General features: G+C 62.7%; 50 protein-coding genes and 1 pseudogene. 5 read left to right on the forward strand and 46 right to left on the reverse strand.

Annotation, left to right across the window (positions count from 1 at the left end):
• Positions 1–465 precede the first annotated feature (465 nt).
• The 5 genes from RBR25_RS08345 to glmU form a co-directional block, all read right to left on the reverse strand.
• On the reverse strand, positions 466–882 hold the full coding sequence (locus RBR25_RS08345) for a YbaN family protein (protein WP_432819093.1): 417 nt from the start codon (positions 880–882) through the stop codon (positions 466–468).
• A 5-nt stretch (positions 883–887) separates the two neighbouring features.
• On the reverse strand, positions 888–3,080 hold the full coding sequence (locus RBR25_RS08350; protein WP_432819094.1) for an ATP-dependent helicase: 2,193 nt from the start codon (positions 3,078–3,080) through the stop codon (positions 888–890).
• Position 3,081: 1 nt separating this feature from the next.
• The gene (locus RBR25_RS08355) at positions 3,082–4,884 is read right to left on the reverse strand and encodes a chloride channel protein (protein ID WP_432819095.1); all 1,803 of its coding nucleotides are present in this window, start codon (positions 4,882–4,884) and stop codon (positions 3,082–3,084) included.
• 6 nt (positions 4,885–4,890) lie between these two features.
• Positions 4,891–6,714 carry a glutamine--fructose-6-phosphate transaminase (isomerizing) gene (gene glmS / locus RBR25_RS08360; RefSeq protein ID WP_432819096.1) on the reverse strand — a complete coding sequence of 608 codons (1,824 nt, stop codon included), beginning with the start codon at positions 6,712–6,714 and terminating at the stop codon, positions 4,891–4,893.
• An 82-nt stretch (positions 6,715–6,796) separates the two neighbouring features.
• Positions 6,797–8,182 carry a bifunctional UDP-N-acetylglucosamine diphosphorylase/glucosamine-1-phosphate N-acetyltransferase GlmU gene (gene glmU / locus RBR25_RS08365; protein WP_432819097.1) on the reverse strand — a complete coding sequence of 462 codons (1,386 nt, stop codon included), beginning with the start codon at positions 8,180–8,182 and terminating at the stop codon, positions 6,797–6,799.
• A 150-nt stretch (positions 8,183–8,332) separates the two neighbouring features.
• Between glmU and RBR25_RS08370 the strand changes: the two genes are divergently transcribed.
• Both RBR25_RS08370 and RBR25_RS08375 read left to right on the forward strand, forming a co-directional pair.
• Entirely contained in the window at positions 8,333–8,887 is a 555-nt protein-coding gene (locus tag RBR25_RS08370; RefSeq protein ID WP_432819098.1) for an MXAN_5187 C-terminal domain-containing protein, read from the forward strand.
• A gap of 29 nt (positions 8,888–8,916) precedes the next feature.
• Positions 8,917–10,746 carry a radical SAM protein gene (locus tag RBR25_RS08375; RefSeq protein ID WP_432819099.1) on the forward strand — a complete coding sequence of 610 codons (1,830 nt, stop codon included), beginning with the start codon at positions 8,917–8,919 and terminating at the stop codon, positions 10,744–10,746.
• A 71-nt stretch (positions 10,747–10,817) separates the two neighbouring features.
• On the opposite strand, the gene RBR25_RS08380 is transcribed toward RBR25_RS08375, so the two are convergent.
• From RBR25_RS08380 to RBR25_RS08415, 8 genes are all read right to left on the reverse strand, one after another.
• Complete coding sequence (locus tag RBR25_RS08380; RefSeq protein ID WP_432819100.1) at positions 10,818–11,090, reverse strand: thioredoxin family protein; 273 nt, start codon at positions 11,088–11,090, stop codon at positions 10,818–10,820.
• 292 nt (positions 11,091–11,382) lie between these two features.
• Entirely contained in the window at positions 11,383–14,016 is a 2,634-nt protein-coding gene (gene clpB, locus RBR25_RS08385) for an ATP-dependent chaperone ClpB (RefSeq protein WP_432819101.1), read from the reverse strand.
• Positions 14,017–14,274: 258 nt separating this feature from the next.
• Positions 14,275–14,661, reverse strand: coding sequence for an Hsp20/alpha crystallin family protein (locus tag RBR25_RS08390; protein ID WP_432819102.1), 387 nt, complete (start codon positions 14,659–14,661; stop codon positions 14,275–14,277).
• A 45-nt stretch (positions 14,662–14,706) separates the two neighbouring features.
• Positions 14,707–15,141 carry an Hsp20/alpha crystallin family protein gene (locus RBR25_RS08395; protein ID WP_432819103.1) on the reverse strand — a complete coding sequence of 145 codons (435 nt, stop codon included), beginning with the start codon at positions 15,139–15,141 and terminating at the stop codon, positions 14,707–14,709.
• Between the two features lie 80 nt (positions 15,142–15,221).
• Positions 15,222–15,503 (reverse strand): hypothetical protein, encoded by a 282-nt coding sequence (locus RBR25_RS08400; RefSeq protein ID WP_432819104.1) that lies wholly within the window; start codon positions 15,501–15,503, stop codon positions 15,222–15,224.
• Positions 15,504–15,538: 35 nt separating this feature from the next.
• On the reverse strand, positions 15,539–16,966 hold the full coding sequence (locus RBR25_RS08405) for a DUF3999 domain-containing protein (protein ID WP_432819105.1): 1,428 nt from the start codon (positions 16,964–16,966) through the stop codon (positions 15,539–15,541).
• Complete coding sequence (locus RBR25_RS08410) at positions 16,963–19,647, reverse strand: DUF2339 domain-containing protein (RefSeq protein WP_432819106.1); 2,685 nt, start codon at positions 19,645–19,647, stop codon at positions 16,963–16,965. The genes RBR25_RS08405 and RBR25_RS08410 overlap by 4 nt, the downstream gene beginning before the upstream one ends.
• Positions 19,648–19,671: 24 nt before the next feature.
• Positions 19,672–21,108 carry a sigma-54 interaction domain-containing protein gene (locus tag RBR25_RS08415; protein WP_432819107.1) on the reverse strand — a complete coding sequence of 479 codons (1,437 nt, stop codon included), beginning with the start codon at positions 21,106–21,108 and terminating at the stop codon, positions 19,672–19,674.
• 175 nt (positions 21,109–21,283) lie between these two features.
• On the opposite strand from RBR25_RS08415, the gene sugE reads away from it, so the two are divergent.
• A complete protein-coding gene (gene sugE / locus RBR25_RS08420; RefSeq protein WP_432819108.1) occupies positions 21,284–21,598 on the forward strand; it encodes a quaternary ammonium compound efflux SMR transporter SugE in 315 nt (104 codons plus the stop codon).
• Positions 21,599–21,611: 13 nt separating this feature from the next.
• On the opposite strand, the gene RBR25_RS08425 is transcribed toward sugE, so the two are convergent.
• A complete protein-coding gene (locus tag RBR25_RS08425) occupies positions 21,612–21,833 on the reverse strand; it encodes a hypothetical protein (protein ID WP_432819109.1) in 222 nt (73 codons plus the stop codon).
• Between the two features lie 157 nt (positions 21,834–21,990).
• On the opposite strand from RBR25_RS08425, the gene RBR25_RS08430 reads away from it, so the two are divergent.
• A complete protein-coding gene (locus RBR25_RS08430; protein WP_432819144.1) occupies positions 21,991–22,881 on the forward strand; it encodes a radical SAM protein in 891 nt (296 codons plus the stop codon).
• A 153-nt stretch (positions 22,882–23,034) separates the two neighbouring features.
• On the opposite strand, the gene RBR25_RS08435 is transcribed toward RBR25_RS08430, so the two are convergent.
• The 4 genes from RBR25_RS08435 to RBR25_RS08450 all read right to left on the reverse strand — a co-directional run bounded on the left by RBR25_RS08435 (position 23,035) and on the right by RBR25_RS08450 (position 25,237).
• On the reverse strand, positions 23,035–23,406 hold the full coding sequence (locus RBR25_RS08435) for a superinfection immunity protein (protein ID WP_432819110.1): 372 nt from the start codon (positions 23,404–23,406) through the stop codon (positions 23,035–23,037).
• Between the two features lie 79 nt (positions 23,407–23,485).
• Entirely contained in the window at positions 23,486–23,878 is a 393-nt protein-coding gene (locus tag RBR25_RS08440) for a helix-turn-helix domain-containing protein (protein ID WP_432819111.1), read from the reverse strand.
• Complete coding sequence (locus RBR25_RS08445) at positions 23,871–24,188, reverse strand: type II toxin-antitoxin system RelE/ParE family toxin (RefSeq protein WP_432819112.1); 318 nt, start codon at positions 24,186–24,188, stop codon at positions 23,871–23,873. Before RBR25_RS08445 ends, RBR25_RS08440 begins: the two co-directional genes overlap by 8 nt.
• Positions 24,189–24,241: 53 nt before the next feature.
• Positions 24,242–25,237, reverse strand: a complete 996-nt coding sequence (locus RBR25_RS08450; RefSeq protein ID WP_432819113.1) for a sugar phosphate nucleotidyltransferase — start codon at positions 25,235–25,237, stop codon at positions 24,242–24,244.
• A gap of 141 nt (positions 25,238–25,378) precedes the next feature.
• Here RBR25_RS08450 and hslO point away from each other — a divergent pair, with 141 nt between their 5' ends.
• Positions 25,379–26,254: an Hsp33 family molecular chaperone HslO gene (hslO, locus tag RBR25_RS08455; protein WP_432819114.1), complete on the forward strand. Its 876-nt coding sequence runs from the start codon at positions 25,379–25,381 to the stop codon at positions 26,252–26,254.
• A 67-nt stretch (positions 26,255–26,321) separates the two neighbouring features.
• Here hslO and RBR25_RS08460 read toward each other — a convergent pair whose 3' ends face one another.
• The 28 genes and pseudogenes from RBR25_RS08460 to RBR25_RS08595 all read right to left on the reverse strand — a co-directional run bounded on the left by RBR25_RS08460 (position 26,322) and on the right by RBR25_RS08595 (position 57,599).
• Entirely contained in the window at positions 26,322–28,118 is a 1,797-nt protein-coding gene (locus tag RBR25_RS08460; RefSeq protein ID WP_432819115.1) for an ABC transporter ATP-binding protein, read from the reverse strand.
• The gene (locus RBR25_RS08465; RefSeq protein WP_432819116.1) at positions 28,115–29,848 is read right to left on the reverse strand and encodes an ABC transporter ATP-binding protein; all 1,734 of its coding nucleotides are present in this window, start codon (positions 29,846–29,848) and stop codon (positions 28,115–28,117) included. The genes RBR25_RS08460 and RBR25_RS08465 overlap by 4 nt, the downstream gene beginning before the upstream one ends.
• A gap of 159 nt (positions 29,849–30,007) precedes the next feature.
• On the reverse strand, positions 30,008–30,565 hold the full coding sequence (locus RBR25_RS08470; RefSeq protein ID WP_432819117.1) for a Gx transporter family protein: 558 nt from the start codon (positions 30,563–30,565) through the stop codon (positions 30,008–30,010).
• Positions 30,546–30,929 (reverse strand): NusG domain II-containing protein, encoded by a 384-nt coding sequence (locus RBR25_RS08475; protein WP_432819118.1) that lies wholly within the window; start codon positions 30,927–30,929, stop codon positions 30,546–30,548. The genes RBR25_RS08470 and RBR25_RS08475 overlap by 20 nt, the downstream gene beginning before the upstream one ends.
• Entirely contained in the window at positions 30,926–31,924 is a 999-nt protein-coding gene (locus tag RBR25_RS08480) for an FAD:protein FMN transferase (RefSeq protein WP_432819119.1), read from the reverse strand. The genes RBR25_RS08475 and RBR25_RS08480 overlap by 4 nt, the downstream gene beginning before the upstream one ends.
• A gap of 3 nt (positions 31,925–31,927) precedes the next feature.
• Entirely contained in the window at positions 31,928–33,268 is a 1,341-nt protein-coding gene (rimO, locus tag RBR25_RS08485; protein WP_432819120.1) for a 30S ribosomal protein S12 methylthiotransferase RimO, read from the reverse strand.
• A gap of 92 nt (positions 33,269–33,360) precedes the next feature.
• Positions 33,361–33,846, reverse strand: a complete 486-nt coding sequence (locus RBR25_RS08490) for a YajQ family cyclic di-GMP-binding protein (RefSeq protein WP_432819121.1) — start codon at positions 33,844–33,846, stop codon at positions 33,361–33,363.
• A 329-nt stretch (positions 33,847–34,175) separates the two neighbouring features.
• Positions 34,176–34,946, reverse strand: coding sequence for a LolA family protein (locus RBR25_RS08495; protein WP_432819122.1), 771 nt, complete (start codon positions 34,944–34,946; stop codon positions 34,176–34,178).
• A gap of 114 nt (positions 34,947–35,060) precedes the next feature.
• The gene (locus RBR25_RS08500; protein ID WP_432819123.1) at positions 35,061–35,684 is read right to left on the reverse strand and encodes a chemotaxis protein CheC; all 624 of its coding nucleotides are present in this window, start codon (positions 35,682–35,684) and stop codon (positions 35,061–35,063) included.
• Positions 35,681–37,546 (reverse strand): chemotaxis protein CheA, encoded by a 1,866-nt coding sequence (locus RBR25_RS08505; protein ID WP_432819124.1) that lies wholly within the window; start codon positions 37,544–37,546, stop codon positions 35,681–35,683. Before RBR25_RS08505 ends, RBR25_RS08500 begins: the two co-directional genes overlap by 4 nt.
• Before the next feature lie 41 nt (positions 37,547–37,587).
• Entirely contained in the window at positions 37,588–37,956 is a 369-nt protein-coding gene (locus tag RBR25_RS08510) for a response regulator (RefSeq protein WP_432819125.1), read from the reverse strand.
• A 19-nt stretch (positions 37,957–37,975) separates the two neighbouring features.
• The gene (locus tag RBR25_RS08515) at positions 37,976–38,392 is read right to left on the reverse strand and encodes a chemotaxis protein CheW (protein WP_432819126.1); all 417 of its coding nucleotides are present in this window, start codon (positions 38,390–38,392) and stop codon (positions 37,976–37,978) included.
• A 7-nt stretch (positions 38,393–38,399) separates the two neighbouring features.
• Positions 38,400–39,671: a methyl-accepting chemotaxis protein gene (locus tag RBR25_RS08520; protein WP_432819127.1), complete on the reverse strand. Its 1,272-nt coding sequence runs from the start codon at positions 39,669–39,671 to the stop codon at positions 38,400–38,402.
• The gene (locus tag RBR25_RS08525; protein ID WP_432819128.1) at positions 39,662–40,546 is read right to left on the reverse strand and encodes a CheR family methyltransferase; all 885 of its coding nucleotides are present in this window, start codon (positions 40,544–40,546) and stop codon (positions 39,662–39,664) included. The genes RBR25_RS08520 and RBR25_RS08525 overlap by 10 nt, the downstream gene beginning before the upstream one ends.
• 13 nt (positions 40,547–40,559) lie before the next feature.
• Positions 40,560–41,555 carry a thiamine-phosphate kinase gene (gene thiL, locus RBR25_RS08530; RefSeq protein WP_432819129.1) on the reverse strand — a complete coding sequence of 332 codons (996 nt, stop codon included), beginning with the start codon at positions 41,553–41,555 and terminating at the stop codon, positions 40,560–40,562.
• Positions 41,552–43,888 (reverse strand): endopeptidase La, encoded by a 2,337-nt coding sequence (gene lon / locus RBR25_RS08535; protein ID WP_432819145.1) that lies wholly within the window; start codon positions 43,886–43,888, stop codon positions 41,552–41,554. Before lon ends, thiL begins: the two co-directional genes overlap by 4 nt.
• 117 nt (positions 43,889–44,005) lie before the next feature.
• Complete coding sequence (locus RBR25_RS08540; RefSeq protein ID WP_432819130.1) at positions 44,006–44,941, reverse strand: glycosyltransferase family 2 protein; 936 nt, start codon at positions 44,939–44,941, stop codon at positions 44,006–44,008.
• A 34-nt stretch (positions 44,942–44,975) separates the two neighbouring features.
• On the reverse strand, positions 44,976–46,076 hold the full coding sequence (locus RBR25_RS08545) for a hypothetical protein (RefSeq protein ID WP_432819131.1): 1,101 nt from the start codon (positions 46,074–46,076) through the stop codon (positions 44,976–44,978).
• A 115-nt stretch (positions 46,077–46,191) separates the two neighbouring features.
• Positions 46,192–47,574, reverse strand: a pseudogene (locus tag RBR25_RS08550) (lipopolysaccharide biosynthesis protein); the annotation flags it as partial.
• Positions 47,574–48,725, reverse strand: coding sequence for a glycosyltransferase family 4 protein (locus RBR25_RS08555; protein ID WP_432819132.1), 1,152 nt, complete (start codon positions 48,723–48,725; stop codon positions 47,574–47,576). The pseudogene RBR25_RS08550 and the gene RBR25_RS08555, both read right to left, overlap by 1 nt.
• Positions 48,698–49,729, reverse strand: coding sequence for a hypothetical protein (locus RBR25_RS08560; RefSeq protein ID WP_432819133.1), 1,032 nt, complete (start codon positions 49,727–49,729; stop codon positions 48,698–48,700). The genes RBR25_RS08555 and RBR25_RS08560 overlap by 28 nt, the downstream gene beginning before the upstream one ends.
• Positions 49,730–49,735: 6 nt before the next feature.
• Positions 49,736–50,923, reverse strand: a complete 1,188-nt coding sequence (locus RBR25_RS08565; protein WP_432819134.1) for a glycosyltransferase — start codon at positions 50,921–50,923, stop codon at positions 49,736–49,738.
• Positions 50,911–52,323, reverse strand: a complete 1,413-nt coding sequence (locus RBR25_RS08570) for an O-antigen ligase family protein (RefSeq protein ID WP_432819135.1) — start codon at positions 52,321–52,323, stop codon at positions 50,911–50,913. Before RBR25_RS08570 ends, RBR25_RS08565 begins: the two co-directional genes overlap by 13 nt.
• 1 nt (position 52,324) lies before the next feature.
• Positions 52,325–53,305 carry a glycosyltransferase family 2 protein gene (locus RBR25_RS08575; protein ID WP_432819136.1) on the reverse strand — a complete coding sequence of 327 codons (981 nt, stop codon included), beginning with the start codon at positions 53,303–53,305 and terminating at the stop codon, positions 52,325–52,327.
• Positions 53,306–53,330: 25 nt separating this feature from the next.
• The gene (locus RBR25_RS08580; protein WP_432819137.1) at positions 53,331–54,413 is read right to left on the reverse strand and encodes a sugar transferase; all 1,083 of its coding nucleotides are present in this window, start codon (positions 54,411–54,413) and stop codon (positions 53,331–53,333) included.
• A gap of 7 nt (positions 54,414–54,420) precedes the next feature.
• Complete coding sequence (locus RBR25_RS08585) at positions 54,421–55,815, reverse strand: GumC family protein (protein ID WP_432819138.1); 1,395 nt, start codon at positions 55,813–55,815, stop codon at positions 54,421–54,423.
• 46 nt (positions 55,816–55,861) lie between these two features.
• Entirely contained in the window at positions 55,862–56,917 is a 1,056-nt protein-coding gene (locus tag RBR25_RS08590; RefSeq protein ID WP_432819139.1) for a polysaccharide biosynthesis/export family protein, read from the reverse strand.
• Positions 56,918–56,951: 34 nt separating this feature from the next.
• Positions 56,952–57,599 (reverse strand): CpsD/CapB family tyrosine-protein kinase, encoded by a 648-nt coding sequence (locus tag RBR25_RS08595; protein ID WP_432819140.1) that lies wholly within the window; start codon positions 57,597–57,599, stop codon positions 56,952–56,954.
• Positions 57,600–57,671: the final 72 nt, after the last annotated feature.

The raw sequence follows: 57,671 nt of genomic DNA on the forward strand, positions 1-57,671 counted from the left end.
AAATTTTTGGGCCGGACCGGGGGATAGCTTATCTCTCCATCATCCCCCAGGGAGGAGCGCGGTTCTCCTGAGAGGTCTTTGCGCACCCCTCGAACAAGGCGTGCAGAGTTTACAAAAATGACATAAAGACCGTGTCAAGAACTTTTTTCAAATTCCGTGCTGAATAGTTACGTTTGAGAGCTTTTTGTCAATATCACTATGAGTCATAGTTATCCTTTTTGATTGTATTTTCTAGGCACATAACAATATTTAGACGGATCCGCATAATCTGTGGATTTCCGGCACTGTGCCGAAGAATACACCATTTTTCCCTCACGGCAAAATCGGCAAGTCAACGAAATCGCCATATTTTTTCTTTACTCCGGCATATGACGGCATCTTATGCGGATCCGGATAAAATACTGGTTATTTGCCGTCAACGCCCATCCACCGGGTTGCGAACCGTCGATGGATGGGCGTTTTTCTTCAGTCGGCATCCGTTTCGGCGGTGGGCAAACGCAGGAGATAGAGGGTGACGCCGAGGGCGATGATCGGCAACAAGATTCGAACCCACAACAGATCCACCAGGAAAATGGCGGAAATGGCGATACTGGCCCAGACCATCAGAATGGCTTTGATTTTGGTCTTCAGGGGCAAGCCCTTGCCGTCGAGATAGGGGCGGACCAGCGGGCCCAACTGTTCATGTTCGACCAGCCAGGTGTAACAACGGTCGGAGCCGCGAGCGAAACAGGCCGCGGCCAACAACAGAAAGGGGACCGTCGGCAGCACCGGCAGGAACAGTCCCAGGACCGCCAGCGCCACACTGGCGCCGCCAATGGCTTGCAAAGCCCACTGCCAGAGGGTTCCGCGCTCTTTTCCACCAGGGTCGGGAATCGGGGGCATGGGCGTCAGGCCGGCTCCAGCCCGGCGAATTTGAGCAACAGGGTTTTCGGCCCAACGCTGCGGAAGTAAACGGTCACCTTCTGTTTGTCGCCGCTCCCTTCCAGGCGGCGCACGGTGCCGACGCCAAATTTGAGGTGGCGCACCTGCATGCCGAGACGCACCCCTTCGTCGGCGTCGGGGACGAGGCGGACCTCATCCTCGAAGGGGAAGTCATCGTCATCAAAGGGAGCGGGGGCGATCTGCTCGAAGATCGAGGCGAGGTTGTGTCCGGCGGTCTTCTTCAGGACCGGGACCGGCTGGTCGCGCAGAGCCGCAGGCGGAATCTCGCCGAGAAAGCGGCTCGGCGGATTGAACTGGTAGTCGCCGTAGACCCGGCGGCGGCGGGCGTGGGTGAGATAGAGCTTCTCCATGGCCCGGGTCATGCCGACGTAGCAGAGACGCCGCTCCTCTTCGATCTCCGCCCCCCCTTCCGCCGCGCGCGAGTGGGGGAAAAGCCCCTCCTCCATGCCGCTCATGAAGACTACGGGGAACTCCAGCCCCTTGGCGGCGTGCAACGTCATCAGCGTCACCCGGTCGAGGCTGTTGTCGTAGCTGTCGAGGTCGGTGATCAGCGCCACCTGCTCCAGATAGTCGGCCAGGGTCCCCTCGCTGCCGTAGTGTTCCTCCATCCCCGCCAGCAGCTGTTCGAGGTTGTCCATCCGCCCCCGCGCCTCCTCGGTGCGCTCCTCCCGCAGCATCGGCCCATAGCCGCTCTCGTCGATAATGACGGCGGTCAGCTGAGGGTAGGGGAATTCTTCCAGCTTTTGCCGAAATCCTTCCATCATCGCCACGAACTCCCCGACCCGGTTGGCCGCCGCCCCTTTGAAGGCACCCCGCTCCAGGGCCAGTCGGCAGGCGGGGAGAAAGCCCCCGGCTTCGACTTCGAGCGCGGCGATGCGCTCAACGGTGGCGGCGCCGATTCCCCGGGGGGGGACATTGACGATGCGCCGGGCGGCGATGGCGTCGGCGGGATTGGTCAGCACCCGCAGGTAGGCGAGGATGTCCTTGATCTCCATGCGCGAGTAGAACTTGACCCCCCCGAACATGACGTAGGGCAGCCCCCGGCCGCGCAGGGCCTCCTCCAGGGAGCGGGATTGGGCGTTGGTGCGGTAGAAGACGGCGATGTCCCGCAGACGGCGGCCGCTCTCTTTCAATCGGGCGATCTCGGCGGCGATAAAACGCGCCTCTTCCAGATCGTCGGGGAGGGCTTCAAGGGTGATCTTTTCACCGGGGGGATTTTCCGTCCAGAGTTTTTTCCCCTTGCGCCCGACATTCCTCGCCACCACTTCTCCCGCCGCTTCGAGGATGGTGCGGGTCGAGCGGTAGTTCTGCTCCAGGCGGATCACCGTGCAGCCGGGGTAATCCCGCTCGAAGCCGAGGATATTGCCGATCTCGGCACCGCGCCAGGCGTAGATGGACTGGTCGTCGTCACCGACCACGCAGAGGTTGCGGTGCTGCCCTGCGAGCAGGTGGATGATCCGGTACTGGACTTGGTTGGTGTCCTGGAATTCGTCGACGTGAATGTAGCGGAAACGCTGCCGGTACTTGTGCAGCACCTCGGGATGGGCCTCGAAAAGACGGACGGCGAGCAGGAGCAGATCGCCGAAATCGAGGGCGTTGGCCTGTTGCAGCCGCTGTTGGTAGCGGGTGTAAACCCGCGCCGTCAGTTCGCCGTAAAAGTCGCCGGTATCGAGCTGCTCGGGGAAGAGCCCCTTGTTCTTGGCGGCGTCGATGGCCCAGGCGGCGGCTCGGGGCTTGAGAGTCTTTTCCGGGATGTTGAGCTCAGTCAGCACCGCCTTGAGCAAGCGCTCCTGATCCTGATCGTCGTAGATGGTGAAGTCGGAGGTATAACCAAGGACGGCGATCTCCCGTCGCAAAATGCGCACGCAGGTGGCGTGGAAAGTCGCCACCCAAGGGAGTTCCGCGGTGCCGAGGAGCCGCTCCAGGCGCTCTTTCATCTCGGCGGCGGCCTTGTTGGTGAAAGTCACGGCGAGGATCTGCCAGGGGGCAACACCCTGCCGGCGGATCAGATGAGCGACCCGGTGGGTCAGGGTGCGGGTTTTGCCGGACCCGGCCCCGGCCAGCAGCAGCAACGGCCCATCAAAATGCAACACCGCCTGGCGCTGCGGGGGATTCAATCCGGCAAGCAAATCATCCACCTTACTGATCCTCCAGGGTGCGGCTCATCAGCACCCGGTTGTAGGCCGAAACCATGTCCCGTCGCGAGATGATGCCGAGCAGGCGGGTATGGGTCATGCGATCGACCACCGGCAGCTGCTCGATGTTGCGGTAGCCGATCTTGCGCATCGCTTGGTCGAGATCCTCGTCCGCGTGGGCGGTGATGACCTTGGTCGTCGCCAGTTCTTTGACCACGACCAGGTCCATGAGGTCATGCTCGAAAACCACCCCCATGAAATCCTGCACCGAGATGATGCCGGTCAGTTCGCCTTGCCCGTTGACCAAGGGGAAATTGGTGTGCCGGGTGCGCTCGATGAATTGGGCGAACTGCCCCAGGGTCATGTTCTCCGGAATGGCCTCCACGTCGCGCACCATAACCTCGCCGACTTTGATCGACTTCATGATGTTGCGCTCCTTGCCCGCCTCCAGATCGATGCCAGCCCGGGTCAGCTCAAAAGTCTCCAGGCTGCCCTTTTTGAAGTGGCGAGCCGTCGTCGTACCGATGACGCAGGTGAGCATGATCGGGATGATGACCTCATAGCTGTCGGTAATCTCGAAAAGGAGAAAGATCGCCGTCATCGGCGCGTGGGTCGCCGCCGCCAGGAAAGCACCCATACCGACCAAGGCATAAGCTCCGGGGGTGATCCCCGCCGTCGGGAAGAGTTTGACCGCCAGATGGCCGAAGGTGCCGCCGCTCACGGCGCCGATAAAAAGATTGGGAGCGAAAAGGCCGCCGGGCATCCCTGAGCCGAGGGTGATGGAGGTCGCCACCGCCTTGGCCAGAATCAGAGCGGCCAGCAGATACCAGGTCAGAGGTTGGCCGTCGCCGCCGCCCAAAAGGACGGTTTCGACGAACTCGTAGCCGTTGCCGAAAACCTGGGGAAAAGCCACACCGATGAGGCCGACCACCAAGCCCCCCGCCGCCGGTTTGAGCAGGGGATGGATGGGAATGGCGGCGATACGATCCTTGATGCGAAAGTGGATATCGGTGAAGCCTGCCGCGAACACGCCGATGAGCAGGCCGAGCAGCACATAGAGACCGAATTCCCAGAAGCTCTGGACGACGTATTGGGGGGCGAAGAGTTCCGAAATGTTGCCGAGCAGGGCGCGGGAGACGACGGTGGCCATGCCACTGGCGATGACGATGGAGGTGAAGCTGGCGAGCTCGAAAGACGCGAGGAGGACGATTTCCTGAGCGAAGAAAACCCCGGCGATGGGAGCGTTGAAGGTGGCGGCAACCCCGGCGGCGGCGCCGCAAGCGACCAGCACCTTGAGACGGTCGCCGCTCATCTTGAAGGCCTGGCCGAACTGGGAGCCGATGGCGCCGCCGATCATGGCAATCGGGCCCTCCTGCCCGGCGCTGCCGCCGGAGCCGATGGTCAGGGCGGCGGCGAAGCCGCGGGTGAAGATCGGCCGCAAGCGCAGCTTGGCCCCGCCAAGATTGACTCGCTGGAGGAAACCGGCAAAGCCCCCCTTGAGATCCTGCCCGAACCAGAGCCAGAGAGGGATCATCAACAGACCACCGAGAGCCGGAAAGATCATCACCGCCAAGCGCCGGTGACTCCATTCATGCAGGCTGATGTCGAGAAGCCGTTCACTCTGCTCGAACAGGCCCCAGTGCACGAATTCGATAGTCTGGCGGAAGGCGTAGTTGCCCAGCCCGCCGAGTACCCCGATGATCACCGCGAGAATGATCAGAAAGGTGTTTTCGTTGATGTAAAAATAGGCGGGCAGCCCGGCCAGCGTGAAGCGTAGCCGCGCCCGCAGACGCTGTCCGAAAGCCAACTTCTCTTACTCCACGGTGACGCTTTTGGCCAGGTTGCGGGGCTGATCGACGTCGGTCCCCTTGAGCACGGCGATGTGATAGGCCAGCAGTTGCAGGGGGACCGAGGTCAGCACCGGCATCAGGTCGTCGGCGATGCGGGGAATGACCAGCACCGCATCGGACTTGTCGCACAGACCCTCGGCGTCGGTCACGGCGATCACCCGCCCGGCCCGGGCCTGGACCTCTTCCATGTTGGAAACAACCTTTTCGAAGGTATCGTTCTCCGTAGCGATGACCACCACCGGCATCAGTTCGTCAATGAGGGCGATGGGGCCGTGCTTCATCTCCCCGGCGGGATAGCCCTCAGCGTGGATGTAGGAAATTTCCTTGAGCTTGAGCGCCCCTTCGAGAGCAGCCGGATACTGGTTACCGCGCCCCAGATAGAGGAAGTCCCGGGCGTTCATGAAGTCCCGGGCGATGGCTTCGATTTGTCCATTGAGTTCGAGGGTTTCCTCGACCTTGCGGGGCAACGTCGCCAGGGCGGCGGCAAACTCCTGGACCCGTTCCGCCGTCAGGGTGCCCCGCACCCGGCCGAGACGCAGGGCAAAAAGAAAGAGGGCAACGAGTTGGGTGGTGAAGGCCTTGGTCGAGGCGACGCCGATCTCCGGCCCGGCATGGGTGTAAATGACGCCGTCGCATTCCCGGGGGATGGAGGATTCGACCACGTTGCAGACGGCCACCGCCCGGCCGCCCTTGCCTTTCGCCTCGCGCAAAGCGGCCAGAGTGTCGGCGGTTTCGCCGCTCTGGCTGATGAGCAGGGTCAGGGTATGGGGGCCGATGATCGGATCGCGGTAGCGAAATTCACTGGCGATGTCCACTTCGACGGGAATCCGGCAGTGCTTCTCGATCATGAACTTACCGACCAGCCCGGCATGCCAGGAGGTACCGCAGGCGATGATGAAGATCTTCTCCAGTCCTCGCAGGTCGGCATCGCTCAGTCTGAGATCTTCGAGGTAGACATCCCCCTCTTCCTCGCGCAGGCGACCGGCCAGGGTGTCCGCGATGGCCCGGGGCTGTTCGTGGATCTCCTTGAGCATGAAGTGCTTGTAGCCCCCCTTCTCGGCCATGAGGGGACTCCAAGTGATGGTCTTGGCACTCTTTGTCAACGGCTTTCCGGCCAGATCGGTGAATTCCATGGCGGTGCCGGTGAAGACGACCATCTCACCGTCTTCGAGGAAGATCATCTCGCGGGTATGGGAGAGCATGGCGGGGATATCCGAAGCGACGAAATTCTCCCCCTGCCCCTGGCCAACGACCAAGGGCGAGCCGAGTTTGGCCGCAACCAACATGTCCGGCTCCTGTTCACAGAGAATGGCCACCGCGTAGGCGCCCCGCACCTCGGCCAAAGCAAGGCGCACGGCGGCAACAAAATCGCCGGTCGCTTTGTAGTGCTCATCGACCAGATGGGCAATGATCTCGGTGTCCGTCTCCGAGCTGAAGCTGTGTCCCTGGGCGCGCAGACGCTCCTTCAGGACCAGATAGTTCTCGATGATGCCATTGTGCACCACCACGATCTCCCCGGCCTTGTGGGGATGGGCATTGGTTTCCGAAGGCCGGCCGTGGGTCGCCCAGCGGGTATGGCCGATGCCTCGGCTACCGGTCAGAGGCCGCTCGCGCAACAGATTTTCCAGGTTGACCAGCTTCCCCTGAGCGCGACGAATCTCGATCTTGCCGTCATGGAAGGTGGCGATCCCGGCCGAGTCGTAACCGCGATACTCCAGGCGACGCAGGCCGTCAAGAACGATGGGGGTGGCTTCCTGGGAACCGATATAGCCAACGATACCGCACATTATAATAAAACTCCTGGTGAGGTGAAAGGAGTGAGGTGGGAGGCGTAACGGTCTTGACCCCTCACACCTAACGCTTCACACCTTACGATTTCTTGGTTTTCGGCCGCGTCCGCCAACCTTCGATGACCTTCTGTTCAACGCGGGACAACGCCAGGGCATCGGGGGGAACGTCCTTGGTGATAGTCGAGCCGGCACCGATCAGACTGTTGCGACCGATGCGCACCGGAGCGACGAACTGGGTGTCGCTGCCGACGAAGACGTCATCCTCGATGATCGTCTTGTGCTTGTTGACGCCGTCGTAGTTGCAGGTGATGGTGCCGCAGCCGATGTTGACGTTGCGCCCGACCTCAGCGTCGCCGATGTAGGTGAGGTGGCTGGCCTGGGCCTTCTCCGCCAGTTGCGCCTTCTTGGTCTCGACGAAGTTGCCCAGTTTGTTGTGGCCGGCAAGGACCGTACCGGGACGCAGATGGGCCATGGGACCGATGGCGCAATGGGGGCCGAGAGTCGACTCCGCCAAGACCGAGCCGGCCTTGAGATGGGCGTGCTCGCCGATGATGCAATCGCTGACGATGACGCCGGGCTCGACAACACAATGCCCGGCGAGGCGGGTGGCACCGCGCAGATGGACATTGGGATGAATCACGCAGTCCGGGGCAATCTCCACCTGCGCGTCGATATAGGTGGCGGCGGGGTCGATGAGGGTAACGCCGGCGCGCATGTGCTCTTCGTTGATGCGCCGCCTTAGAATGGCGTTGGCCTCGGCCAGCTGCACCCGGTCGTTGATCCCCATCGGCTCGTCGGCATCGCTCACAACCAGAGCCCGTACCGCCAGCCCCCGCTCACGAACAATCTCCAGCACGTCGGTCAGGTAATATTCGCCCTGAGCGTTATTCCGACCGACGGCGCGCAGGGCTTCGAAAACCAGTGGCGCCGCGAAGGCGTAAATGCCGGTATTGATTTCATGAATGGCCTTCTCTTTGGCAGAAGCGTCCTTCTCCTCGACGATCCGCAGCACCGCCTCGCCGTCGCGGACGATGCGCCCGTAGCCGTGGGGGTTGGCCATCTCGGCGGTGAGCACGGTGACCGCCGCCTGCTGTTCGGCATGATAGGCGAGAAGCCGTTCCAGGGTCCGGCGACGCAGCAGAGGCACGTCCCCGCACAAGAGCAGCAGGGTGCCGGAAAAGTCGCGCAGCTCATCGACAGCGCAGAGCAGGGCATGGCCGGTCCCGAGCTGTTCGGCCTGCACGGCAAAGTCCAGCGGTTGTCCGGCCAGTGTCCGACGCACCTCTTCAGCACCGTGACCGACGACCAGCACCGTCCGCCGGCAGCCCAGCTCCTGACAGAGACGAAGGGGAAAGTTGATCATCGGCTCGCCGGCCACCGGATGCAACACCTTGGGCAACATCGATTTCATCCGGGTTCCCTGCCCCGCCGCGAGAATGACCGCCGCCAGCTCTTGTCCGCTCATGGAGCCTCCTAAAAAAGGGCTTGATAAAAGATGATTAGTATCATGGAAAGACCCCATGGAGTCAAGGCCCGCAGGCCTCTTCCGCCCCCCCTTTTTTTTTGCATTGCCGCCGGGAGTTCAGTATAGTTCGAACATTGGAGGGCCTTTGTAATGAATGATCGGGTGACGATCCTGCGAGAATTGGGGGAAGTCGAGCAGGAGCTCAAAGAACTGGAAATCCTTTACGAGCAGTATTTCGCCGGCGTGGAGAAGCGCGAACCGGTCAAACAACGGGAAGCCCTGGCGCGCCGTCTGCGCCGTTTCGTTAATCGCCGCATCATCCAAACCGACGCACGCTTCCGCTACCAGACCCTGGCGGCGCGATATCACAGCTACGCCAGCCATTGGGATCGCATTCTGCGCCTCATCGACGAGGGGCGTTACCATCGCCAAACCGCTCATATGAAGCAAACTCCGGCTGCCGCGGCGGAACCGGTCGCGGTCACGGCGCCGCCAGTCGATCCGTGTGAGAAGATCTATCAGGATCTTGTCGCCGCACGTCAGAGCTGCGGCATCGCCGGCCCGCCTCCCGATCCCCGCCAAGTCGCGCTCTTTCTGGAAAACCAGAAAGACAAGATCCGCGAAAAATTCGGCGATCGGGAAGTGGAATTCCGCGTCGAAATCGAAGATGGCAAGCCAAAAATCAAGGTCCGCGCGAAAAAGTAGCGGCCTCGCGCCGAGGAGGGCTTTGCCCCATGCATATCCTGCTGCCGACCCTGCATGTCCGCCCTTCGCCCCAGGCCGTTCCCTTGGCGGCCGGCTGCCTGAAAGCTGCCCTCCCGGAAGAGGCGCGGCGCCGCACCACCCTGCTCGACCTCTTTCCCCGCCAGAACGATGACGACATGCTGGCGGCGATACTCGCCGCCGTCCCCGACCTGGTCGCCTTTCCCCTCTACGTCTGGAACCGCCGCCGGATTCTCGCCCTGGCCCGGCACCTGCGTCGGGCCCGTCCCGACATCATCCTCGTCGCCGGTGGTCCGGAGGTCATGGCCGACAGCGTCCGCCTCCGCGCGGAAGGGTTTTTCGACTATCTCATCGACGGCGAAGGAGAGATTGCCTTCGCCGCCCTCGTTGAGCGCCTGGCCCGGGGAGAGATACCGGCGGCGAAGGCAATCCCGGCCGCATCCCCACCCCCGGAGGGACTTCCCTCCCCCTGGCTGAGCGAAGCGTTGATCCCCGTCGAAGGCGGCGGCGTCCTCTGGGAAACTTCCCGGGGCTGCCCCTTTGCCTGCGCTTTCTGTTTCGACTCCCACGGCACTCGCGGCCTGCGCCCGCTGCCCATGGCGCGGTTGCAGGCGGAACTCGACCTTTTTGTTCGCCGCCGAGTCGGCCAGATCTGGATACTCGACTCCACCTTCAACTATCCGCCCGAGCGCGGCAAGGAACTTCTCCGACTGCTCGAACGCAAGGCGCCCCATATCCATGTGCATCTGGAAGCCAAAGCCGATTTTCTCGACCGGGAAACGGCTCGGCTGCTGGGCAAACTCTCCTGCTCCGTACAGATCGGTCTGCAAGCGGCCCGGTCCGAGATCCTGCGGCGCATCCACCGCAAGTTCGAGCCCCGGGAGTTCGCCCGGAAAATCCGGCTGCTGAACCAGGCCGGCGTCACCTTCGGCTTCGATCTCATCTACGGTCTGCCCGGCGACGACTACACCGGCTTTCGCCAGAGTCTCGACTACGCCTTGAACCTGACCCCCAACCATCTCGACATTTTCCCCCTGGCGGTGCTGCCCGGCACCGAACTGCACCGGGACGCCGCCGAACTGGGATTACGGGCGCAAGACGAACCTCCCTACGAAATCCTCGAAAGCCCCTCCTGCACCGCCGCCGATCTCGACGCCTGCCGACTCCTCGCCGCCGCCGCCGACCTTTTCTACAATACCGGCCGCGCGGTCGCTTTCTTTTCCGCCCTGCTCCGGGTTCCCGGCTGGAAACCCTCGGATTTTCTCCTGGATTTCGCCGACTGGGCGTTGACCGGAGCGGCAATCCCCCGCGAACGATTTCTCGACGGCGAATCCTGGTCGGCCGCCGACGCTTTTGCTCTTCAGGAAAGCTACCTGAACTACCTCTTCCGAAAGTTGGAACGCCCCGACCTGCTGCCGGCGACGCTGGACCTGCTCCGCTATCATTACCATTACGCGGAGACCCTCCTCGGCCCGGAAACCCTGCCGAGCCCCCCCGAAGGGTTGCGAGGTCTCGATCCCTGGCGCGTTCCCCTGCGCCTCACTGAAGGGATTAAGCTTGTCCCCTTTGCCTACGAAATTCTCGATCTTCTGGACATGGAAGATCCCGATCTGGAAGAAATCGCCGCCCTCTTCCGGCCGGTGGGCTCGGTGGCGGTCTTTCTGCGCCGCAGCGAACAGGTGTTGTGCGAGTCTCTGGAAGAAGATTTTCTGACGCTTCTGCGGGGCTGTGACGGCCGGCGCTCGGCCGAAGCAATTTTCGCCGGCACGGTCACCCGTGCCGAAGGGGAGGAAATCGTCCGCTTCGCCTTGGCGGAAGGCTTTCTGCGCCCCGGCCCCTGAAACAAAAAAAGGAACCCCTCCTCTCTCAGAAAGGGTTCCTTACGTGACATATCGCCATGGCCCTTAAAACGTCAGGCGGCGTTCAACCGCTTCTGATAACGGGGACGCTCAGCAAGCAGGGCGATGATCTCCCGAACCTCGGGCACCCGGCCCGCTACCCGCACACAGTCATCGATAACCAACGCCGGCGAGACGTAAACCCGATGGTCGATCATTTTCCGCCGGTCGCGGAAGAGATGCACTTCCGCCTCGACTCCCGTCTCGGCCAAGGCCTGGCGGACATTCTCCAGAGTTTTTTCACAACGCTTGCCACTTTCCGGTTTACCAAGAATGTCAATCCTCATGGTGGCCTCCTCCCAGTTCTTGGCGGTAGCCATTTATGACCTTTTTGATCATAATATCCCCTTCCGCCGGAATTTTCAATGAATATGCAAACGCGTTTTAGTTTTTTGGCGGGGGGCGCTGAAGACCATTTACGGCCCCTGCGGCCCCCCGTCCTTGTGGCCGTTTTAGGTCCGCAAAAGTCTTTTATGCAAATTGTGCTCCCAACCTCGCCCCCCATACAAGAAAAGGGAACAGACCGCCTGATTGAGCCGGCTGTTCCCTTCTTGCACACCTTGAGTCGAGCTTGGATTCTTATCCGGCCTCCTCCTCTTGCACCGCATTGACATGGGTCACAACCAGCTCGTCACCGCGCAGGGCGACGGTCAGGGTCGCCCCGTCGCGGATATCGCCGGCGATGAGCGCGCGGCCGATGCGGGTTTCCAACTGATGCTGGAGATAGCGCTTTAGCGGCCGGGCACCATAAACCGGGTCGTAGGCGTTTCGGGCGATGAATTCCACCGCCTCTTCGGTGAGTTCCAGTTCGATGCGGCGGGCGGCGAGGCGCTTGCGCAGATCGCCGGCCAACAACCCGACGATGGCCTTGATCTCGGCCAATGTCAAAACTTTGAAGAGAACAATGTCATCAATCCGGTTCAGAAACTCCGGCCGAAACTCGCGGCGCAATTCGGCCATCACGCTTTTTCGCGCCCCTTCGGTGATTTGACCGTCGACACCAAGGCCGTCAAGCAGGTGCGGCGAACCGATATTCGAGGTCAGGATGATGACCGTATTCTTGAAATCGACGGTTCGTCCCTGGCTGTCGGTGATGCGGCCGTCATCCAGCACCTGCAAGAGGACATTGAAAACATCGTGATGCGCCTTCTCGATTTCGTCGAAGAGGATCACCGCGTAGGGCTTGCGCCGCACCGCCTCGGTCAACTGACCCCCTTCCTCGTAGCCGATGTAGCCGGGAGGCGCACCGATCAGGCGACTGACCGCGTGCTTTTCCATGTATTCAGACATGTCGATACGCACCATGTTGTCCTGGCTGTCGAAGAGAGTCTCGGCCAGGGCGCGGGCCAGTTCGGTCTTGCCGACCCCGGTCGGGCCGAGGAAGATGAAGGAGCCGATGGGCCGGCGCGGGTCCTTGATCCCGGCGCGGGCGCGGATGACCGCATCGGCCACTAGGCGCACTGCCTCGTCCTGCCCGACCACCCGCTGATGCAGCACCTGATCGAGCTTGAGCAGTTTTTCCCGCTCCCCTTCTACCAGCCGGGTCACGGGGATGCCGGTCCAGCGGGCGACGATCCCGGCGATCTCCTCGTCAGTCACGGCCTCGCGCAGCAACCGGTTGCCCGCCTGCTCCCCGCCAAGCAGCTTCTCTTTTTCGTGCAGCTCCCGTTCCAGTTGCGGCAAGCGCCCGTGCTTGAGTTCGGCGGCACGGTTGAGATCATAACTGCGCTCGGCCCGTTCGACCTCCTGGCGGGTCTTCTCGATCTCCTCACGCAGCCCCTGCACCGTCTTGATTGCTCCCTTTTCCGCCTCCCACTGGGCCTTGAGCGTTTCGGCCCGCTCCTTGAGCCCGGCCAGTTCGCGGCGCAGAGTCTCCAGACGCGCGAGGCTCGCGGCGTCTTTCTCCTTGGTCAGAGCCGCTTCTTCGATCTCCAGCTGCATAACCCGCCGGGTAACCTCGTCGAGATCGCTCGGCAACGAATCGATTTCGGTACGGATCATGGCACAGGCTTCATCGACCAAGTCGATGGCCTTGTCCGGCAGAAAGCGGTCGGAGATGTAGCGGTCGCTCAGGGTCGCCGCCGCCACCAGGGCATTATCGTGGATGCGCACCCCGTGGTGAACCTCGAAGCGCTCCTTGAGCCCGCGCAGGATACTGACCGTGTCCTCCACCGTCGGCTGCTCCACCAGAATCGGCTGGAAGCGCCGCTCCAAGGCCGCGTCCTTCTCAATGTATTTCCGGTATTCGTCGAGGGTGGTGGCGCCGATGCAGTGCAGTTCGCCCCGGGCCAGCATCGGCTTGAGCATGTTGCCGGCGTCCATCGAGCCTTCGGCCTTGCCGGCACCGACAATATTGTGCAACTCGTCGATGAAGAGCAGGATACGCCCCTCGCTGTTGCGAATCTCGGTGAGTACCGCCTTGAGCCGCTCCTCGAACTCGCCGCGATACTTGGCCCCGGCCACCAGCGCGCCCATGTCGAGGGCGAAGATGGTCTTGTTCTTCAGTCCCTCGGGAACGTCGCCGCGCACGATACGCTGGGCCAGACCTTCGACGATCGCGGTCTTGCCGACCCCGGGTTCGCCGATCAGCACCGGGTTGTTCTTGGTCTTGCGCGAGAGAATGCGGATGGTGCGGCGGATTTCGCCGTCGCGGCCGATGACCGGATCCAGCTTGCCCTTCTGGACCGCCTTGACCAGATCGATGCCGTACTTCTCCAGCGCCTCATAAGTCCCTTCCGGATCCGGGCTGGTCACCCGCTGGTGACCGCGCACCTCGGTCAGGGCCGTAAGCAGGCGATCCCGATCGATGCCGAATTCCCGGAAGAGCCGCCCGGCGGCGGTCGTTGGACCTTCCTCGACCAGCGCCAGCAGCAGGTGCTCGACGCTGACATATTCATCCTTGAGATGGCGGGCTTCCTCCTCGGCCTTGATCAGCAGCCGGTTGAAACGCTGGGAAACGTAAATCTTCCCCGCTTCCATCCCGCCGCCGGAGGCACTGGGGCGTTTTTCCAACTCTTTTTTCAGGGCACGGACCAGATTTTCCGATGGCACCCCGATTTTCTCCAAAAGCCGCGGGACAAGGCCTTCAGGCTGTTCGAGCAGCGCCGCCAGCAGATGTTCCCCGTCGACCTCCACATGGCCGAGGCGGGTGGCCTTGGTCTGGGCGGCCTGGATGGCTTCCTGGGTTTTGACGGTCAGTTTGTTGATATCCATAACTTCTTCTCCCGGCGACTGGGTTTTACGGTCGTTCTAAGTATGATACTTTCGCAAAAAGCATCACGTTGGATGGCTAAGCAAAAAGCGCCAAATGCAAGGCGCGCCATTGTTGAGCAATGATGCGTACTTACGTACGTCGAAGCCGCGAAACAATGGCATCAACGCAGCAGTTGGTGAGTTTTTGCGCCGCCATCAAGTATAGCGAGCATTCAACGAAAAGGGCCGGGGTTTTAAACCCGGCCCCATTCCGTCCTTTTAGCGGGCGGTGATTTCGATGCGGCGCGGTTTGGCCGAAGCCGCCTTGGGCAGGCGCAAGGTGAGAACGCCGTCCTTGAGTTCGGCATTGGTCTGATTAAGATCAAGGTTGTCGGGCAGATGGAAGCGGCGATAGAAGCCGCAGCCACAGAATTCCCGATACAGTGCCCCTTCCTCGGCGCGGTCAAAGCGTCCTTCGATGGTCAGCACCTGACGATCGATGCCCAGCTCCAGATGCTCCTTGCTCACCCCGGGAAGATCCGCCACCAAAGTCAGAGCATCATCATTCTCGAAGATGTCGACGGCGGGGGTGATCATGGCGGCGCGATCCCTTTCGGAAACGACCGGAGTATTTTCTTTATGAAGAGTCAGTTCGCTGTTTTTCATGGCGTATCTCCTGTTCATGATAGTCGCTTGGGGTCGATCAAACCTTTAGTTGGCCTGGACCGCGATACGTTTCGGCAGCACACTGGCGGCTTTCGGCAGAGTCACGGTCAGCAGACCGTCCTTGTAATCGGCTCGCACCTTGTCGCCGTCGATCTCCGCCGGAATGTCGATGGAACGCATGAACTTGCCGTAGCCCCGTTCACGGCGATGCCAGGTTCCCTGCCCCTCGGCAGGAGCTTTACGCTCGCCGGAGAGGGTCAACGTCCCTTTGAGAATTGTCATTTCCAGTGCCTTGGGATCGATGCCCGGCAGCTGCGCTTCAAGGATGTAAGCATCCTGATTCTCGCGCAGGTTGATGCGTGGATAGCCACGATAGGCGGAGCCCGAAACGAGCGGGCGACCGAAGCCGAGATCACGGAACACCTGATCCATTTCGTGGGTGAAGCTGTCCATTTCCTTGAAAAGATCGAATCCTGTCATGGCCTTCCTCCTGTTTAATTTTCCCGTTAGGGAGTGATGGTTGTCATAAAGGGTCACGCGGCGTCATGCTTTACACCCTTTTATATTACAACCACCATGCCAAACAGCAAAGTGAGTAAAATCAATTTCTTAAATTCATCCAAATTGTTTCCTGCAATATTTGCGACGTCGCAGGCGACAGGTGCGACACTCCCTGCGACGTCGCAATCGGAAATAACAAAGCCGGATTCCCAAGAAGAGAATCCGGCCTCGACCAAGCAGCGGGAAAATACGAATGGCAACAGGCCGGCAGTACCCCCTTGGACGAAGCAAGAGGAACAGATCCGGAAATCCTTGAAGACGAAAAGCCCGTCGTCAATCAAAAGCCCCTTATGGCAATCCAGATACTTACTTGCCCTTATTCGCGATCAGCAGATGGTGGCGAGCAAGGGTTGTCGATATCCCCTTTGCGAACCGGCGGGGACGACTCCCTGTCGTCCGTGGGCGTTTCCCGCAAATGCCGTTGCAGCCGCCAGGCGAGGACTCCGACCAGGACGACGCCCAACCCGAGTACAGCCCAGAGTGACAGCGTTCGCCAAGACGGCGACGGAAGGCGCGGCAACAGAGCCTCCGGACCTCCCAGAGTGACGACGGCGCCGGGGACGAGCCGCTCCGCCTCCGGAACACCTTCACCGGCAATTTCCGCACTGTGCAGCAATTCGGCGCCAGCGGTCAGCGGAGCATTGAGGTTGGCGTTGCCGTAAGCGAGCAGGAAAGGCCCCGTGCCGCGCACCAGAAAGAGCAGGCGGTCCGGCCGCCAGCCGAATTCCAGCCGCGCCCCGGCGAGACTGTCAGCGCCCTGTACAAACCAGTAGCGGTCTCGGGAAGCAGTTAGCAAAAGATCCGTACTGGCCAGTTCGCGCTCACCGAAGCGCAGGCGGTAAACCAGCGCCTCAGCCCGATGACGCTCCGGCCCTTCGGAGTTTTCTCCGGAGGACAGGCGCAGACGCGCCAGATTGTTGGCCTCGGCGAAGCTCACACGCAAGGCGGCGACGGGCAAGCGCCCGCCGAGGTCGACCCGGGAAACCCCCGGCGTCGCCGTCACCGGCAACCAATGGCGAATCTCCGGCAGCACGGCACGGTTGGAGCGCCCCAAGGCGACCACCCGCGCCGGTTCGACTGGCGGCGCGCTCCCGCGCCAGCGCAGACACAGATAACGCCCCAACGCCGTCGGCAGGTCAATGCGCTTGTGCTCCAAACGCCGCCCCTGATAGTCGAGGCGGGCAAGGACAGCGCGGGTCAGCGGTCGCCAGGCCTTCAGATGATCGCTCGTCACCACCTCGACTTCGCCGAAAAAATCGCCGCTGCCGTTCCATTCCAGTTCCAGGGCGGCGACGGGAAAATCCACTCCGGCCAGATCAAGCAGATAGCCGGAAACAGTTGTCGTCGTAGCCGGTTCCGCCTGAGAACGGGTCTGGATTTCCACCCGCCAGTCGCCGGGAGCCTCGGCGATGCGTACCGCGAGGGTGTCGTCGGAATCGGCGGCGGTCCGCAAGGGGAAGAAGGGAACGGCCCGCGCCGCGCCGGGACTCTCGGTAATCATCGCCTCGGGTCCGCGCAGCAGATGGGGCACCTCTTCGCCGGTGCCGTTAAAGACCCGCAGATCCCCCAGATCGGCCCGGGTCAGGGTGCGATAGACAGCGAGGGGCAATTCCACCTCGGCGAAGGGCGTGTCGCCGCTCGGGGTCAAAGGCAGACCGTAGGCGAAATCCTCGGGCAGACTCCGAGCGTTAGCCGGGGCACCAACGACGAAGCAGAGCAAAGCAGCGAGCAGCAAAGATTTCATGAATCCTCCCGATCCCGGTCCGCCCGTCCCGGCAGCGGCGCCAGATAGCCGACGGCCAAGCAGAGGAGTCCGACGCCAATGAAGGAAACGATCCGCTCGACGGTACTGGTCCGGGCCAGATCGAAGATAAAGAGTTTGATCATAACCACCCCGATCAGCCCGGCGCCGACCCACCAGAGGGTGCGCAGCCCCTTGCGCGCCGCCCAGAGCATCACCGCCAGGGCGCTCAGGGTCCAAAAGATGGAAAAGGAGGTCTGAGCCAGATCGGAGGCGAGCAGCGCCCGGGGATGAAAGGGCACCTCCCCCCAATGGTGGAGGGTCCGGACGAGGATGGCGTTGAGCCAGAAAAAGACGGTCGCCCCGGCGAGGATGAGCCGCTCCCGCCGCCGCATCCCCAGCGGATTGAGGGCGAGACGCGTCGTCAGGGTCAGGCTCCAGAAGGCAACCGCCAGCAGCACCAGCACCTGGGCCAGATCGAAGGGGTTGAGCAGAGGCAGATAGGAAAGCGGCCGGGGATCGCCGGGGCTGAAGAGATTCGCCCCGAGGGTGCCGAGCCCGAGATAGCCCACAACCGGCAACAGACCGGGATAGAGATAGTCACGGCGGAAGGAAGCAAGGGGCCAGCGCGGGGTATTCCACAGTCGGCAGAGACCGAGGACGAAGGCCGCCGGGAGGATGCCGAGCACCGCCAAAGTCCAGGTGCCGGCGCCGCCGACAGCATGATCGGTCCACCAGGCCGCCTCCCAGGTGACGAGCAGGATCAGCAGCCAGAGCAGGCCGAGATGAGGATAACGCAGATAGGCGGCGGCAGCGAATTGCTCATCCCGATAGAGCAGCAGGTAGTGAAGAAGTAGGGCCAGGGGCCAGGCGAGAAAGCCGCCGTGGAGCGAAGGCGGGCCATGAAATTCCAGCGCCGTAAAGAGCAGAACCAGCCCCATGACCGGCAACAGCCCGAGGTAGACCCGGCGTAGATAAGGCCAGGCGAGCCGTACTCCGAACCAAAAGGCGACCCCGGCGGATAGGGCGCAGAAGGCCAGATTCTGGACGGGACGCAGAGCAAAGGGCGCGAAGCGGCCGATTTCATGAAACCCGGCGCCGAACCACCAACACAGTCCCCAGGCCAGGGTCAGATGGCTTTCTAGCGCCGCCGTCGGAAATTCTCCGACCCGCCGCCACAAGCACCAGGCGCTGAAAAGTCCGGCCAGAGCGACGAGCAGCGCGCCGAGACAGAGACCGTTGAGGATTGGCAGGCCGGTCGCCGCTCCCGGCAAAGCCGTCAGAAAGGAAATCCCGGCCAGCACTTGCAGGATCAGGCCGAAGATCCGGGGCGCCCGGCGCTGCTGCTTGAGGGCGATCCAGACCAGCGCCGCCCCCTCCAGCGCCCAGGCCGCCGAGGTCCAGCGTCCGTCCAGGGCCAGGGGGATGGCCACCGTGGCAAAGACAACGCCGGTGGCGAGAAAGGCCTCGATCAAGGTACGCAAAGCGGGCTGCCCCTGCCGCCACAGCCTCCAGGACAGGCCGACATAGATCAGCCCCAGCACCAAGGCCGACCAGGCCAGGCCATAGGTGTAGGGACGGACCAGCACCGCCTGCAGGACAAAAGTGACGATCGGCGTGCCGAACACCAGGGTACCGTCGATGTAGCCCTTGAGGTTGAGCGGCTGGTTGCGGGCGAAAAGAAGGCCGAGAGCGAGATAGAAGAGAAAAAAGAGAATCAGGAAGGGCTCGGTCGTAGCGAACATCTCCGGGCGGTAGTTGCTCGCACCCCAGAGGGCGCCGATGCCGAAGGTGAAGAAAAAACCGAGCAGGTTCAGTTCCCGCCAGGAACGCCGGCGGGCGGTATAGAGAATGCCGACATTGAGCAGGGCGTAATAGCTGAAGAGCAGCACATAACTGCCGCCGCCGGTGGAGGTCAGCACCGGCGCCAGAAATCCGCCGACGATGCCGAGCACCGCCAACACCCGGGCGTTCTGGGCAATGGCCAGGGTCGCCGAGGCGATGGCGAGAACGATCAGCAACGGCAGGGCGAATCCGGCCGGGAGCAGCTGGTAAAGCTTCAGCGCCGCGAAGATCGACAGATAGAGGATGCCGATCGCCGCCCCTTGCAGGATCAGGGCGTAGCCCGGGCGTTTCAGCCGCAGATGCCAGCCGCACAGGAGCAGAGCGACAGCGCCGAGGCTGACCCCGAGCAGACGCAGTTCAATCGGCACCAGATTCCGTTCAGCCGAGTATTTGAGCAGAAAGGCGACGCCGAAAAAGAGGACCACCGCCCCGGCCCGCACCACCACATTGCCGCCAGTGAAATAGGTGACGAAAATATTCCACCATTCGTTCTGTCGGGGGGATTCCGGGCCGGTGCGGGGCGCTGACGGAGAGTTCGGTAGCCGGGGTGGCGACGGTGGGAGAAGCGGCTCCGCGACCGCCATCGGTACATCCGGCGTGAAGATGAAATCGTCGACGACCGGCGGCGCAACCGGCGGGGCGGATTCGGAAGCGGTGGCCCCGCCTTGGACTTCGGACAGTTGCCGCTCCAAAGCGGCCAGGCGACGGCCCAGGCGCAAATGACGCAGCCAGAAGATCCCGAGAAAGGCTCCGAGCAGGGCGCCGACCACCTCCCGGCTGTGCTCGGAAAAAAGCCAAGCCCCGCCGATCAGCCCCACCAAACCCGCGATGAAATACATGCCCCCTCCCCGGTTTCCGGACCCTTACTCCGAATTTCGTTCCGCTTCGTCCAGACCGTCCAACTCTTCCCGACGCAGACCGAGGCGTTCCAGATACCGATAAAGCGTTGCTCGATGCACCCCCAGACGGCGGGCAGCGGCGCTGAGATTGCCGCCTTCGGCCCGGTAGGCCCGGCGGATCGCCCCTTCGGAGAGTTCCACCGGCCGCAGGCTTTCCGCCGGCGGCGAAAGGAGCAGTCGCTCGCTCTCCAGGGGATAAGGCGGCGTCACCACCCGCGCTTCCCGCAATGACTCTCCCCATTCGCCGGGGGAAAAGTTCTGCCGCTCGCGAATCCACTCGGCGAAGGCGCGGGCGCCGATTACTTCCCCTCCCGTTTCGATGCAGACCCGCTCCAGCACGTTGCGCAGTTCGCGGACATTACCCGGCCAAAGATAGGACTGCAACAGGGCGACGGCCTCGTTGGTCAGGCGTTCGATGCGCCGGCCGTACCTGGCATTGAACTGGCGAAGAAAATGCTCCGCCAGCAGGGGGATATCCTCGCTCCGTTGGCGCAGGGGGGGCAGATGAATACGCAGCACCGACAGGCGATGATAGAGATCGGCGCGAAAGCGGTTCTGCCCCACCGCCTGCTCCAACGGCACGTTGGTGGCGCAGACCACGCGCACATCGACCGGATATTCTTGCTCGCCACCGACCCGTTCGACGCGTTTCTCTTCCAGCACCCGCAGCAGCCGGGTTTGGGTGTGCAGCGGCATGTCACCGATCTCGTCGAGAAAAAGGGTGCCGCCGTCGGCCCGTTCGAAGCGTCCCTTGTGGGTACGCAGGGCGCCGGTGAAGGCCCCCTTTTCGTGGCCGAACAGTTCCGATTCGAGCAACTCCTCGGAAATCGCCGAACAGTTCACTGCCACATAGGGCCCCGCCGCGCGGCCGCTCCCCTCGTGCAGGGCGCGAGCGACCAACTCCTTGCCGGTGCCGGTCTCGCCGGTGATGACGACGGAAGCCTCGGTCGGGGCGTAAAGGGCGATCTTACGGAAAACCTCGCGAATCGCGGCGCTCTCCCCGACCAGCCCGGCGAAAGCCGGCGGCTGCTCACTCCGGGCCGCCCGGTCCGGACGAAAACGCACATGCACGAGCCGGCCGCTGTAATCCTCGGCCAGACCGGCGGGAAAGAGATCAGCCAGCAGATCGGCCCGCGCCCCGGAAAAACGCAGCCGGATGCCGGTCAGCGGCCGCTCTTGGCTCGCCGCCTCGTTTATCAGCTCCGCCAGGGACGGCACCGTCCCGGCGAGGGCCCGATCGGGATCCATCCCTTTGAGGCTTTCCACCGGCCGGTCGAGCAACTCGGCCAGCCGCTCCGAGACCCGAACCAGGCGCGGACGCCCCTCCGGCCGGACCAGCACCACCAGGTCGGGGGTAGCCGCCGGCAGATCGCTCTCAATAATCGGCGGGGCGTCGTTCATGGCAGCGTCCGGGGAAATGGGGGTGGCACGCGGGGCGGATACAATCGAAGGGACTTGCGGCAATCTGACCACGCCGACGAAGAAGCGCAAGGATTGACGGCTTAACCTCGCTCGGCTATTAATGGCAGACTCGACCGCGACCTTCAACCACTCAACGACTACGGAAGGATTGAATATGGCCTGGTTCTGTCTGGTGCTGGCGGGATTTTTCGAAATCGGCTGGGCGGTAGGGCTCAAATACACCGTCGGCTTCACCCGTCTGGGGCCGTCCCTGTGGACCCTGGCAGCCATGACCCTAAGTTTCCTGCTCCTCAGCCAAGCCCTGAAGACGTTGCCCATCGGCACCGCCTACGCCATCTGGACCGGCATCGGCGCCGCCGGCACCGCCCTCTTCGGCATGCTCTTTCTCGGCGAACCCCGGGAAGCCGCGCGCCTGCTCTGCCTGCTGCTGATCCTCGCCGGCATCACCGGCCTTAAGCTCAGCGCCTAAACAGCGGCTGCTCTCAGTCCTGAAGCTCCAGGGTTGACTGCTGCACCGTTCCGCAATCGGGACACCGGAAAACCCGGGTGTCGTACCACCAGGGTTCCGGCCCCCAGTAGGCCGGATTTTCGAAAGAGTCGAGATGTTCCACATCGTTGAAACGCTTCGGCGCATCGCACTTCGAACAATGCAGCCAGACCCGACCTTCGTTACAAGCATTGAGAAATTCAGCGGGATTGGACATTTCACGCTCCTGAAAAAAAGAATAGGCACAGAATAGCGCAAGGACGGGTGCGGGACAACCAGGAAAAAAAAGGGTGGCAGGCGGAAAAGGTTGCTTACCGACTTCGGATTACCAGACGATATCCTTGAATTTCACCCTCCAACCCCAGAAAAACCTCATGTACGGCTACTTCGACTACGAACACCCCCTCTTTCGCCCGCCGAGCGAGGCGCACAGCCTGATCTTTCAGATCACCCTCGGCTGCTCGCGCAACCGCTGCACCTTCTGCGGCATGTACAAGGGCAAGCCCTTCCACGTCCGGCCGGTTGCGGACATTCACACCGAGATCGAAAGCATCCCGCCGGCGCACCGGCCGCACATCCAGCGGATTTTTCTCGCCGACGGCGACGCGCTGATCTATCCCCAAAAAGGGCTGCTGGAGATTCTCGATGCCCTCGACCGCACCTTCCCCCGCCTGACCCGGATCGGCGTCTACGCCTCCCCCGCCAGCCTCGCGGGCAAAACCGCCGAAGAACTCGCCGCCCTGCGGGAGCGCAAGCTGCGCATCCTCTACTGCGGCCTGGAAAGCGGCGACGACGCCACCCTGCTGGCCATCGACAAAGGCTACACCTCCGGAGAAATGCTGGCCTTCTGCCGCAAAGCGCAAAGCGCCGGAATTAAACTCTCGGTGACGGCCATCCTTGGCCTGGCCGGGGCGGAGCGCTCCCGGGAACATGCCCGGGCCACGGCGGAATGGATCAGTACCCTCTCCCCGGAATACTTCTCGCTCCTCACCCTCTTTTACCGCCACAACGACGACTTTCTGCGCGGCATCGTTCCCCTGACCCGCGGCGGCATTCTCGAAGAGGCGTGCGAACTGCTGCGCCACCTCGCTCCCCACCGCACCATCCTTCGCTCCAACCACGTCTCCAATTTTTTGCAGCTGGCCGGCAGCTACCCCAAAGACCGACAAATCCTCATCGCCCAGGTCGAAAGCGCCATCGCCCGTGCCCGGAACCACCCCGAGTGGTACGACGAGATTCCGGACTACCGGGAAGAGATCTACTGAGCAGAAATGGTCCTGGCGCGAAGGACAGGCCTTCCCGAAGGGTGTTGAACCGATGAAGTTATTGCAAAACAAGATCTGACCCCACATGGATGACGCCAAGGATTACCGACGGAGAGGGGCGGAGGTTGCAACCAGCCGCCCCTCTCCGTTGGGTTATTCCCCCGCGGAATCTCCCTTGCCCGGGAGGGTCCAGATCAGGGCGAGTGCCCAGCCGATCACCGACCAGCCGGTGAGCAGATTCAGTACGAAAATTCCCACCCGGTTCGAATGCCCCTTCTTGAAGGCGAGAATCGTCGGCACCAGATAGACGGCAATCCCCAAAACCAAAAAGGGCGCCCGATCCCAGCGGGCAAAATAAGTAAAGAATTCCACCGCCCGCCGATAACCGTCGGCCACGGCGGAAACCGAAACCGACCAGAAAAAGCCAACAACCGGCACCAAAATGTAATAGACAACGGCAACGACCAGGCCGACGGCGACGACATTAACCAGCAGATTCAGCAAACGGGAACGATCGAACGGCAAGGGTTTCTCCTCCCTCAATCTTAAATACGGAAAACAAGGGCGGCTCCGTTTCCAGTCCTTCCTTCCGCCCTGCTTGAAGTTACGCCGCCAATTCCTGAAGAATTTCAGGGTAACGGGTAGCGACTTTAAGAAGGGTGGCCGCCGCCCCCGAGGGGACTTTCCTCCCCTGCTCCCATTCCTGCAACGTCCTGACGGAAACCCCGAGAAGTTTGGCGAAAGCGGACTGGGATAGCCCCGTTGCCGCCCGGGCAAGGGCGACCTGCGCCCGTTCGGAGGTAACGATTTCATCCTTTTCGACCGTTCCATCGCGGCGTGTGACAATGCAGCGCACGGTGCCATCGTCCTGTGGAATGAAATCCGTCTTCTTGGCCCAATCCCCACGCTTGCCTTCCGGCAACGCAGCAAGCAATTCCGCATTCAAGTCGCGAGTTTTTTCCCACGATGCGAGTTCGGCCTCGGACAACCTAGTCATGACTGAAACTCTCCTTGATTTTCTTTAACAAGCCGAGGTCTATATTTTCCTGAACATTTTTCGCGTACATGGTGACCAAAACAATCTTTCCATGGGCGAGTCGCAAAAAATAGATCACCCGTACTCCACCTCTTTTTCCGTGGCCCTGCGCCGCCCATCGCAACTTACGACACCCACCCGAGCACGGAATAACATCCCCCGCATCAGGGTTCCCCAGCAAATAGGCCTGAAGAGAGAGAAACTCCTCTTCATCAAGGTATTTTTCACGGACAGCCGAAAATGGCTGCAATTCAACGAACTGATATATCAAATATACGCTTTAGACGGATATGCGTCAAGGGAAGCACTAGAAATTCGCCGTCCTTACCCCTCCATCACGATCACCGAATGGTCGCCGATGTTCATCTTGCGCGGCGAGCCGATGAGGGAGACGTTGTCGCCGAGGATCGAGTAGTGCAGGATGGTGTCCTTGGCGCGGCTGTTGGCGTTGATGATCGAATCCTTGACGATGGCCTCCTCGATGACGCAGCCGGGGGCGACGGAGACATCGGGGCCGAGGATGGAGTTGCGCACCACTGCGCCCTTGGCGATGTGGACCGGTTCGATGAGGACCGAGTTGTAGACCTCGCCGTGGATGTGATGGCGGCTGCGCAGCAGATAGCGGTTGGTTTCGAGCAGGGTCTCAGGCTTGCCGCAGTCGAGCCACTCATCCAGTTCGGGGGCGCAAAAGCGGGCGCCGTCTTTGATCATGCGCATGAAGACGGCGGGCAGGTAGTATTCCCCTTTCACCGTGTCGCCGGCGGCGATGGTCGCGTCGATGTAATCCATGAAGCGTCGGCCGTCCTTCAGGTAGTAGAGGCCGACCTGGGCGAGCCTGGAAATGGGGGTGTCAGGCTTCTCAACCATGTCGATGATCAGGCCGTCCCGCAGCACGTTGACGCCAAAACGCTGGTAATCCTCCACTTCCTTGGAGTAGATCAGGCCGTCGCAGTCGGCGCAGAGTTTGGGGATGCGCTTGAGCTCGGTGACGAAGATGGTGTCGTTGAAGACCACCAGCACGTCATCCCCCTCATGGATGTACTCCCCCGCCAGCGAAACAGCGTGGGCCGGGCCGAGGCGATCCTTCTGCACGATGTAGCGGCAGACGACTTGGGGAAATTTTTCTTTCATGCAGGCTTCGACCTGCTGGCCGTTCTCGTCGGTAATGAAGATCAGTTCGATGTTATCGAGCACCAGCAGGCGACTGACGATGTGTTCAAGGACGGTCTTGCCGGCCACGTGAACCAGGGATTTGGCTTTGGTATGGGTGTGCGGACGCAGACGAGTGCCTTTGCCGGCAACGGGAAGGATGATTTTCATGGCGGCTCCGGATGTTGAAAGTATTGGCGTCGCAAGCCGGCTTTCGGTAGGATGCACGGCACCCACGCGCTTGGCTGCAAACGCTCAAAAGTTTAACTTTTTTCCCGACAAGTCACAAGGGATTCACCCGAAGGAGCCGCCATGACCGACCATCTGGTCCGTATTCTCAGCAACGACGGATCGCTGCGCGCCGTCGCCGCCGCCACCAAAAACCTGACCGAAAAAATCCGCCGCCTTCAAGAGACCGACCCCACCGCCACTATCGCTCTCGGCCGCCTGGTCGCCGGCGCGGCGCTGATGGGGGCGTTGCTCAAGGGGGATCAGCGACTGGCGCTGATGATCGAAGGAAACGGCCCGCTGCAACGCCTGCATGCCGAAACCGACGCCTACGGCCATGTTCGCGGTTCGATCAAAAACCCGATTGCCGGGCTGCCGCCAAAAGAGGATCGTTTCGACGTTGCCGGGGCGGTGGGCAGGGCGGGTTTTCTGCACGTGGTCAAGGACCTCGGCCTGAAGGAGCCGTACCGAGGCATGGTCCAGCTCTACAGCAGCGAAATCGCCGAGGATCTTGCCTACTACCTGACCACCTCGGAGCAGATACCGTCGACCGTCGGCCTCGGCGTCGCCCTCGACCAGGATTTCGCCATCGCCGCCGCCGGCGGCTTTCTGGTGCAGGCCATGCCTGACGGCGACCCAGAACTCATCCCCCTGCTCGAAAAGCGCCTGCGCCATCTACCCCCCATCGCGAGCCTGTTGCGCCAAGGGCAAAGCCCGTTGCAGGTTCTGGAAGGCCTTTTCCAGGATATCCCCTTTACCGTACAACTGGAAACCCCCCTGGAATTCCGCTGCACCTGCAATCTGGCCCAGGTCACCGCCATGCTCCGTGCCCTCCCCGCCGACGAGATCCGCGCCATGATCGAAGAAGACCAGGGAGCCACCGTCACCTGCGAGTTCTGCAAGCAGCGGTATCATTTCACCGCCGAGGAACTTTCCGCCTTGCCGCAGCTCAAGAATTAAGGGAAGGGTCGGCCGAAGGCCTACACCTCCCCACAACACCAGCAGCAACAGGCCGATCAGCCCTTTCTCATCGTTGCACCTCATCGCCCGCAGTTTCCTCAGGCTCGCCGTTCAACTCCTGCAAGCGCCAGAGCCGAGCATAGAGACCCCCTTGGGCCAGCAACTCCCGGTGCCCGCCGACCTCGGCCACACTTCCTCGATGCAGCACATAAATGCGGTCGGCACCGGCGGCGGTGCGCAGCCGATGGGCGATGAGCAAAATGCTCCGCGCGCGACCGGCGCGGTTCAGCGCCGCCTCCACCCGCTCTTCGCTGAGGCTGTCGAGGCGGCTGGTCGCCTCGTCAAGAATCAGCAGGGCGGGATCGCTTGCCAGCGCCCGCGCCAGGCAGAGCAGCTGCCGCTCGCCCGAGGAGAGATTGCGGCCGCGCTCGCTCAGCATCCCCTCAAGCCCCCCCAGCCGCTCGGCGACCTCCTCCAGACCGCAATCGGCGAGCAGAGCACGCAGGGCGGCATCGTCCAGTATCCCCGCCGGATCAAGATTGGCACGCAGCGTCCCGGCAAAGAGGAAGGGTTCCTGCGAGACCCAACCAATGCGGCGACGCACCTCGGCCGGGTCAAGCTCGTCGATATCGATTCCGTCGATGAAAATGTGGCCCGCCGACGGACGGTAAAAGCGAAGCAGCAATCGGGTCAGGGTACTCTTGCCGCTCCCGGTGGCCCCGACCAGGGCCACCCGCTCACCGGGGCCGATGTGCAGGTCGAGCCCCTTAAGCACCGGCGTCTTGCCATCGTAACTGAAACTCACCCCCGCGAACCGGACCTCGCCGGGGCCCTGGGGGTAAGTTTCGGAACCAACGGTTTCTTCCGGCTCGTCGAGCAACTCGAAGATCCTTTCCAATGAGGCGTTGCTGGCCTGAAGCACAGAATATTTGGCGGAGAGATCGCGCAGGGGGATAAAGAACTTCTGCACATATTCGATGAAGGCGACCAGGGTGCCAAAACCGGCGATTCCGGTCAGTACCTCGCCCCCCCCTTGCCAGAGGATGGCGGCGATGGCCAGCGCGGAGAGGACTTCGACCAGGGAATAGAGAGCGGCGTCCCACTCAATGGTGCGGAAGGTGCTGTCCCGATAGTCGTTCTGCAGGGTCTCAAACTCATCGAGAGTACGGCGCTGCTGACCGAAGAGGCGGACTTCGCCGATGCCGGCGATGCGCTCGGCGATGAAGGCATTAAGCCCGGCCAGACGCGCCCGCACCTGGCGCATGGCGTCGCGCATGTTGCGGCGAAAGAGGTAAAGAATGATGAGCAACGGCGGCACCACCGCCAGCGCCACCAGGGTCAGGTTCGGGCTGAGCCAGAACATGGCGGTGACGATGCCGATCAGGGTAACGATGTCGCCGACCGAAGCGATGACCCCGGCGCCGAAGAGTTCGCCGACATTCTCCACATCGCTGGTCAACCGGGTGACCAGGCGGCCCGAGGGATGGCGGTCGAAAAAGGCCGTGGGCAGACGCAGCAGCCGCCGGAACCCTTGGCGGCGCAGATCGGCCATGATCCGTTGTCCCACCGCCTGAACCAGATAGCCTTGGGCGAAGAGGAGCAAACTTTCGCCAAGCAATGCGAGCAGAAAGAGGAGCGCCAGCCCGGCGAAACCGTCGAGGGTTCCGGGCACGATGTGATTGTCGATGAGCAGCTTGATCAGATAGGGCTGAGCCAGCTTGACCCCGGCGATGAAGGGCAAGAGCCCCAGAGCGATGACGGCTTGGCCGCGATAAGGGCGAACCATGGCGACGAAGCGGCGGAAAAGCCGCCAGTCGAGATGACGACCGCTAACGGTGTCAAGTTCGGGGTGACCGTGCCTCATGCCGGCTCCTCCAGTTCCGCCAGCAGCCGCTCCCGTTCGGCGAGGCGGGCGTAGCAGCCCTCAGTCGCCGCCAGTTCGGCGGGCGTGCCCTGCTGGCAGATACACCCGTCTTTGAGCACCAGCACCCGGTCCATCCCCTGCAACTGGGAAACCCGCCCCGAGGCGAGAAACACGGTGCGCCCGGCCAGGCGGGGACGCAGCCGCGTCCAGACCTCGCGGGCGGTGCCGGCGTCAAGATGGCTGAAAGGATCGTCGAGGAGCCACAGCCCGCCGTCGGCAGCCAACGCCCGGCCAAGACAGACGCGCTGCCGCTGCCCACCGGAAAGGGCCAGCCCCCCTTCGCCGACGCGGGTGGCGTAGCCTTCGGCGAAGTTCACCACTTCCTCCTCCAGACAGACCGCCTCGGCGATTTGCTGCAGCAGACCGTCATCGCCATCCGGCACCCCGTAGAGGAGATTTTCCCGCAGCGTACCGCTGAACAGCCGCCCTTCCTGGGGGACCGCCGCCAGCCGCCGGCGATAGGCGGCGCCGTCGAGGTCGGCGAGATCTTCGCCGTCGACAAAGACCATCCCCGCCTCCGGCCGATAGAGCCGGGAGAGCAGCTTGAGCAGGGTGCTCTTGCCGCTACCGGTCCCCCCGGCAACCCCAACCAGGGTGCCCGGGGGGATGTCGAAGGTCAGCCCATGCAGCACCGGCCGCTCGCCGTAAGCAAAATCGAGTCCGTCCGCGCGCATCCCCGGAGCCCGCAGGTCGCGGGCGACGGTCCCGGTAAAAGGGGGCGGTTCCGCCGTACCGAGGAGGGGATCGAGCCGCTCCATGCTCGCCGCCGCCCGCTGGGTCAGGGTCAGAACCCAGCCGAGGAGCAGGGTCGGCCAGGCGAGCTGCACCAGATAGGCGTTGAAGGCGATCAGCTCGCCTAGGCTGAGGGCCCCGGCCACCACCCGGGCACCGCCGAAGTAAAGGGCAAGGAGGGTGGCAAGAGGACCGATGACGGTCATCACCGGCAGCACCAAGGCGCGCAGACGGGCTAGGACCAGATTGCGTTCCAGGTAATTGTCGTTGAGATCCGCGAACCGCCGGCACCGGTCCTCGGCGAGATTTCCGGCGCGGATCACCGCCTGCCCGGAAACCCCTTCCTCCACCGCCTCGCTGACCCGGCCGAGACTTTCCTGAACGCGAGTGGAATGGTGCAGCAAGTGGCGGCTGACCACCTTGACCACGATCAGCATAAAGGGATAGGGGAGCAGGGCGATCAGGGTCAAGCCCGGCGCCAGGGAGAGAAGCATGATCACGGAAAAGAGATAAACCAGCACAGCGTTGGCCAGGGTCAGCACCCCGAACCCGGCAAGCATGCGGATATTGGTGAGATCGTTGCTAAAACGCGAAAGAAGATCGCCGGTGCGGTGGCGGTCGAAAAAAGGGGCGTCCTGAGCGAGCAGGCGGGTGAGCAGATCGCGGCGCAGATCGACCTCGATGCGCCGGGCGGTGCGCAGAAAGCGCAGTCGGGAAAGCTGCCGGGTACCACCGCGCAGCACCGCGGCCAGGGCCAGCAACAGCGCAAACCGGATCAGTCCCCGATAATCTCCGGCCTCCACCGCCTCGATCCCGCCTTTGAGCATCCAGGGGATGACCATGGCCAGGGCGTTGGTCAAAACCAGCCAGACCACGCCGGCCAAGAGCAGCCGCTGATAGGGGCGCAGATAAGGGATGAGGAAACGCAGGCTTTTCACGAAGAACCTGTCCGAGTGGAAGAAACATCCATTTCAAACAAAAGCTTTCACCACCGAGGGCACCGAGGACACAGAGAAAAACCCTGAGAATTAGTTATGTTTTTATTGTTTGTTTTTTCGGTGTCCTCTGTGTCTCTAGTGAGCACAGCGAACCGCATCCTACTCTTCCTGCTCCCCGCGAAAGGCCGGATGCCCACGCAGCAGGTCGAGCAGCCAACTGGCGGCGAAGCCGTTGGCGAGACCGGCGCCGAGGGCGAAGAGGAGAAAGGCGGGGAGCAGCTGCCAGAGGCCGGGGTGGCGCACCAGCAGCAGATAGGCCAAAGCCAGCTGGCCGAGAGCGTGGCCGACAGCGCCCAGGGCCGAAACCCCGACCGGGCCGATACGGCGACCGCCAAGACGATAGGCGGCGGTCATCACCGCCGTGGCCGCCGTCCCCCCGGCGAGGGAGAGGAAGAAGCCCGGAGAAAAGAGGGTGCCAACCACCAGCGAGCCAAGCAGAACGCGCCCCAGCGTCACCCCCCAGGCGGCGCGGGGGCCGTAAAGAAAGAGCGCGGCCAGCGTCAGGATATTGGCGAAACCGAGGCGGAACCAGGGGGCCGGAGCGGGCAACAGGTATTCGAGGGTGTGCAGCGCCACCGCCAGGGCGGTGAAAAGGGCAAGAAAGGTCCTGCGGCGCGCCGCCGCCAGCACCTGCGGATCAACGGCTGAGGAGGTCATGTGCCGCCCCCTTCCCCGCGCCCTCGATACGCACCAGCAGTTCGTTGGGCACACAGGCCAGCATCTCCCCGGCGCAGGCGATGGCACCCATGCCGATGCAGGCCTTGGTCGGACAGGGGGACGCGAGGATGCGCACCTGGCCGTCGCGAATCTCCAGCCGCGTTATCCCCAAAGGCCCCTCCAGGTCGACGACCCGGTTCTCGGCCAGCGGCGCGCTGAAAAGCAGCCGCCCGCCGCGCTCGACCAGCACCCTCTCCCCCTGGGGCCGGGCGCCGAGCAGAAAAAAAGAGGCCAGAATCCCCAGTAGCAGAACCGCCACGATCAGGCGATCGAGGCCGGTTGTGCGCGCCCAAAGTGCCTTCATGGCCAGCGCACCCGCTCTTTCAGCGCCTCGGAAAGACTGACGGTGCCGTCGGCGGCAACCACCAAGGCCAGCCCCCCCCAGGCTTCCACCAGCCGCCGCCCCGCTTCGGGGCCGAGAACGAAGGCGGCGGTGGCCAGGGCGTCGGCTTCGGCGGCGCTCGCGGCGACCACCGTCACGCTTTGGCAGGCGTCGGCCGGGCGGCCATCGTGGGGATCGAGGATATGATGATAGCGCACCCCGTCAATTTCGAAGAAACGCTCGTAATCGCCGGAGGTGACGACAGCAGCGTCAGCCAGTTCGAGGGTGGCGAGAACCGCTTCGGGATTGCGGGGATGTTGGATGCCGATGCGCCAGGGGCGGCCGCCGTAGTCGCCGAGCAGGCGCAGGTCGCCGCCGGCGTTCACCGAGGCGTGACGGATACCAGCCGCCTGCAAGGCGGCAATGGCCCGATCAACGGCATAACCCTTGGCGATGGCGCCGAGATCGACGTGCAGGACGGCCTCCCTTTTCGTTACCCGCCGCCCTTCCAGGCGCAGGGATTCGGGACCGATGCCCTGCAACGCGGCGGTGATCGCCATATCATCGGGAACGCGCGGCGCGTCCCCAGCGAAGCCCCAAAGCGTCTTGAGCCGGCCCAGGGTCAGGTCGAAGGCGCCGCCGCTCGCCGCCGCCACCCGCAGCCCCAGCGCCAGCAAGTCGGCGGTCGCGGCGGAAACCTCCAGAGGCCCGGCGGCGGCATTGAGTCGTGCCGTTTCGCTGTCGTCGCGATGGGCCGACATGCGCGCCTCGACCTCGGCCATGGCGCTGAAGGCGGCCGCCATCGCCGCCTCCGCATCAACGTTTGCCCCGCCGTCAAGAAGGGTAACCTCCACCACCGTCCCCATGAGCACCCGGGCGCGGCGAAACTCGCCGGGTTCTTCCCCGCGCCGGCCGAACAGAGCCAGTGCCGACAGGAGGATCACCAGCCCCAGGGCGAAGAGGCGCGAACGAGACAAGGCTCAGTCCTCGACGATCTCGCCGATCAGGTCGTAATCCGAAGAATCGGTGATGCGCAAGTCGACGATGTCGCCGATTTCGGCGTTTCCGGCGGTGATGTAGACCTGGCCGTCGATGTCCGGCGCCTGGCAGATGCAGCGTCCGCGCAGCAACAGTTCGGTTTCCTCGCTGTAGCCCTCCACCAGCACCGGCTCGACCCGCCCAACCAGTGCCCGGTTTCTGCGAAAGGAGACGCGCTGCTGGGATTTCATCAGCTTGGCGTAACGGGATTTCTTGATCCGCTCGGGCACCTGCCCCTCCATGGTGGCGGCCGCCGTCCCCTCTTCCCGGGAGTAGCGGAAAACCCCGACCCGCTCAAAGAGCCCTTCGTTGACGAACTCGTGCAGCTTGGCGAACTGCTCCTCGGTCTCGCCGGGGAAACCGACGATAAAGGAGGTGCGCAGGGTCAGATCGGGAATACGTTCGCGCAGGCGGCGGATCAGGGAGCGGATGGAAGCCTCGTCGATGCGCCGGTTCATCTGCTTGAGGATGGCGTCATCCACATGCTGAAAGGGAAGATCGAGATAGTTGCAGATCTTCTCTTCGCTGGCGATGAGCTCGATCAATTCGTCGCTGATACCGTCGGGGTAGGCGTAGAGCAGGCGCAGCCAGCGCAGCTCGTCGATCTTCACCAGTTCGCGCAGCAGGCCTTCGAGCCGGGCGCCGTCGTCGCGGTCGGCGCCGTAGGCGGTGATGTCCTGGGCGATAAGATTGACTTCCTTGACCCCGTCGGCGGTCAGACGACGGACCTCGGCGACGATCGAGTCGATGCTTCGCGAGCGCAAGGAGCCACGCAGCCGGGGGATGACGCAGTAAGAGCAGTGGTTGTCGCAACCCTCGGCGATCTTCACGTAGGTCGAGTAGAAAGGGGAGGATCTGACCCGGGGCGTGGTGTGATCGTAAAGAAAATCGGGCCGACTGATGGCGGTGATCTGCTCGCGCCGTTTCAACTGCGCGTCAAGCAGGGCGACCAGACGGGGAGCATCGGCGGTGCCGACGAAGAGATCGACCTCGGGCAACTCGGCGGCCAGTTTCTCGCCGTAACGCTGGGGCAGGCAGCCGCTGACCACCAGCATTTGGCAACGTCCATGCTTTTTGTGGTCGGCCACTTCGAGGATGGTGTCGACCGACTCCTCCTGGGCGTCACTGATGAAGGCACAGGTGTTGACGATAATGATGTCGGCCTGGGTTTCGTCGGTGACGATCCGGAAGCGATCGGTAGGCAGATGGCCGAGCATGACCTCGGCGTCAACCAGATTTTTCGGACAGCCGAGGCTGACCAGACTTACGTTCAGTTTGTTCAAGGGGATTTCCTTCGGAAATCAGGAAAAAGGAAAAAGGATCGAGGAAAAAGGGTTCATCCTTTTTCCTTTTTCCTTTCTCCTTTTTCCTGGGTTTATGCCCGCATATTGACGAATTGCAGCTCGACGCCGAAGTCATGTCCCTTGACGGCCTGGATAACCTCCTGCAAGTCGTCGATCTTCTTGCCGGTGACCCGCACCTGATCCTCCATGATCTGGGCCTGGACCTTGAGCTTGGTCTCCTTGATGAACTTGACGATCTCCTTCCCCTTCTCGGTGGAGACCCCTTGGACGATGGCGACCCGCTGCCGCACCGCGCCCCCCGAGGCCGGCTCTTTCTTGCCGTAGTCGAGGCACTTGGGCGAGACGTTGCGCCGTACCAGCTTGCCCTTGAGCACGTCGATCACCGCGTCGAGCTTGTAGTCGTCGGCGCCGAGCAAGGCAATGGCGTCCTTTTCGAGATTGATTTCGTTGTGTGTCCCCTTGAAATCGAAACGCTGGTCGATCTCCTTGCGCGTCTGGTTGACGGCGTTGTCGATCTCCTGCATGTCGACCTTGGAGACGATGTCGAAACTGGGCATGGTTCACTCTCCTCCTGCGGAAAAAATCTCCGGCGAAAGACAACAATCCCGCCGAATCAATAGCTTGTAACACAACTGCGACGGGGATGAAAAGCTTAAATGCCGACGCCGACGGAACCGCCCCGCCTCCTGACGGAAGCGGGGCGGTTGTCAACAGCAGATACGCGAAATCGATGGACCCTGCTGAAAAACCATTATCGCCTAAGGCTGATCAAAAAGGCCCAGATGCAAGGCCCCCGAAATTCGCGGAGTGAGGCGTACCTGTAAGGTACGTCGCAGCGACGAGAATGAGGGTAACGCCGCAGATGGGCGTTTTTCATCAGCCGTCGTCAAAAACCCCCTTCGCTGGCAGGCCGTATCACCTCTACCCCGGCGGGGAGGATGAAGCGGAACGTGCTGTCGGGGATGCCCCCGTTCACCCGGGGGGCGCTGAATTCGATGATGGTCGAATTGCCGCTGGGGTCGAAGACGGTGCTTGAGAGCAGCGGAAAGATGCCACCGGCGCGGGCCGGTTGCCCGGCAGGGGCCACCGCCTCGCGGTTGACCACCAGCAGCAGGCGCTGGATCAGTGGCGAGGCGCGCCGAGGGCGCAGTTCGAGGATGAAATGGCCGTCCGGGTCGCGGTTCGGCTCGGCCCAGCCGATCTGAAAATCCCGAGAGAGGTTGCCGAGGCCGGTAAGGAAGGTCACCGGGTCATCGGAGCGGGACTGGGTGGCCTGCTCGATATCCGACTGGATCACCTGGTTGTTGTCCGGCAGGTAGACCCAGACGGTTTCGCCGTCGGAAACGATCTCCTGGGTGGTGGGCTGGTCGTAGTTCCAGCGGAAGCGGGCCTTCGACGCCTGATCCCCCGACCTATGATCGAACTTCACCAGCACCCGCCCGCTCCCGTTCTGCACCCGGTCGAGGGAAACGATGCGGGATTCCTGAAAAAAGTCGGCCTCAAAGTCGCGAATGGCGAGATCCTTGGACGCGCTCGCCTTAAACGGTTCCTCGACGGCACGGATCACGTCGCTCATGGCGACCCCCGCCTCTTCCGCCCAGGCCGACCCCGAGAGGGTCACCCAGCAAAGCAAAGCCACAAGCAGTCGTTGTTTCATTTTTATCCTCCGGTAAGTCATGTTCAACGGGTTGTCCGCCTAGGGGCGCATGCAACGGCGCAGGATAGCAGAAGAGAGGGGGGCGGAGCTACGGGAATTTCGGCGCCGGGCGGCTCAGGCTTTACGGACACCGGCGGCGCCGGAAAGGATCACCTGCAACGTGGCGGGATCAGGCAGGATCAGAAAGTGCCCGCGAACCACTTCGGAGAGGGGCACCTCGCCGTGGAATTCGGTCTCGATCAGCAGAGCCTGCTCCCCCGCCGCCCCCAACTCGCAGAGAATCTCGTCGAGGACCGCGCCGGCCATGTCCCAGGCCAGTTGGGGAACGGAAGGAAGCAACGGCAGGCCGAGAAACCCGCCGAGAGCGACGAGGTAGGCCGAGGCAAGGATGTTGCCCACCTCCTTGAGGGCCGAAACCGCCAACTCGTCCAGGGATTCCCCCCCGCGTCCGGCGAGCAAGCGCCCCAGCAAGCGCCGGGCGCTGTCGCCGGGGAAGACCAGCAGCAACGTGCCCTGAACCGGGCCGTTCATGGCCAGCCGGATGCCCGCCACCTCCGCCTCGGCGCCGCCGACCACTTCGGGGATGTCGCCAATCTCGACCAGAGCGATACGCGGCACCCGCACGTCGATGGGCGTGCTCAGCATCTGCGAAAGGGCGCTGGCTGCGTGGCCCATGCCGACATTGCTCACTTCCTTCAAGGTATCGAGTTGCGTCGGGCTGAGAGTCGAAAGATTCATGGCGTAACTCCGCTTCGCCCGCCGGGCGCCGTCCCCTCGTCGAGCAGGCCCTGGGGATCGATGATAAAGACAATGCGGCCGTCGCCGAGGATCGTGGCGCCGCTCACCCCGGCGATGCGATTGAGGGGAAAGGCCAGGGTTTTGACGAAGGCCTCGCGCTGTCCGACCAGGCGGTCGACGACCAGGGCGATCTTGCGCCCGCGCACCTCGCTGACCACCACCGGGATCGTCCCGGCAACGGGCTGCGCCGGTTGCCGCAGCATCCGCCGCAGGGAAAGGAGCGGCACCAGCTCGTTGTCCAGCGGCACCACCATCTGCCGCCCCGAGGAACGAACCTCCGATCGCGTCAGTTCCAGGATGCGCAGCACCCGGGTGATGGGCAGGGCCAGCAGCTCGCCGCCGCACTCTACCAGGAGCAGGCGGATGATCGCCACCGAGAGGGGTAACCGCAGCTGAATGCTCGTTCCCTGCCCCCGTTCCGAGGCGATCTGTAATGTGCCGCCGAACTGCTCGGTCACCGCCTTGACCACATCCATGCCGACACCGCGCCCGGAGGTCTCGCTCACTTCGGCACGGGTCGAGAAACCGGGCAGACAGATCAACGGAAAAAGATCGCGCTCGGCCATCCCCCGCGCCTGTCCCGGCGAAAGGAGCCCGGCGGCCACCGCCTTGCGCCGAATCGCCTCGGCGTCGAGGCCGCGCCCGTCGTCGCGCACCTCGACCAGAACCAGATCCTTTTCCCGCCCGGCGCGGATCTGAATCTCGCCGCGCTCCTCAATTCCATGATCGACAGCGTTGCGCACCAGGTGCATCAGCGGATCGGCCAAAGCTTCGAGAATCGAGCGGTCGAGCTCGACCTCTTCGCCGACGATGCGCAGGGCAATCGCCTTGTCGGTCTGCTGTTCAAGCTCGCGAACCATGCGCGGCAGCCGCCCGGTGATGCTCGCCAGCGGCATCATCCGCGCCTGCAGCACATGGTGATGAAGATCGGTAATCAACCGGGTCAGGCGCTCCAGCCCCTCGCGCAAGTCCTGATCGCGCCCTTCGTTGTAGGCGGCCTGCAACATGTAACGGTTGGTGACGAGTTCGCCGGTGAGATTGATGAACTGGTCGAGCAGGCCGGTGCGCACCCGCACCGTCCGCTCCCGGTTTGGGCGCGCCTCCGACCGGACTCGCTCGACCACGCAGGAGACCCGGGCCACGTCGGGCATGTCCAGGAGCAGATCCTTGACCTCCTGGGGCGTCCGCCGACTCTTCAGGCGCAGCTCCAGGCGCGGTACCGCCCCGCCCTGCATCAGTTGACCCTCGTCCGGGTCGGCGTCGAGCACCGCTCCCTGCCCGGCCAGCTCCCGCAGCATGAGCAGGGCGCGGGCGGCGGGAGCCACCGCTTCCAAAACCAGTTCGACGACGATCTTCAGGATCTCCTCGCTGCTCGCCGCCGGAACCGGCTTCCCCTCTTGGAAACCGCTGTCGGGCTCTTGTGGCACCGGCGCGACGGAAGGCTGAACGGTCCCAGAACCCGCGATGAAAGCGTACACATCCCGCTCCGGAAGCGCTGCGGCAAGATCGTCGATCAAACCTTCAAGCAGGTCGACCCCGGCCAGCAGCCGATTGATGGCCTCCGGCCGAATCCTGCCGTCGGCGCGGATGCCGGCGAGAAAATCCTCCAGATGATGCCCCAGCTCAGCGGTGGCGCGGTAGCCCATGGACGCGGCCATCCCCTTGATGGAGTGGGCTTCGCGAAAGAGCGCGTCGAGCCCCTCCCGATCGGCGGGGGACTTCTCCAGTTCGACCAGCAGCCGCCCCATAGCCTGAAGATGCTCCCGGCTCTCGGAGAGAAACATATCGTGGTACTTCGACATGTCGATGACCATCGCCGCCCTGTTCCCTCTTTGCCTGCCGCCTAGGCGCGTCGGGTGACGCGCCGCGCCGTTTCCAGCACCTTCTCTTCGCTGAAAGGCTTGACGATGAAATCCCGGGCGCCGGCTCGCACCGCTTCGAGGATCAACGCCTCCTGGCCCATGGCGCTGCACATGACGACGCAGGCCTCGGGATCCTCGCGGCGGATCTCCGCCAGCGCTTCAAGGCCGCCGACCTGCGGCATGACGATATCCATGGTCACCAGATCGGGACGCAGGCGCCGGTACTGCGCTACCGCCTCGCGGCCGTCGGCGGCCTCGCCGACCACCTCGTGCCCGCCCTTGATGAAAAAATCCTTGAGCATGCCGCGCATGAAGAGGGCGTCATCGACAATCAGAACCCGCAATCCCACACCGCTATTCCTTTCCAATTCAAGATCTTTCCAGCCGTTCCAGCAATCTTTTGAGATCGAGCAGATTGATCATCTCCCCCTCCTGCTCAAGGACCGCACGAACGCAGGCGGCCCGGGCCTGCTCCGCGCAGGTCGGCAGCAGCTCTCCCGACACGAAAGGGACGACCCGGCACAGGGTCGTCACCGCCAGGACCAGCTGCGCGACCGTCGGCACGAGCACGAGAACGCGGGCATCTTGCTTGCCCGTCGCGAAATCGAGATAGGCGGCGAGGTCGAGAACCGGCAGGATGCTGCCGTGAAAGTTGAGGGCGCCGGACATCGCCTCCGGGGCCCGGGGGATGGTGTACAGGGTCGGCGCCTCGACGATTTCCTGGATATGGGCGATTTCCAGGCCATAGAGTTCACCGCCGAGGCGAAAGGAGAGAAGCTGTTCCATGATCCGCTCAGACCTTCGCGCTCTCCAGACGGAAACGCTCTACCGCCTCCAGCAGCTCTTCCGCCAGTTCGGAGAGCCCCTGGGCGGCTTCGGCCATCTCTTCCATGGAAGCGGTCTGCTCCTCGGTCGCCGCCGAAACCTCTTCCGTCGCCGCCGCGTTGTCCTCGGCGACGCGGGCGATCTCCTCGACGGCGGCGACCATGCCGGCGGCGCCGTCGGTCTGTTTCTGCGCCATTTCGCTGATGGCCACGGTCTTCGACTGGGTGTTCAGGGCAGCGCCGATGATCGCCTCGAAGGCCCGGCCGGTGTCGTCGACCGCCGCCCGGCCGGCGTCGAGATCCTGAATGCTGGTCTTCATCGACTCCTGTACCTTGCCCGCCTCCTCGCGGATCGTTTCGATGAGCTGGGTGATTTCGGCCGCCGAAGCCTCGGTGGAATCGGCCAGCTTGCGGATCTCCTCGGCGACCACCGCGAAGCCGCGCCCGTATTCCCCAGCCCGGGCCGCCTCGATGGTGGCGTTCAGGGCGAGCAGGTTGGTCTTGCCGGCGATGCCGGTGATGACCTCGACGATCTTGCCGATCTTCTGCACCTGGAGACCGAAGGACGCTATCTGCTCGCCGTTACGCTCGACATTCTCCAGCACCTGTTTCATACGCCCGATGGTCGCCTGGGAGAGCTGGCCGCCACGCTGAGCGGTGGCGGCGGTAGCGTTGGCCGACTGAGAGGCCTTGCTCGCCGAAGCGGCGATCACTTCGATGGAAGCGGCCATCTCCTTGATCAGCGTGGAACTCTTCTCGACCATCTCTGCCTGGGTCTCCGCCCCGCGGCTGATCTGCTCAATGGCCCGGGCGATTTCGTGGGAGGAGGTGCTCATCTGTTCGGATGTTGCCGAAAGACCCTGGGCCGATTCGGCGACCGTGACCGACGAGGCGCGGATGGCGCCGACCAGAACGCGCAGGCTGTCGATGACCCGGTTGAGGGAAGCGGCGAGATCCCCGGTTTCATCGGGAAAGGCGGTCTCCGGCAGGACGACCGGCATGCTCAGATCGCCGTTGCCGAGGGATTCGGCACTGGCGTTGATGATCCGGATATTGGTGGAGAAGCGACGAGAGAAGAACCAGCCGAAGAGCAGTCCGACGAGAATGGCGCAGGCGACGGTGAAGAGCTGACGCCAGGCCTCGGGTATCCCCAGATGGGGAACGAGCAGGTTAAGCGCAACGATGGAAGCGACCACCACGATGAACCCGACGATGAACTTGTAACTGATCTCTACACGCATCGCTCCACTCCTTGCGGCACTGACGCCGAATGATCCTCCAGCCGGCGATAGATCCGCTCCCGGGGGAATTCCCCACGGAACTGATTCCGCACGGGGCCAAAAAGATTTTCTGCCCGACCGATGACGAGAAAGCCCCCCGGCGACAGGACCCGGGCGAAACGATCGATGATCCGCTCCTGCTCGGCCCGGGAAAAGTAGATCAGAACATTTCGGCAGAGGATAAGATCGGCGCGGGGATACTCCTCCGGGGCAAGGAGATCCTGGCGGCGGAAACGCACCATGCGCCGGATCTCGTGATTGAGCCGGAACCCTTGCCCCTCGACGCGAAAATAGCGCTCCCGCAGTTCCAGGGGCACCTGGGTCAGCCGCGCCGGCTCATAGAGCCCCGCCCGCGCCCGTTCCAGAATCGCCGGGCTGAGGTCGGTGGCGAGCAGCGACAGGGGAAGCTCGGCCGGCGCCAGTTCCCGCGACAGCAGAGCCAGGGAATAGGGTTCTTCTCCCCCGGCGCAACCGGCACACCAGAGACGCAGTTCGCCGCGCCGCGTGCGCCGGGCGCGCTCGATCAGCTCTGGAAGCACCCGCCGACGCAAATGGTCAAAGGTCGAGGGGTTGCGAAAGAACTGGGAAACATGAATGGTCAGCGCCGCCAGCAGCGCCTCGGCCTCGCCCGGATCGTCCCGCAGCCGCGCCGGATAGGCGGCGGCTGCGCAGCGGCAGGCGCGAGCGCGGCGGGCGACCCGGCGACGGATGCAGCCGTCCTTGTAATGACCAAGATCGAAAGCGGCCCGTTCCAGCAGCAGGGCACGAACCTCGGCGAAGGCCTCTTCCGGGAAATCCCCTTCGCCCCGCTCCGGCCGATCCTTTGCGCCACTCACCGCCGGCCTCCCGTCATCCCAACGAGGAAAAATGGTTGAAGCCCTTGGGCGTCGCCGCGACGCGGTCACCGTCAGGGCGACGCAGCCAAAGCCGCCCCGGTTCCGCCGTCACGGTACCGAGGCGGGTCAGAGGCAGTCCGAGAGCGGTGGAAATTGCCGCCAACTCCCCTTCCCGCGTGGGCGGTACGGTGAAAAGCAGTTGATAATCCTCCCCTCCGGAGAGGGACAGCTCGATGAGCTCCGGCGCCTCGGCCAGAGCTGTTCGAAAGGCGGGGGAAAGAGGAATGGACGCGATCTCGATTTCAGCACCGACGGCGGAAGCTTCGAGGATGTGGCCGAGATCGGCGAGCAAACCGTCGGAGAGGTCAATCATCGCCGTCGGCAGGCGCGCCGCAGCCAGGGCCCGCCCCAGTTCGACCTGGGCGCGGGGATCGTGGTGACGGGCGGCCGATACGTCGTCGGGACGACTGCCGTCCAGCAGCCGACGCAGGGCCAAGGCGCTGTCGCCGAGGGTGCCGGACACGTAGAGACCGTCGCCGGGCCGAGCCCCCCGGCGACTCACAACTTCGGCTGCCGGCGCCGATCCTTCCACGGTTACGGAGATCAGCAGCGGACCCGGCGAGCGACAGGTATCACCGCCGACCAGGGTCGCTCCGTAGTCGCGGCAGGCGGAAAGAAAGCCGGAAATAAAGGCATCGAGTTCCTCGACCGGCAGGTCGGCGGGGATGCCGAGGCCGAGATAGAGATGGCGGGGGGTGCCGCCCATGGCGGCAATGTCGCTGACGTTGACGGAAACGCTCTTGCGCCCGAGGCGATAAGAATCGATCCACTCACGGCGGAAGTGGATCTGTTCGATGAGCAGGTCGGTGCTGGTCAGTAGCCGTTCCCCGGCGGGCATCTCCAGCACCGCGCAATCGTCGCCGATTCCCAGAACAACACCGGGAGCGCCGGCGACCGCTCGGCGGATGCGCTCAATGAAGCCGAATTCTCCCAGTTCGGCAAGTTTCATGCGGGATCTTCCAAAGCCGCCGCCAGCACCTCATCCATGGTCGTGGCCTTGATGAAACGTACCTTTTTACGGAGATGGGGAGGAATCTCCTCCAGATCCTTGACGTTGCGCTCGGGAATGACGATGGTGCCGATATGCGCCCGCACCGCCGCCAGGACCTTCTCCTTGAGACCGCCGATGGGCAGCACCTTGCCGCGCAGGGTGATCTCGCCAGTCATAGCCACGTCCTTGCTCACCCGGCGCCCCGAGAGGGCGGAAATCAGGGCGGTGGCCATGGTCACCCCGGCGCTTGGGCCGTCCTTGGGAATGGCCCCGGCCGGGACGTGGATGTGAACGCTCGTCCCCTCCAGAAAGTTGGCGTCGATCCCCAGCTCGGCGGCGTGGGCGCGGGCATAGGAAAGAGCCGCCTGGGCGCTCTCCTTCATGACGTCGCCGAGATGCCCGGTCATGGTCAGATCGCCTTTGCCCTTCATGGTGCTGACCTCGACCAGCAGAATCTCGCCGCCGACCTCGGTCCAGGCCAGCCCCGTCGCCACCCCGATTTCGCTCTCGCGCAGCTCCTCCTCGGGGAGAAAACGGGGCGGGCCGAGGAAGCCGGCGACCGCCGTCTCTGAAACCAGCACCGGCTTCTTGTTCCCCTCGGCGAAGCGCCGGGCAATCTTGCGGCAGACACTGCCGATCTCCCGCTCCAGGTTGCGCAGCCCGGCCTCCAGGGTGTACTCGGTGATGAGCTTGAGCAGCGCCTTTTCGGAAAAACGCGCGTCCCTGGGCTTCAGGCCGTTCTCCTTGAGCTGCCGGGGAATCAGGTAGCGCGTGGCGATGGAGAGCTTCTCTTCGGTGCTGTAGCCCGACAGCCGGATCACTTCCAGGCGGTCCTTGAGGGCCGAGGGGATGGGGTCGAGGACATTGGCGGTGGCGATGAAGAGGACCTTCGACAGATCGAAAGGCAGATTGATATAGTGATCGGAAAAGGCGTGGTTCTGCTCGGGATCGAGAAGTTCCAGCAGCGCCGCCGAGGGATCGCCGCGGAAATCGGCGCCGATCTTGTCGATCTCGTCGAGCATGAAGACGGGATTGCAGGTGCCGGCCTGCTTGATGCTCTGGATGACCCGCCCGGGCAGGGCGCCGACGTAGGTGCGGCGGTGGCCGCGAATCTCCGCCTCGTCCCGTACCCCGCCCAGGGAAACGCGCACGAACTGGCGGCCGAGGGCGCGGGCGATGGATTTGCCGAGGCTGGTCTTGCCCACCCCCGGCGGACCAACGAAACAGAGGACCGGCCCCTTCATGTCTTTCTTCAGCTTGCGCACGGCGAGGAATTCGAGAATCCGCTCCTTGACCTTTTCCAGGTTGAAATGGTCCTCGTCGAGGACCTTGCGGGCCTTTTTCAGATCGAGATTGTCGCGGGTGGCGTGACTCCAGGGAAGATCGACCAGCCAGTCCATGTAGGTGCGCAGCATGGAATACTCGGCGGCCTCGGGATGGGTAGTCTCCAGCCGCCGCAGCTGCTTGTCGGCCTCGGCCCGCGCTTCCTTCGGCAGCCCCGCCTCCTCCAGCTTCTGACGCAGTTCGGCGATCTCCTCGGCGCGGGGATCGGCCTCGCCGAGCTCGGCCTGGATCGCCCGCAACTGCTCGCGCAGGTAATACTCCCGCTGGCTCTTGCCCATCTCCTCCTTGGCCTGGCTCTGGATGCGGTTCTGCACCGTCGCCACTTCCAGCTCGTTGGCCAGCACATCCTTGACCTTGCGCAACCGTTCCAGGGGATCGACCACCTCCAGCAGTTCCTGGGCCTTGGCGACCTTGAGCCCGAGATTGCTGGCGATCAGATCGGCGAGGCTGGCGGGGTCCTCGATATTGTCCAGAACCACCGAGACTTCCGGAGGGAAATTCTTGCCCAGCTGCATGAGCTGGGCAAGCTGGTCGCGGACCATGCGCATCAGCGCCTCGGTCTCCAGGGTCGGCTCCGCCAGGCGCGACTCTTCCAGCCGCTCGACCCGCGCCGCGAAATAGGGATCGACCGAGGAGAAGCCGGTCAACCGCGCCTTGGCCATCCCCTGCACCAGCACCTTGACCCGACCGTCGGAGAGCTTGAGCATGCGCATGATCATCGCCACCGTACCGACCGGATAGATGTCGTCGGGTTCCGGCTCCTCCTTGGAGACATCCTTCTGGCTGGCGAGAAAGATCAGCCGGTCGCGGGAAAGGGCGGCATCGACGGCGGCGATCGATTTATCGCGTCCGACAAAAAGGGGCAGAATCATATAGGGAAAGACCACGATGTCCCGCACCGGCAAAAGCGGCAGCACTTCGGGGATGGTCAGTTCCTTCATTTCCATGGGACGGCTCAAATTAATCCTCCAGGATCCGCGCCTTCACGGCTTGGGAAAAACAACGCGGTAACGATTTTTTAAACCATACAAAAACCCCTATGGAAAGTCCAGCAGCGACTCAGCCTAGGACAAGACGACCTCCCGATTGGCAATAGCTCGGATCGCATCGAACGTGCCCAGCAACTGCTCCAGCTTACCCCGATTAGGAAAGACCAGCAGTGCCAGCATCCGGGCCAGTACATAACCGAAGGTCGCATACCAGAAAAACAGCCATTGCCAAGGATTTTTGCAGACGTGATTTTTGAACAATAAAAAATTTCCTAACAGAAAAAGCCGCCCCCAGCGACGCTTGTCCGGACGCATGGCCGGAGCTTCCAGGTGCAGGAGCTGCGCCTTGGGGGTTACGTAGAGGGGATACCGCGCCGACACCTGCAGAGTGAAATCCTTGTCTTCGCCAAGACCAAAGCGCCGATAGCGATCGGTAAAGGTGAACTCGTCGAAAATCCGACGGGGAAAAGAGCAGACCCCGCCCATCAGAAAATCGACCTGCTTGACCTGGCGGATCGGGAAGGGGGTTTCTCCGAACTGCACACAGAAGCCCGAAGGCAGCACCTTTCCCTCGCTGAACCCATAGGCGAGAAAGAGCAACTCCACGCCCCGCTTGAGGTAGTCGCGGCGGCGCAAGGGCGGGGTGTTCTCAATCAACCCGCCGACCCCCCCGAGCCGCTCCCCTGCATGATCCCGATAAACCTGCAGAATCGCTTCAAGGTAGTCGGGACGCAACACCACATCGTCGTCGAGGAAAAAGAGGATGTCCCCATCGGCCATGCGAATCCCGGCATTGCGCGACTCGGTAAGGCCGGGGCTGGCCTTCCGCAGATAGCGACAGACGATCCCCGCCTGACGGCACTCGGCCTCGAAGGGAACGGCGGGGAGCTTCCCGTCGTCGATAACGATGATTTCGAAAGGGAGCTCTGTCTGCTGGAGTAGCGAAGCGATGCAGTCGGTCAGTTCCTGGGGGCGGTTGTAGGTCGGGATGATGACACTGGTACGGCACATGGCGGCAGCTCCTTGCGGGGGCATAGGGAGTCGGTTACCCGGTGGGGGCGGCAGCCAGCAGCGCGGCCGCCTGATCAAGAGCGAAACGGCTGACGACAACCGGGTCGCCGTCCACCGGCAGAGCCAGGTTGCAGCTGGGAAGCGCCGCCAGGTTGGCCGCCAGGATCCGCTCATAAGGGACCGGGACCATATGCCCGTAGATGACCAGCAACTCTTCCAGCACCAGAAAATCGGTAAAGAGCAGCCGTTGCATATGGCCGATCCGGGCCACAGCTGCCGCCGGGTCGAGGGGTGCCGCCCGGAGGGTTTCCCCCAGAGCGAGGAGCAGCATTCCGCTCAAGGGCGCTGCGGCGACACGGGCCCTATCCGGAAACAACCGTTCGACCGGCACCACCAAGCTAGGGTCGGGGCAGAAACGGCTCACTAGCGGAAAGCAGTAGGAGGGCAAGCGTCGCCCCCAGACCTGCAAACGCCGGTTGCGCCGGGCCCGGCGCCGGAAAGACGCGGCCTCGGGGAGCCGCTTTTGCAGCCAGGGGAGGGCCGCGAAGTGATGTTCGCGCAGCGGAATCTCGGTAGCAAAGAGATGGGCGCGGCCGTCGTGCAGCAGAAACAGGTCGTCACTGAGAAAATCCCAGCCGTCCCGCAGAAAAGCCAGAAGCAACGTGGTCTTCTTGGTATCTTCGGGGCCGGTCAGCAGCAGCGCCTGTTCCTGTCGGACCACGACCGCACCATGGATCAACATCGCCTCGCAGCGCGCCAGGGCCAATTGCAGAACAAACAGCAAGAGTTTATAGAGTTTTCCGGCCTGGCGGGGGCGGGGTCGATAACCAACCTCAATGGTTTCCCCCAGGCGCAGAAAAATGTCGGGCTCGCCTCGGTGGAAAAAGATCACCCAGCCGTTTCCGTCTTGCCGCTCCCGAACCAGAAACGGCGCATTGGGATCGAACTGACGCGGCGCCTCACCCAGGGCCGGAAACCCGCCCACCGAAGTCATCCGCACCGTCACTGCGGCGGTTGCCGGCGACTCCTGCCGCCAGCGGCTCCAGCTTTTGCAGAAAGGCTCAGCACAGAGCGGGTCCACCTCGTCGAGATGCAGGGCAACCAAGTTTTTGATGCAGAAATAAGCCGATATCATGGGGACGCCTCCAACCTCATCACTGCGCTCAGGGTTTCGGTTTGCGCACCGGCAACGCCAGGCGAGGGAAGTATCCGTAGCGCCGGGCCGCCCGGTTGTAATAAAACCAGCACAGCAGCCCATAGAGGAGTGCCCCAATCCCGCCGGAGACGAGAAGCGGCCCAGGCAACCGGGAACTCAGGGCGAGCAGCGCAGCGCCGGCCACAACCGGCAGCACCAGGGGCCAAGCCAGATCCGTCAGCGCCAGAGGCAGTGGCACCGTCAGCCGCCGGCGCACCAGCCACCACTGGAGGAGAAAGAGCAGAAGGAAGGAACCACCACTGGCCAGAGCCACACCAGGCAGTCCCAGCCCCAGCCTGAGCAGCAGCAACCCGGCGCCGAGATTGGCGCCGGTGACTGCCAGAGTCAGCAAGGCGGCTGCCCACTGCTGCCCCTGGGCAACAATGACGCCGCGCAGGACGTAGGTCAGGGCCAGAAAGTAACCGCCGACCAACAACAGCTGGGCGGCCGGAACCCCCGCGAGATAACGGGGCAACAACCAGGTCACGGCCCCCGGCAGAAGTAAGATGGCAGTGCCGAGCAGTGCCGGAACAACATAGGCCATGACCAGCAGGGGCTGGACCAGGTACTCGCCTAGCAGCGCCTCGCTCTCCCCATGGGCGAAAGCCTGCATCAGCTTCGGCTCCAGCACTTCCCGGGAGGCCCCGGGGATCTGCATGAGCAGGTTGAAGGCCATGGTAGCGATGCCGTAATAACCCAGCGCCTCCAGACCGAGAAAACCGGCGATGAGAAAACGGTCGGCGGTGCGGATCAGTAGAGCGCTCATGCTGAAGGCCATGATCGGCAACCCGGTCCGCACCAGTTCCAGAAAAACCCGGTGCCGATAGGGAGCAAAACGTGGCGGTCGGTAACGGGCACGGATGTAGCCGACCCCGGCGAGGCTGCTGATCAGCAGGGCGGCATAGAGGCCATAAAGGCCCAAGGCCAGGATCAGTACCAGGTTGAGGAGGCTGAGCAGACCGGCCTGAAAGAAATTCACGGTGCCAAGCAGGCGGAACTGCTCCGTCGCCTTGAGCAGGGTGACCTGGAAATCGAAATACCAAGTCAGCAGCACTACTGCCGCCATGGTCGCCAGCCCGACCTGGGCCGCCGTTGCCAGCGGCAGCCAGACGGCGGCGAGCAGCAGTCCCGCCGCCAGCAAAAGACTTAAGGCCAGCGTCCCGTAATAGACCGCCCCGATCAGGCCGCCATTCTCCGCCTCGCGAGGCCTTCCCCGATTGGCGGGAATCTGGTAGCGTAACGCCGAGCGGGAACCGAGGTGAATATATTGGGCGTAGTTGGGAATCAGGCTGAGCAGATTCCAGAGGCCGAAGAGCTCGGGGCTGAGGAGCTTGGGTTTGAGAAAGGCGTTGACCACCCCTAGCACCTGCCGAAACAGGTTGCTGGACGCATAACGGGCAATGGTTCCGACCAGGGGGCCGGACGGCTGATCCGCCATCAGCGCCCTCCCCGCAGCTCCAGATAGATCCTCTCCAACTCCCGTACCCGCCCGGCCAATCCATAACGGGTACGCACCAGCTCCCGGGCACGGCGGCTCAGCTCGACGGCCCGCACCGGAGCTTCGATCAAGGCGACGATCTGCCGCACCAACCCCTCGCTATCTCCCACCGCGGTCAGCAGCGCCGTTTCCCCGTCTGTCAAAACCTCGCCGATCCCTCCGGCCCGGGTCGCCACCACCGGCACCCCCATGGACATCGCCTCGAGCATGGCGATCGGCACCCCTTCCGAATAGGAAGGCATCAGCAACAGGTCGAGGCGCTGGTAAAAGGTATGCAGATCGGCCTTTGCCAACCGCCCGAGAAACCGCAGCCGCGGCGCCACGCCGAGCTGCTGCGCCAGCTGCTCGGCTGGCTCGCGCTCCGGCCCTTCGCCGGCCAGAAGGAACGCGCAGTCGGGGTAGCGATCAAGCACCGCACGGGCGATCCGCACCAAATCCCGCACCCCCTTTTCCCGGCTCAGCCGGCCGACGAAACCGACCGTCAGCGGCTCACCGGGGCGCCGTTCGACCCGGGGGCCCGGCGTCCAGAACTCGGTATCGACTCCGTTGAGCATCAGCACCACCTCCCTGAGGCCGCCGGCCAAGGCTTGTTTGCGGGTGTCCTGGGATACCGCGATGCGCCGGTGAAAAAAGCGCAGGGCCAAGAAATCGAGGGCGATGTAGAGGCGCGACCGCCAAGATTGCTGATGCCAGGTGTGCAGGGTCGAAACCAGTTTCAGACGGGGATTGAACAGGTGCAGCAAGGCACCGTAGACGTCCGCCTTGGGGTCGTGGCAATGGAGGATCTCGATACGGCGCAATCGCACCAACCGGTGCAGCCGGTAGAGCTGAAAGGGGTCGATGAGGCGGCCGCCGGGGAGTTCGATGAGCTCGATATCCGCCTCGCGCAGCAGTTCAGCTATCGGTGCGATGCTCTCCCCCCGCTTGAAGAGATAGACGGCGGTGGCCGTGAAACGCTGCCGGTCGAGCCGACGCAGTATCTGGCAGATCACCGTATCGGCGCCGCCACCCCTGCCCGCCGCCTGCCGCAGGTTGAGAAGGCGCACCGGAGCCGGGGTGCCGGTCACGGCATTTTGCTGACGATCTGACATTCAATCACCCGGAAACGGTCGAGGGGAATGTTGGCCAGATCACGGAAGTCGCCGAGCTCCCGCCAGCGCCCGCCGTCGGGTCCGAGATTCTGGAAATAGAGTTTGAAGGTATCGGCGACGTCGACATTGATCAGGCCGTAGACCTGCATCGCCCGGGCAACCACCCGACTGGCCGGGGACAGCCCAAGGTGGTCGAGATCGAGGGTCGGATCGAGTTGCAGCCGGGCACCGGCCGGCAGGAACTGGGGTCCATCCAACCGGCCGTCGCTGCGCGCCGCCGGCGGGCTGCACAGCTCCAGCGGCCCGCCGGGAAACGCGGCCCGGCGGTTGATGGGGGTGGCGCAGGCCAGGGTATGGCGAACCTCCCCGGCGGCCACCTCCTCCGGTCGGATCAGCCCAGCCAGCAGCGGCATGCCGGTCCCGCGCGCACCGAACATCCACCAGCGCTTGCCGAAATCGGCCGGGGCATAACCGGGACCGTCGAGATCCCAGATAGCCAGCCGCGTTACCCGCCAGCTGCCGTCGGGCAGAGACTGGGCGCGAGAAAGATCCCAGCTGCGCCGTTGCTGCGGATCGACCAGCAGCAGATGGCCGTCTTTCTGCGGATCGGGCCAGATGCCGTCGGGCAGCGGCAGATTCTCAACCCAGCCGTCGCCGTCCGGGTCGACACTGGGATGGAGAGGTTCCGCGGCAATCACCCGCCGCGGCGGTGCCTGCGCAGCATTGATCACGAACAGTGGCACGGTCCACTGGATCAGATCGACCTTGAGCTTGCCGGCGACTTTTTGCAACTGAGCCACCATCGCCGCCGAATCAGGGTCCTGTACCGGTTCCGGAGGAAGCGGCTGGTTCCAGGGGGAGTCCGTGGCAAAGGGCTGAAACTCCGCCGGCAATGACAACCCGAGCAGACCGCTCTTGGCTTCGACCGCAGCGCTGGCGCCACCGGCCAACAAACCGCCGATCAAAAGCCAAAAGATTTTTCTCCGCAGCGGCGTTTTTACCATCGGGTCTCAGACTCCGTCCGTCTTGCGGGGGGTCCACTTCTCCGGCTGCCGGCCCCGCAGAAAATCCCCGACGCCCAAAAGGGTCCCATAGACCCCCAGCGCTACGTAAAACCCCGTCGCTGAAACTTTCCCCAGCAGGGGCGGCGGCTGAATGCCTATTTTTGGCCAGAGCAGATGGCTAAACGCCAGGCCATAGCCGAGCAGTTGCAGCAGCAGCAGCGGCCAGGCCCAAGAGTGGCCGGGCAGCAACAGCAGCGTCCCCCCCATCACCAGCAGCAAAGCCAGCGGCAGCAGGCGCCGAAACACCTTATTGATCAGCAGCCGCCAGGCGAAAAAGCCGTAGCGCCGGGGATCGAGCAGCACTTTTTGCAGGCGGATCCCATGGAGACTGGCGGCAACGATCCGCCGCCGCCGTTCGAGCTCGTGTCCGGCGCCGCGGGACGGGGTCGGAATCAGGGCCCGGGCCTGTGGGGCGAAGACAAACCCCCGGCCTTGGCGAACCACCGCCAGGGCCAGAAACAAATCGTCGGTCACCGCCGGCGGCAGGGGGACGAAGAGCGCGCGGCGGATGGCGTAGAGCTTGCCGTCATTGGACGTCAGGGTACCGAGGCGGCTCTCCCAATGTTTAAGACGGCTGTCGAGATCGATGTAACAGGCTTGAGCTTCGCGCAAGGCGCCGTGGCGCTCGCCGATCACCCGCTGGCCGCAAACTCCGCCCACGGTCGAGTCGGCAAAGGGGGCCACCAACTGCCGCAGAGACTCGGCCGGAAGCAGGGCGTCCGCGTCGCTGAAGACCAGCAGTTCGCCGTGGGCCTCCGCGACTGCGGTGTTGAGTGCCCAGGTTTTACCCCGATGCTCATCCAGTCGCAGCAGCCGGACATTGCGGTCGCCATAGCGGGCCACGAACTCCTCGGTGGCGTCGCTACAGCCATCGGCCGCGACGATGATTTCCAGCTGGGCCGGAGGATAATCGAGGGCCAGGGCATTGTCCAGCTTGGTCTCCATGAGGGCGGCGCCGTTATGCACCGCGACGATCATGGAGACACTGGGGAACGTCGTGACGACCGGAATCGGTCGCCACGGCACACGACGGGCCACCAGATAGACCAGCAGCGGATTGACGACCAGCACCAGCAACGGCAGCGCCAGGCCGATTCCAAGCCATACGCTCCCCACCAGCGTCAAGCCCTGCACGGCTCAACCTCAACGCGAGGGGTGAAGTGCAGCGCCAGTTGGGAAAGCGCCAGAGACACCCAGAAAAACTTATGGTAGAAGGCGCTCAGAATCAGAAAATAGAAGAGGACCGAAAGGAACGCGACCTTGAAAGCACCCACCAGCGAGGCCCCCGACTCGTCCCCCTCGCGCAACAGCACCCCTTGAGAGCGGACAAAGGCTTGCAGCGCCCACAGCACGACCAGCAGATAGAAGCCGAGTCCAAGAACCCCGCTTCCCACCAGAACCTCCAGATAGGTGTTGTGCGCCGGGCGCCGGTAATTGCGGCTTTCTCCTTTCTCCACCTTGCCCGCCACCACTGCCTCTCCCCAGCAGTCAATAAAGGTTCCTGGTCCCGAACCGAGCAGGGGATGATCGCGAAAGGCATCCCAGGCGACGACAATGTAATCCATGCGCCGTGAAATCGAGCTGTCCGAGGTGTCGGTAACCGTCCGCTGCCGCTCCCAGTAGGCAGCCGGGGTCAGCAGCAAGGTGATCATCGCCGCCGCCATCACGGTACTGGCCAGCAGTCCGATGTACCGGGGCCGCAGGTACTTGCGGTGCTCCCAGAAGAGTAACGCCAGCAGAACGGCGAAATTGAGCGCCCCACCGCGAGAGAAGGTCAATACCAGGGCCAGAGCGTTGAGGCCGAACAAAGCGACCGCCAGCAGCCGCCAAAGTCCCCGCCCATGCAGGGCATAGTGAAGCAGCAGCGGCATGGCAAAGAGCAAGGAGAGGGAAAAAAGATTGGGATCGTTGGAGGCACCGACGCCACGCTTGAGAGAGCCGGCATCGACATGCACGGCAAAGAGCGGGTCATTAAAAACGTAGCCATAAAGGGAAAGCAGCGCCCCCAGGGAGATGCTCAACACGATAACCTTCGGCACCGCCCCGAAAAAATCCTGACGGCGGATCAGGACCAGCGCCAAGGCGAAGAAAACCAAGGCGGTGACAATCTGCCGCAGTTCGTTCATGGCCGTTTCAGGATAGCGGGTGAAGAGAAAAGCCAGCAGATTGACGACCAAGAACAGGCCCAAGGGCGCCCAGAGCTTGGATTTGAGCGGGAGGCGCTGACGCTGCACCACAACCCTGAAACAGAGAATGGCGACCAGCAGGATACCCAGAACTTTGGTCAGGGTCAGCGATGGGAAGGTGGCCGAAAGGGTCCGGTATTGATCAATGGGAATACTGAACAGCATCAGGTAGAAACCGAGCTGCGGCTTGCATCCCAACAGCAACACCACCAGCAGGGCCAAAGCCGGCACCGGTGCCAGCAGATAGTAGGGGGTGCACAGCAGCAACGCAGCACTGCCGCCGACCAACACCAGCAGCCCCATCAGCAACGGCTGAGCGATGGGCAGAGAATAACCGCCGGATGTCACCTCAGGACCTCCCCCGGTAGTGACCGACCCCAGCCCGGACCAACTGGGCGAGCAAGGCTACCCCGGAGACATTCCAACGCGTGAGTGTCAGCAACAATAACTGCCAGGGATAACCGGCCGAAGCCGCCGCCCCCCGGCCCCGCCAGGCGATAATCGCCGACGGCAGCAGCCAAGCCGGCAGCAACAGGGCGGCAACGACGCCGGCGCCGCCGAGAAGGGTGAGCACAACCCCCAGCACCATCACGACATGAACCAGGCTCAACAGGGGATTGCGCAGCGTCCGCCAGGCAAAGCCATGCTTGCGGGCAAAACCTAAAGTACTCGACTGACGCCAGAACTCCTTGCGGACAAATTCGCCGAAACTCTTTTCATAGCCGAGATGGATGACCGGCGGCGCCGGCAACTGCAATACCGGATAACCGGCCAGCGCAATCCGATAGGTCAGATCCTTGTCCTCATTGGTGGTCAGGCCCTCGTCAAAACCGCCCAAGGCTTCGAAAACCGCACGACTGATCAACAGATTGCGCCCAGGCAGAAAATCGACGGCCCGCTCCTGACGAACTTCCTGCTGGGCCCGGATGCCCCAAGTCCGGGCCACCCAGTTGGCCTCGGCGGGAACCGTATCGACAAAGCCGAGGGCGCCTTGGAAGCCGCCGGCAAAACGCGCCGCCGCGACCGCCAGCCAATCGGCGGGAACCAGCATGTCGGCATCGAGAAAGGCCAGCACCTCGCCGCCTACCGCCCGTGCTCCCCGATTGCGCAACGCCGAGATCGTCAAGCGACCGCCGCTGTCGTTCTCCAGCACCCGACAGCCTGCTTCACGAGCTTTGGCGACCGTGGCATCGGTCGAAAGATTGTCCACTACCACTACCTCGAAAGAACCGGCGGTCGCCCGGTTTTCGCTGAGAGCCGCGAGCACCCGGGGGATGTTTTCCGCCTCGTTGAAGGATGGAATGACGACGGCAAACGAGGTTTCCGGCATAAGCGCCCTCCGTGTGGGTCGGCGTTCAGGCAATACTTTTTTTGAGAATGTACTGGTCGATAATGTAATGGTTGAGCGCCGAGCAGGGGGTGTATTCAATCAGGTAAATACTCGATCCGGCGGGCGATTCAAGCCGATGGCGACGGAACACCCGGCCCGTGCAGCGGGCTTTTTTGGGATAATGGCGCCCCCCCTTGTCGATCACGATTTCCAGTTGCAGGCACAGGTCGTCCACCGCCAGTTCCTGGGCACAGACCACCTTTAGACAGCTGTCGTTGATATCCAGAATCGGACCGACCAGCTGCAATCCCTGAGGCTGCCGCAGAAAGGCCTGGGCCCTGGCCGGATGCACCCGCTCGGAACGGCGCCGTTCCCGGTAGCGGCGATAGAAGCGGGTGTTGATCAGGGTCCGCAACTCCTTTCCGAGTTTCAGCACGAAGTTTTTGAGCAACGTGGCCCCGGTAAAACAAACCACCCCGATATCCCAGAAGATATTCCGGTGTTTGCTGACGTACTTGTTGTCGATCAACACCCGCAGCCGCTTTGGCGCACTGTGCGGGGTAAAAAGCTGGGAGTAGCCGATCAAGCCGGGCCGAACCCGGAACCGCAGGTCGTAGCCGGTGAGATGACGGCAGAGTTTTTCGTAGACTTCGGGCCGCTCGGGCCGGGGGCCGATGAAGTCCATGTCCCGCTTGAGGACGTTGAACAGCTGGGGAAGTTCGTCGAGGCGGGTACTGCGCAGGAATTCGGTCAGCGGGGTGGTCATCCGATGGCGGCTGGATAACAGGCTGTCGCCGATGATCTGCTGGGCATCGACCGGCAGGGTGCGAAATTTGTACATGACGAACTGCTGCTTGTGCCGGCCAAGACGCACGCCGCTGTAGAAAATGGGCCCGCCACGATAAACGATCTTGAGTATCACCGCCAAAAGCACGAAGATCGGCGACAACAGAAGGATGAAGCCCAGGCTCAACAACAGGTTGGAGAGGCTGTAGAGGCTCTCGCTCCAGCGACTGAACGGCTGATAACCCCCCGGTCCGGAAAGCATTCTCCGGGCACGCCCGCCGGACGAAAATTCATTGCTGGAATCCTGGCGCAGGGTCATCATCCCGGCATCAACTCTCCTCGTATTCGGGAATGGAGAAAATGGTCGGCAACGCGGCGTAGCGGCTGACGTCTTCCGGCGTCTTGAAGGTGTGGTCGAAAAATTCCCGAACAAAGGCGAAACAGCAGCCGGTGATGTACCCGGCCAGGATACCGATGGGAATCAGGGTGCCCCGCTTGGGAAAGACCGGCGCGGCGGAAACCGTCGGGCGGCTGAGGACGTTGATGGCAAAGAGGCTGTTGGCTTCCGGGGAACTGTTGATCCGCGCCTCTTCCCAACGCTTCATGAAAATATCATGGGACTGCCGACCCAGATCCAGTTCGCGGTTCAGGCGCTGCATCTCGATCTGATGGCCGCTGAGGACCAGGTTTCGATCCACCAGCCCTTGGACCCGCTCTTCGAGCATAACAATCTGCTGATCGAGAATCTCGACGGCACTGTGCTGATCCTTGACATAACCTTCAACCTCTTTTTGCAGCGCCGCAAAAGACGTCTCCAACTGCCGATCGATATTGCGGATTTTCTGGCTGTCGGCGCGGTAGAGGCTCAACAGCCCGGCTCTTTCCAGCATGACGCCTTGGACCTTCTCCGCCAAGGTGGCAATGGCCTGCACGCCAAGTGCTGAAAATAGCTGGGGATTTTTAGCTTTTAGCGCCGTTTCCAGGCGCCTCACCTGCTGCTGCTTTTCGATCCGCTGGCTGCGCAGATCTACCAGTTGCTGTTCCAGGGTTTTCTTGATGCTGATATTGTTTTCGATTTCCAGGTCCGGGCGGGGGGTTTCGGCCGCGTGGTTGAGCAGCAGCAACTTTTTTTCCTGGGCGAGAATCGCCTCGTTGAACTTGACCATCTGATTCTTGTAGAACGATTCCGTTGCGGTGGGGTTGTAAATGTCGAAGCGATAACGGAGATACTCGTCGAAGAGCTGCCGGAGCACCGCCAGGGCATACTGGGGATCCCGATGCAGATAGCGCACTTCGATGATGTTCGAACTCGGCACCAGATTGATCTCCAGACGATCCTTGAGCGCCCCTACCGCCCGCTGCAGAGCCATGGTGTCGGCCAAGTCCAGCGGGTCATGCAGCTGCTGACCGGCGGCCAACTGCTTCAAGGTGTTTTCGAGGACATCATAGGAGGTGATGATATTCAGCTCGGAGGCCAGATCTTCCTTGGTGACCGCCGTCATCAGCGAACTCTGTCCCTGGCTGATTTCCAAAGCCTCCGGGCTTTTCTCGCGCTTTTTGCTCTTGACGAAAATGGTCCCTTCCGAGGCATAGATCGGCGGCCACAAAAACGCCACCAACAACGCCAGCACGGTAAAGAGCAGCGTCGTCAACAGCACGATTCGCTTCTGAGCAAAGAAGATCGTCGTCAAATCCCGTACATAGTCTTCGGTCTTTACTATCATAGCCCCATTCCTTCTGCGTTAACCTGACCGGACTCGACAGCGCCCCTTATTCCGGCACCGGGTTACCGAAAATCGGATCATCAAACAACGGTCCACTGAAACTGAACCCCCAGCCGCGGAACATAAGAATCTGACTGATTTCATCCATCACCAGGGCGGCCTTGGAAAGACCCCGTTTCGGCACATAGACGAGATCGTCGGGGCGCAGGTAGAAAAAGGCGCTCCCCTCGTTTTTGGCCAGCAACTCCTTGAGGTTGACCTGATGGGCCACGAATTTTTTGTTGTGCCGGCGCACCACCAGCACCTCGTCGAGAGCCGCCGTCGGCTGCTGGCCTTCGGCCAGGGCCAGGGCCTCGAACACGGTAATCGGTTTGGCAATGGGATAGGCCCCGGCTTTCCTGACTTCACCGGCGATCACAATCTGCGAAGCGGCATGTTTTTCCAGGAAGAGATCGACGTGCAGCCCGGCAAGGGTTTCGTTATAGCGAAGATTCAGGGCGTCGTTGACCTCGGGAATGGTGCGATGGGCGACGAAAACGTCCCCCACCAGCGGGAAGGTCGCATAACCGTCGGGACGCACCGTCACCAGTCGGCTGAGACCGCGAGGAGCGGTATGCAGATCCTTTTTCAGTTCCTTGATGCTGGCCTGAAAATCGTCGACGGAAACATACAGTTCGGGATCCAGAAGTTCTTTGCTGTAGGCCTGGCGCAGCTCCGCGGTGAGTTGCGGAACAGTTTTGCCGACCACATAAATTTCGCCGATATAGGGGAGGGAAATACGTCCGTCGGGCTGGATCGGCATGGTCCGGTCCAGCTCAGGGATATGCACGAAGTGAACGGAAATGGTATGGTCAACCGCCAGTTTGAAATCGGCCTTCTCCTGCCAGGTGCTGAACTGGAACAGAACGTCGAGGAGGTCACCGGGGGCCAGGCGATAGTCGGAAAACAACCCGAGCTCGGTGGGATAGGTCCCCTGATCGAAGGAGAAGGTGGTGCTGTCGAACTCCATCTCCGGACCGGGCACCACCGCCGGCTTACCGGCACAGCCGCCAAGAACCACCGGCAGGGCCAAAGCCATCAGCAGCGAAACCACCTTGACCATGAAACCGCGCCCCCTGGAACCCCGGCGAATAGAATTATTTGCGTCCATAGAAGAACCTCGGGATATAGTATTTGCGCCGATTGAGAATCACCCCGAGAACCTGCCCCCCGCCCTGCTCGATCTTCTCCCGAACCTGCTGTACCACTTCCCATTTTGTCTTTTCACAGGCCACCGTCAACAGTATCCCATCGAAAGCCCGGGCAACCAGCGATACTTGGGACGAACCCAAAACCGAATCGCCGTCAAAAATCAAGTAGTCAAACCGGCTCCGCAACGTCTCGGATCCGGCCAGCGCCGTCAACTGTTCGAGCGCCGCTCCTCGATCCCTGGCGTCATCGTGGGGCAGAAGCCACAACTTGGAGTGTTCAGTCGCTTGGCAAACGTCGTCGGCCGCAGCACTTTCCGCCCGCCAGTCGGTCAAGCCCGGCGACGCTTTCGCCCCGAACAGCTCATGCAACCGGGGCGAACGAGTACTGCCGTCCACCAGTAAAACCCGCTTGTCGCTCTGCCCGGCCAAACCCATCGCCAGATGGACCGCAGCAGTGGTTTTGCCTTCACCGTTGAAGCAACTGGTCACGTACAGGGTCTTCAGCCCCGGACCCGCCAGCAGCAGATTGCCTTCTGCCGAGGCCAGTTCCCGTTCATTCTGCTGCAGGCGCAACGCCCACGTTTGAGAGAGCATGAAAAACTCCTTAGAGGCACTGATCCATTGAACTCATTAAATGGCGGGGTGTCAAAAAAGCATACCGGCCAT

The sequence above is a fragment of the Trichloromonas sp. genome, from assembly GCF_034006665.1.
GTDB lineage: Bacteria > Desulfobacterota > Desulfuromonadia > Desulfuromonadales > Trichloromonadaceae > Trichloromonas.

Bases quoted from the DNA above. Each gene is read 5' to 3' on its own strand.
- RBR25_RS08345 (WP_432819093.1), bottom strand. From the start codon at position 882: ATGCCCCCGATTCCCGACCCTGGTGGAAAAGAGCGCGGAACCCTCTGG.
- glmS (WP_432819096.1), bottom strand. From the start codon at position 6,714: ATGTGCGGTATCGTTGGCTATATCGGTTCCCAGGAAGCCACCCCCATC.
- glmU (WP_432819097.1), bottom strand. From the start codon at position 8,182: ATGAGCGGACAAGAGCTGGCGGCGGTCATTCTCGCGGCGGGGCAGGGA.
- RBR25_RS08370 (WP_432819098.1), top strand. From the start codon at position 8,333: ATGAATGATCGGGTGACGATCCTGCGAGAATTGGGGGAAGTCGAGCAG.
- RBR25_RS08375 (WP_432819099.1), top strand. From the start codon at position 8,917: ATGCATATCCTGCTGCCGACCCTGCATGTCCGCCCTTCGCCCCAGGCC.
- RBR25_RS08380 (WP_432819100.1), bottom strand. From the start codon at position 11,090: ATGAGGATTGACATTCTTGGTAAACCGGAAAGTGGCAAGCGTTGTGAA.
- clpB (WP_432819101.1), bottom strand. From the start codon at position 14,016: ATGGATATCAACAAACTGACCGTCAAAACCCAGGAAGCCATCCAGGCC.
- RBR25_RS08390 (WP_432819102.1), bottom strand. From the start codon at position 14,661: ATGAAAAACAGCGAACTGACTCTTCATAAAGAAAATACTCCGGTCGTT.
- RBR25_RS08395 (WP_432819103.1), bottom strand. From the start codon at position 15,141: ATGACAGGATTCGATCTTTTCAAGGAAATGGACAGCTTCACCCACGAA.
- RBR25_RS08405 (WP_432819105.1), bottom strand. From the start codon at position 16,966: ATGAAATCTTTGCTGCTCGCTGCTTTGCTCTGCTTCGTCGTTGGTGCC.
- RBR25_RS08410 (WP_432819106.1), bottom strand. From the start codon at position 19,647: ATGTATTTCATCGCGGGTTTGGTGGGGCTGATCGGCGGGGCTTGGCTT.
- RBR25_RS08415 (WP_432819107.1), bottom strand. From the start codon at position 21,108: ATGAACGACGCCCCGCCGATTATTGAGAGCGATCTGCCGGCGGCTACC.
- sugE (WP_432819108.1), top strand. From the start codon at position 21,284: ATGGCCTGGTTCTGTCTGGTGCTGGCGGGATTTTTCGAAATCGGCTGG.
- RBR25_RS08425 (WP_432819109.1), bottom strand. From the start codon at position 21,833: ATGTCCAATCCCGCTGAATTTCTCAATGCTTGTAACGAAGGTCGGGTC.
- RBR25_RS08430 (WP_432819144.1), top strand. From the start codon at position 21,991: ATGTACGGCTACTTCGACTACGAACACCCCCTCTTTCGCCCGCCGAGC.
- RBR25_RS08440 (WP_432819111.1), bottom strand. From the start codon at position 23,878: ATGACTAGGTTGTCCGAGGCCGAACTCGCATCGTGGGAAAAAACTCGC.
- RBR25_RS08450 (WP_432819113.1), bottom strand. From the start codon at position 25,237: ATGAAAATCATCCTTCCCGTTGCCGGCAAAGGCACTCGTCTGCGTCCG.
- hslO (WP_432819114.1), top strand. From the start codon at position 25,379: ATGACCGACCATCTGGTCCGTATTCTCAGCAACGACGGATCGCTGCGC.
- RBR25_RS08460 (WP_432819115.1), bottom strand. From the start codon at position 28,118: ATGAGGCACGGTCACCCCGAACTTGACACCGTTAGCGGTCGTCATCTC.
- RBR25_RS08470 (WP_432819117.1), bottom strand. From the start codon at position 30,565: ATGACCTCCTCAGCCGTTGATCCGCAGGTGCTGGCGGCGGCGCGCCGC.
- RBR25_RS08475 (WP_432819118.1), bottom strand. From the start codon at position 30,929: ATGAAGGCACTTTGGGCGCGCACAACCGGCCTCGATCGCCTGATCGTG.
- RBR25_RS08490 (WP_432819121.1), bottom strand. From the start codon at position 33,846: ATGCCCAGTTTCGACATCGTCTCCAAGGTCGACATGCAGGAGATCGAC.
- RBR25_RS08495 (WP_432819122.1), bottom strand. From the start codon at position 34,946: ATGAAACAACGACTGCTTGTGGCTTTGCTTTGCTGGGTGACCCTCTCG.
- RBR25_RS08500 (WP_432819123.1), bottom strand. From the start codon at position 35,684: ATGAATCTTTCGACTCTCAGCCCGACGCAACTCGATACCTTGAAGGAA.
- RBR25_RS08505 (WP_432819124.1), bottom strand. From the start codon at position 37,546: ATGTCGAAGTACCACGATATGTTTCTCTCCGAGAGCCGGGAGCATCTT.
- RBR25_RS08515 (WP_432819126.1), bottom strand. From the start codon at position 38,392: ATGGAACAGCTTCTCTCCTTTCGCCTCGGCGGTGAACTCTATGGCCTG.
- RBR25_RS08520 (WP_432819127.1), bottom strand. From the start codon at position 39,671: ATGCGTGTAGAGATCAGTTACAAGTTCATCGTCGGGTTCATCGTGGTG.
- thiL (WP_432819129.1), bottom strand. From the start codon at position 41,555: ATGAAACTTGCCGAACTGGGAGAATTCGGCTTCATTGAGCGCATCCGC.
- lon (WP_432819145.1), bottom strand. From the start codon at position 43,888: ATGGAAATGAAGGAACTGACCATCCCCGAAGTGCTGCCGCTTTTGCCG.
- RBR25_RS08540 (WP_432819130.1), bottom strand. From the start codon at position 44,941: ATGTGCCGTACCAGTGTCATCATCCCGACCTACAACCGCCCCCAGGAA.
- RBR25_RS08545 (WP_432819131.1), bottom strand. From the start codon at position 46,076: ATGATATCGGCTTATTTCTGCATCAAAAACTTGGTTGCCCTGCATCTC.
- RBR25_RS08555 (WP_432819132.1), bottom strand. From the start codon at position 48,725: ATGTCAGATCGTCAGCAAAATGCCGTGACCGGCACCCCGGCTCCGGTG.
- RBR25_RS08560 (WP_432819133.1), bottom strand. From the start codon at position 49,729: ATGGTAAAAACGCCGCTGCGGAGAAAAATCTTTTGGCTTTTGATCGGC.
- RBR25_RS08575 (WP_432819136.1), bottom strand. From the start codon at position 53,305: ATGCCGGAAACCTCGTTTGCCGTCGTCATTCCATCCTTCAACGAGGCG.
- RBR25_RS08580 (WP_432819137.1), bottom strand. From the start codon at position 54,413: ATGATGACCCTGCGCCAGGATTCCAGCAATGAATTTTCGTCCGGCGGG.
- RBR25_RS08585 (WP_432819138.1), bottom strand. From the start codon at position 55,815: ATGATAGTAAAGACCGAAGACTATGTACGGGATTTGACGACGATCTTC.
- RBR25_RS08590 (WP_432819139.1), bottom strand. From the start codon at position 56,917: ATGGTCAAGGTGGTTTCGCTGCTGATGGCTTTGGCCCTGCCGGTGGTT.
- RBR25_RS08595 (WP_432819140.1), bottom strand. From the start codon at position 57,599: ATGCTCTCTCAAACGTGGGCGTTGCGCCTGCAGCAGAATGAACGGGAA.